The 57,671-nt window shown below is 39.1% G+C and carries 54 protein-coding genes, 2 tRNA genes and 2 pseudogenes; 35 read left to right on the plus strand and 23 right to left on the minus strand.

The window, feature by feature from the left end:
* Positions 1–443 precede the first annotated feature (443 nt).
* The 3 genes from GSM42_RS18305 (at position 444) to GSM42_RS18315 (ending at position 2,540) form a co-directional block, all read left to right on the plus strand.
* A complete protein-coding gene (locus GSM42_RS18305) occupies positions 444–845 on the plus strand; it encodes a transposase (RefSeq protein WP_160802995.1) in 402 nt (133 codons plus the stop codon).
* A gap of 84 nt (positions 846–929) precedes the next feature.
* Positions 930–1,088 carry a hypothetical protein gene (locus tag GSM42_RS18310; RefSeq protein WP_160802996.1) on the plus strand — a complete coding sequence of 53 codons (159 nt, stop codon included), beginning with the start codon at positions 930–932 and terminating at the stop codon, positions 1,086–1,088.
* 279 nt (positions 1,089–1,367) lie between these two features.
* The gene (locus GSM42_RS18315) at positions 1,368–2,540 is read left to right on the plus strand and encodes a MalY/PatB family protein (protein WP_160802997.1); all 1,173 of its coding nucleotides are present in this window, start codon (positions 1,368–1,370) and stop codon (positions 2,538–2,540) included.
* Between the two features lie 178 nt (positions 2,541–2,718).
* Here GSM42_RS18315 and GSM42_RS18320 read toward each other — a convergent pair whose 3' ends face one another.
* Both GSM42_RS18320 and GSM42_RS18325 read right to left on the minus strand, forming a co-directional pair.
* A complete protein-coding gene (locus GSM42_RS18320; protein ID WP_160802998.1) occupies positions 2,719–2,952 on the minus strand; it encodes an MFS transporter in 234 nt (77 codons plus the stop codon).
* A 418-nt stretch (positions 2,953–3,370) separates the two neighbouring features.
* Positions 3,371–3,535, minus strand: a complete 165-nt coding sequence (locus tag GSM42_RS18325) for a hypothetical protein (RefSeq protein ID WP_160802999.1) — start codon at positions 3,533–3,535, stop codon at positions 3,371–3,373.
* A gap of 477 nt (positions 3,536–4,012) precedes the next feature.
* On the opposite strand from GSM42_RS18325, the gene rapZ reads away from it, so the two are divergent.
* From rapZ to GSM42_RS18355, 6 genes are all read left to right on the plus strand, one after another.
* Positions 4,013–4,885 carry an RNase adapter RapZ gene (rapZ, locus tag GSM42_RS18330; protein WP_160803000.1) on the plus strand — a complete coding sequence of 291 codons (873 nt, stop codon included), beginning with the start codon at positions 4,013–4,015 and terminating at the stop codon, positions 4,883–4,885.
* A gap of 7 nt (positions 4,886–4,892) precedes the next feature.
* The gene (locus GSM42_RS18335) at positions 4,893–5,876 is read left to right on the plus strand and encodes a gluconeogenesis factor YvcK family protein (protein WP_160803001.1); all 984 of its coding nucleotides are present in this window, start codon (positions 4,893–4,895) and stop codon (positions 5,874–5,876) included.
* 64 nt (positions 5,877–5,940) lie between these two features.
* Complete coding sequence (whiA, locus tag GSM42_RS18340; RefSeq protein WP_160803002.1) at positions 5,941–6,888, plus strand: DNA-binding protein WhiA; 948 nt, start codon at positions 5,941–5,943, stop codon at positions 6,886–6,888.
* A gap of 2 nt (positions 6,889–6,890) precedes the next feature.
* Positions 6,891–7,148, plus strand: coding sequence for an HPr family phosphocarrier protein (locus GSM42_RS18345; RefSeq protein ID WP_160803003.1), 258 nt, complete (start codon positions 6,891–6,893; stop codon positions 7,146–7,148).
* Between the two features lie 81 nt (positions 7,149–7,229).
* The gene (locus GSM42_RS18350; protein WP_160803004.1) at positions 7,230–7,901 is read left to right on the plus strand and encodes a hypothetical protein; all 672 of its coding nucleotides are present in this window, start codon (positions 7,230–7,232) and stop codon (positions 7,899–7,901) included.
* Between the two features lie 47 nt (positions 7,902–7,948).
* Positions 7,949–8,302, plus strand: a complete 354-nt coding sequence (locus tag GSM42_RS18355; protein WP_160803005.1) for a hypothetical protein — start codon at positions 7,949–7,951, stop codon at positions 8,300–8,302.
* Between the two features lie 360 nt (positions 8,303–8,662).
* On the opposite strand, the gene cshA is transcribed toward GSM42_RS18355, so the two are convergent.
* Both cshA and clpP read right to left on the minus strand, forming a co-directional pair.
* Positions 8,663–10,123, minus strand: coding sequence for a degradosome RNA helicase CshA (gene cshA / locus GSM42_RS18360; protein WP_160803006.1), 1,461 nt, complete (start codon positions 10,121–10,123; stop codon positions 8,663–8,665).
* A 150-nt stretch (positions 10,124–10,273) separates the two neighbouring features.
* Complete coding sequence (gene clpP / locus GSM42_RS18365) at positions 10,274–10,861, minus strand: ATP-dependent Clp endopeptidase proteolytic subunit ClpP (protein WP_160803007.1); 588 nt, start codon at positions 10,859–10,861, stop codon at positions 10,274–10,276.
* A gap of 166 nt (positions 10,862–11,027) precedes the next feature.
* Here clpP and GSM42_RS18370 point away from each other — a divergent pair, with 166 nt between their 5' ends.
* On the plus strand, positions 11,028–11,171 hold the full coding sequence (locus GSM42_RS18370) for a hypothetical protein (protein ID WP_160803008.1): 144 nt from the start codon (positions 11,028–11,030) through the stop codon (positions 11,169–11,171).
* Between the two features lie 73 nt (positions 11,172–11,244).
* Complete coding sequence (locus GSM42_RS18375) at positions 11,245–12,141, plus strand: diacylglycerol kinase (RefSeq protein ID WP_160803009.1); 897 nt, start codon at positions 11,245–11,247, stop codon at positions 12,139–12,141.
* 1,146 nt (positions 12,142–13,287) lie between these two features.
* Here the strand turns inward: GSM42_RS18375 and GSM42_RS18380 are convergent.
* Together GSM42_RS18380 and GSM42_RS18385 are read right to left on the minus strand one after the other, a co-directional pair.
* Positions 13,288–13,728 (minus strand): hypothetical protein, encoded by a 441-nt coding sequence (locus tag GSM42_RS18380; RefSeq protein WP_160803010.1) that lies wholly within the window; start codon positions 13,726–13,728, stop codon positions 13,288–13,290.
* A 417-nt stretch (positions 13,729–14,145) separates the two neighbouring features.
* Positions 14,146–14,220: transfer RNA gene (locus GSM42_RS18385), tRNA-Arg, on the minus strand.
* Between the two features lie 401 nt (positions 14,221–14,621).
* Between GSM42_RS18385 and gap the strand changes: the two genes are divergently transcribed.
* From gap to rnr, 10 genes and pseudogenes are all read left to right on the plus strand, one after another.
* Complete coding sequence (gap, locus tag GSM42_RS18390; protein ID WP_160803011.1) at positions 14,622–15,632, plus strand: type I glyceraldehyde-3-phosphate dehydrogenase; 1,011 nt, start codon at positions 14,622–14,624, stop codon at positions 15,630–15,632.
* Positions 15,633–15,746: 114 nt separating this feature from the next.
* Positions 15,747–16,931, plus strand: coding sequence for a phosphoglycerate kinase (locus GSM42_RS18395; protein WP_160803012.1), 1,185 nt, complete (start codon positions 15,747–15,749; stop codon positions 16,929–16,931).
* Positions 16,932–16,943: 12 nt separating this feature from the next.
* On the plus strand, positions 16,944–17,681 hold the full coding sequence (gene tpiA / locus GSM42_RS18400; protein ID WP_160803013.1) for a triose-phosphate isomerase: 738 nt from the start codon (positions 16,944–16,946) through the stop codon (positions 17,679–17,681).
* Positions 17,682–17,684: 3 nt separating this feature from the next.
* Entirely contained in the window at positions 17,685–19,226 is a 1,542-nt protein-coding gene (gene gpmI, locus GSM42_RS18405) for a 2,3-bisphosphoglycerate-independent phosphoglycerate mutase (protein WP_160803014.1), read from the plus strand.
* A complete protein-coding gene (gene eno / locus GSM42_RS18410; RefSeq protein WP_160803015.1) occupies positions 19,227–20,510 on the plus strand; it encodes a phosphopyruvate hydratase in 1,284 nt (427 codons plus the stop codon).
* A 36-nt stretch (positions 20,511–20,546) separates the two neighbouring features.
* Positions 20,547–20,780, plus strand: coding sequence for a preprotein translocase subunit SecG (gene secG / locus GSM42_RS18415; RefSeq protein ID WP_160803016.1), 234 nt, complete (start codon positions 20,547–20,549; stop codon positions 20,778–20,780).
* Between the two features lie 488 nt (positions 20,781–21,268).
* Positions 21,269–21,661, plus strand: a complete 393-nt coding sequence (locus tag GSM42_RS21470; protein WP_160803017.1) for an RNA 2'-phosphotransferase — start codon at positions 21,269–21,271, stop codon at positions 21,659–21,661.
* A 304-nt stretch (positions 21,662–21,965) separates the two neighbouring features.
* Positions 21,966–23,060: pseudogene (gene tnpB / locus GSM42_RS18425) on the plus strand (IS200/IS605 family element RNA-guided endonuclease TnpB); the annotation flags it as partial.
* Positions 23,061–23,262: 202 nt separating this feature from the next.
* Positions 23,263–24,024, plus strand: a complete 762-nt coding sequence (locus GSM42_RS18430) for an alpha/beta hydrolase (protein ID WP_160803018.1) — start codon at positions 23,263–23,265, stop codon at positions 24,022–24,024.
* 5 nt (positions 24,025–24,029) lie between these two features.
* Positions 24,030–26,354 (plus strand): ribonuclease R, encoded by a 2,325-nt coding sequence (gene rnr, locus GSM42_RS18435; RefSeq protein ID WP_160803019.1) that lies wholly within the window; start codon positions 24,030–24,032, stop codon positions 26,352–26,354.
* Positions 26,355–26,501: 147 nt separating this feature from the next.
* Here the strand turns inward: rnr and GSM42_RS18440 are convergent, their stop codons facing one another.
* Positions 26,502–27,485 (minus strand): LPXTG cell wall anchor domain-containing protein, encoded by a 984-nt coding sequence (locus GSM42_RS18440; protein ID WP_160803020.1) that lies wholly within the window; start codon positions 27,483–27,485, stop codon positions 26,502–26,504.
* A 649-nt stretch (positions 27,486–28,134) separates the two neighbouring features.
* Between GSM42_RS18440 and GSM42_RS18445 the strand changes: the two genes are divergently transcribed.
* A tRNA-Ala gene (locus GSM42_RS18445) sits at positions 28,135–28,210 on the plus strand.
* Positions 28,211–28,383: 173 nt separating this feature from the next.
* On the opposite strand, the gene GSM42_RS18450 is transcribed toward GSM42_RS18445, so the two are convergent.
* Positions 28,384–29,658: a BclA C-terminal domain-containing protein gene (locus tag GSM42_RS18450; protein WP_237446702.1), complete on the minus strand. Its 1,275-nt coding sequence runs from the start codon at positions 29,656–29,658 to the stop codon at positions 28,384–28,386.
* Positions 29,659–30,526: 868 nt separating this feature from the next.
* Positions 30,527–30,835 (minus strand): hypothetical protein, encoded by a 309-nt coding sequence (locus GSM42_RS18455; RefSeq protein ID WP_160803022.1) that lies wholly within the window; start codon positions 30,833–30,835, stop codon positions 30,527–30,529.
* 77 nt (positions 30,836–30,912) lie between these two features.
* Between GSM42_RS18455 and GSM42_RS18460 the strand changes: the two genes are divergently transcribed.
* A complete protein-coding gene (locus tag GSM42_RS18460) occupies positions 30,913–31,275 on the plus strand; it encodes a hypothetical protein (RefSeq protein ID WP_160803023.1) in 363 nt (120 codons plus the stop codon).
* 601 nt (positions 31,276–31,876) lie between these two features.
* Here the strand turns inward: GSM42_RS18460 and GSM42_RS18465 are convergent.
* On the minus strand, positions 31,877–32,119 hold the full coding sequence (locus tag GSM42_RS18465; RefSeq protein WP_160803024.1) for a hypothetical protein: 243 nt from the start codon (positions 32,117–32,119) through the stop codon (positions 31,877–31,879).
* 833 nt (positions 32,120–32,952) lie between these two features.
* A pseudogene (locus GSM42_RS21475) lies at positions 32,953–33,343 on the minus strand (winged helix-turn-helix transcriptional regulator).
* Positions 33,344–33,652: 309 nt separating this feature from the next.
* Between GSM42_RS21475 and GSM42_RS18475 the strand changes: the two are divergent.
* The 4 genes from GSM42_RS18475 to GSM42_RS18490 all read left to right on the plus strand — a co-directional run bounded on the left by GSM42_RS18475 (position 33,653) and on the right by GSM42_RS18490 (position 38,089).
* On the plus strand, positions 33,653–34,867 hold the full coding sequence (locus GSM42_RS18475; protein WP_160803025.1) for a GTP-binding protein: 1,215 nt from the start codon (positions 33,653–33,655) through the stop codon (positions 34,865–34,867).
* Between the two features lie 803 nt (positions 34,868–35,670).
* Positions 35,671–36,033: a hypothetical protein gene (locus GSM42_RS18480; protein ID WP_160803026.1), complete on the plus strand. Its 363-nt coding sequence runs from the start codon at positions 35,671–35,673 to the stop codon at positions 36,031–36,033.
* A gap of 424 nt (positions 36,034–36,457) precedes the next feature.
* A complete protein-coding gene (locus GSM42_RS18485; RefSeq protein ID WP_160803027.1) occupies positions 36,458–36,598 on the plus strand; it encodes a hypothetical protein in 141 nt (46 codons plus the stop codon).
* 249 nt (positions 36,599–36,847) lie between these two features.
* Positions 36,848–38,089, plus strand: a complete 1,242-nt coding sequence (locus GSM42_RS18490; protein ID WP_160803060.1) for an MFS transporter — start codon at positions 36,848–36,850, stop codon at positions 38,087–38,089.
* A 383-nt stretch (positions 38,090–38,472) separates the two neighbouring features.
* Here GSM42_RS18490 and GSM42_RS18495 read toward each other — a convergent pair whose 3' ends face one another.
* The 5 genes from GSM42_RS18495 to GSM42_RS18515 form a co-directional block, all read right to left on the minus strand.
* Complete coding sequence (locus GSM42_RS18495; protein WP_160803028.1) at positions 38,473–39,528, minus strand: WD40/YVTN/BNR-like repeat-containing protein; 1,056 nt, start codon at positions 39,526–39,528, stop codon at positions 38,473–38,475.
* 71 nt (positions 39,529–39,599) lie between these two features.
* Entirely contained in the window at positions 39,600–40,190 is a 591-nt protein-coding gene (locus tag GSM42_RS18500; RefSeq protein ID WP_160803029.1) for a TetR/AcrR family transcriptional regulator, read from the minus strand.
* A gap of 164 nt (positions 40,191–40,354) precedes the next feature.
* Positions 40,355–41,311 (minus strand): hypothetical protein, encoded by a 957-nt coding sequence (locus tag GSM42_RS18505; RefSeq protein ID WP_160803030.1) that lies wholly within the window; start codon positions 41,309–41,311, stop codon positions 40,355–40,357.
* Complete coding sequence (locus GSM42_RS18510; protein ID WP_160803031.1) at positions 41,295–41,987, minus strand: YndJ family transporter; 693 nt, start codon at positions 41,985–41,987, stop codon at positions 41,295–41,297. Before GSM42_RS18510 ends, GSM42_RS18505 begins: the two co-directional genes overlap by 17 nt.
* Positions 41,988–42,361: 374 nt before the next feature.
* The gene (locus GSM42_RS18515; RefSeq protein ID WP_160803032.1) at positions 42,362–42,787 is read right to left on the minus strand and encodes a hypothetical protein; all 426 of its coding nucleotides are present in this window, start codon (positions 42,785–42,787) and stop codon (positions 42,362–42,364) included.
* A 188-nt stretch (positions 42,788–42,975) separates the two neighbouring features.
* Here GSM42_RS18515 and GSM42_RS18520 point away from each other — a divergent pair, with 188 nt between their 5' ends.
* Positions 42,976–44,820 carry a HEAT repeat domain-containing protein gene (locus GSM42_RS18520; protein WP_160803033.1) on the plus strand — a complete coding sequence of 615 codons (1,845 nt, stop codon included), beginning with the start codon at positions 42,976–42,978 and terminating at the stop codon, positions 44,818–44,820.
* A 455-nt stretch (positions 44,821–45,275) separates the two neighbouring features.
* On the opposite strand, the gene GSM42_RS18525 is transcribed toward GSM42_RS18520, so the two are convergent.
* Positions 45,276–45,701: a VOC family protein gene (locus tag GSM42_RS18525; RefSeq protein WP_160803034.1), complete on the minus strand. Its 426-nt coding sequence runs from the start codon at positions 45,699–45,701 to the stop codon at positions 45,276–45,278.
* 317 nt (positions 45,702–46,018) lie between these two features.
* On the opposite strand from GSM42_RS18525, the gene GSM42_RS18530 reads away from it, so the two are divergent.
* Together GSM42_RS18530 and GSM42_RS18535 are read left to right on the plus strand one after the other, a co-directional pair.
* Positions 46,019–46,831 (plus strand): sigma factor, encoded by an 813-nt coding sequence (locus tag GSM42_RS18530; protein ID WP_338055339.1) that lies wholly within the window; start codon positions 46,019–46,021, stop codon positions 46,829–46,831.
* 627 nt (positions 46,832–47,458) lie between these two features.
* Positions 47,459–48,196, plus strand: coding sequence for a VOC family protein (locus tag GSM42_RS18535; protein ID WP_160803035.1), 738 nt, complete (start codon positions 47,459–47,461; stop codon positions 48,194–48,196).
* A gap of 204 nt (positions 48,197–48,400) precedes the next feature.
* Here GSM42_RS18535 and GSM42_RS18540 read toward each other — a convergent pair whose 3' ends face one another.
* The 3 genes from GSM42_RS18540 to GSM42_RS18550 all read right to left on the minus strand — a co-directional run bounded on the left by GSM42_RS18540 (position 48,401) and on the right by GSM42_RS18550 (position 49,993).
* Positions 48,401–48,649: a hypothetical protein gene (locus tag GSM42_RS18540; RefSeq protein ID WP_160803036.1), complete on the minus strand. Its 249-nt coding sequence runs from the start codon at positions 48,647–48,649 to the stop codon at positions 48,401–48,403.
* A gap of 282 nt (positions 48,650–48,931) precedes the next feature.
* Complete coding sequence (locus GSM42_RS18545; protein ID WP_160803037.1) at positions 48,932–49,369, minus strand: hypothetical protein; 438 nt, start codon at positions 49,367–49,369, stop codon at positions 48,932–48,934.
* A 15-nt stretch (positions 49,370–49,384) separates the two neighbouring features.
* Complete coding sequence (locus GSM42_RS18550; protein ID WP_160803038.1) at positions 49,385–49,993, minus strand: DUF2306 domain-containing protein; 609 nt, start codon at positions 49,991–49,993, stop codon at positions 49,385–49,387.
* Positions 49,994–50,364: 371 nt separating this feature from the next.
* On the opposite strand from GSM42_RS18550, the gene GSM42_RS18555 reads away from it, so the two are divergent.
* The gene (locus tag GSM42_RS18555) at positions 50,365–50,637 is read left to right on the plus strand and encodes a hypothetical protein (RefSeq protein ID WP_160803039.1); all 273 of its coding nucleotides are present in this window, start codon (positions 50,365–50,367) and stop codon (positions 50,635–50,637) included.
* Between the two features lie 261 nt (positions 50,638–50,898).
* Here GSM42_RS18555 and GSM42_RS18560 read toward each other — a convergent pair whose 3' ends face one another.
* The gene (locus GSM42_RS18560; protein WP_160803040.1) at positions 50,899–52,110 is read right to left on the minus strand and encodes a hypothetical protein; all 1,212 of its coding nucleotides are present in this window, start codon (positions 52,108–52,110) and stop codon (positions 50,899–50,901) included.
* Positions 52,111–52,506: 396 nt separating this feature from the next.
* On the opposite strand from GSM42_RS18560, the gene GSM42_RS18565 reads away from it, so the two are divergent.
* Both GSM42_RS18565 and GSM42_RS18570 read left to right on the plus strand, forming a co-directional pair.
* Positions 52,507–52,842: a metal-sensitive transcriptional regulator gene (locus tag GSM42_RS18565; RefSeq protein ID WP_160803041.1), complete on the plus strand. Its 336-nt coding sequence runs from the start codon at positions 52,507–52,509 to the stop codon at positions 52,840–52,842.
* A 317-nt stretch (positions 52,843–53,159) separates the two neighbouring features.
* On the plus strand, positions 53,160–53,384 hold the full coding sequence (locus tag GSM42_RS18570) for a hypothetical protein (RefSeq protein ID WP_160803042.1): 225 nt from the start codon (positions 53,160–53,162) through the stop codon (positions 53,382–53,384).
* Between the two features lie 83 nt (positions 53,385–53,467).
* Here the strand turns inward: GSM42_RS18570 and GSM42_RS18575 are convergent, their stop codons facing one another.
* A complete protein-coding gene (locus tag GSM42_RS18575; RefSeq protein WP_275402178.1) occupies positions 53,468–53,941 on the minus strand; it encodes a NucA/NucB deoxyribonuclease domain-containing protein in 474 nt (157 codons plus the stop codon).
* Positions 53,942–54,514: 573 nt separating this feature from the next.
* On the opposite strand from GSM42_RS18575, the gene GSM42_RS18580 reads away from it, so the two are divergent.
* Positions 54,515–55,999: a flavin monoamine oxidase family protein gene (locus tag GSM42_RS18580; RefSeq protein WP_237446707.1), complete on the plus strand. Its 1,485-nt coding sequence runs from the start codon at positions 54,515–54,517 to the stop codon at positions 55,997–55,999.
* A gap of 46 nt (positions 56,000–56,045) precedes the next feature.
* On the opposite strand, the gene mgsA is transcribed toward GSM42_RS18580, so the two are convergent.
* Positions 56,046–56,426 (minus strand): methylglyoxal synthase, encoded by a 381-nt coding sequence (gene mgsA, locus GSM42_RS18585; protein WP_160803044.1) that lies wholly within the window; start codon positions 56,424–56,426, stop codon positions 56,046–56,048.
* A 1,002-nt stretch (positions 56,427–57,428) separates the two neighbouring features.
* Between mgsA and GSM42_RS18590 the strand changes: the two genes are divergently transcribed.
* Positions 57,429–57,623 (plus strand): hypothetical protein, encoded by a 195-nt coding sequence (locus tag GSM42_RS18590; protein WP_160803045.1) that lies wholly within the window; start codon positions 57,429–57,431, stop codon positions 57,621–57,623.
* The last annotated feature ends 48 nt before the right edge of the window (positions 57,624–57,671 follow it).

The raw sequence follows: 57,671 nt of genomic DNA on the forward strand, positions 1-57,671 counted from the left end.
TTTTCACTTGTTTTATTACGTAATGTCTAGTAATTATTTTCGAATTTTGGATAAAACACCATCTCTCAAACTGATTGGAGCTTCCTGTTCCCAATTTATCTTTCTATAAAAATACTGTAGAGCTAGTCTGGATGAATGCTTCACACAATGCCAGTTAGCGAATGGACCTGTCATCGATAAATCCACTTCGACCCTTTATAGTTCGTTACCCAGTAATCCATAGCCTCATCAGTCAGAATCGAACTCTGGACTCCAGCGATGAAAGCATGATAGGAAGTGACTGTTAGCCTAAAGTCAGAATCAGGGAACTGCTTCCTCAGCTTCTTATCGATCACTTCCAAGGGCTTTTAATATCCTTAAATCTTTGTTTGATAGGATCGTTGATCAATTGCTAGAGCTGATCCTTTGGTCCCTTTGCTTTTTTTCGACGTTGGGTGTGAAGAATGAATGGATCTGCGCAACGAGCTTTTCACGAGTTCCTTTTCCTTGGCGATCAGCTTCGCTTTCAGAGAATTGAATTACTGTTCGCCATACGCCATCGGAAATATTTTGTTTCGGTTCTTTATGAGCGAAACTACTGTCCCTATATTCCAGTGGAGAAATATAAAGTGGTCAGAATCGACTTAGGATTGAAGCATTCTTCCATCCTTTCGGATGGGGAGAAAGTAAACGCTCCCACATATTTTCGAAAATACGAGCAACAATTAGCAAAAGCGCATCGAACCGTGTGTAGACGTACAAAAGGTGGCTCTAACTGGCAAAAAGCACGTATCCAAGTAACGAAGATTCATGGGAAGATCACGAATCAGTGTCATGATTTCCTTCAAAGCTCTCTACGAAGTTGATTCACGAAAACCAAGTAATCAGCGCGGAAGATTTGCAAGTGAAGAACATGGTGAAGAATCATCATTTAGCGAAGTCCATCACCGATGTTTGTTTCCATGCTCGATTACAAAGCACAATGGTTCGGCAGAACACTAGGACGGACATTCCCAGCATGCAGCGTTTCTCATGATCGAGACATCAACGCAGCTACGAATATCTTGCAAGAAGGATTAAGAGTAGTCGCCGTTGGGACTATGGTTTGAGCTTGATTCACTTCCTTGGGGTACTGAAGACTATCCAAGTATCCCCCACCACCTCTAAGCTTAGCGTAGGTGGAGTGAGAGTTCAAATTAGATTAATTGTAACGTAATAAAAACCATGGTCAATAACACTTAGCTATAATTTCACTCCATTTCACCGATATGAATGAGAATTGGGACAAATTCATTTTGAGGATAATTATTTACTACTTAATAGTAAATTATGTAGAATAGGACAGTAGCTATTCCATTTCAAAACTTAGAGATGTAGGGAGCTTCCTGATGAAATACAACTTTGATCAAGTCATTAATCGATACCAAACTTCTTCTGAAAAATGGGACGAAGTAGAACATATTTATGGTGAATCCGACTTACTGCCACTATGGGTTGCTGATATGGACTTTCAATCACCCCATGTTGTTATAGAGGCAATGCAGAAACGAATCGAACATGGAATATTTGGTTATAACACGCGTATGGACTCCTATTATGAAGCGATTACGAACTGGATGAGAGAGAAACATCAATGGGAAGTTCCAAAAGAATGGATTTGTTATAGCCCGGGTGTAATGCCAGCTATCAGTTTAGTTATCACTCATTTTACGAAGCCAAATGATTTAATTCTCGTTCAGCCTCCTGTGTATGCCCCTTTTTTCGAAGTGGTTACAAAAAACAATAGAAAGTTAATCACTAATCCTTTGAAATATGAAAACAATCGGTATTTTATTGATTTCGCCGATTTGGAAAGGAAGCTAGATCTAGGGGTAAAACTATTCATATTATGTAGTCCGCATAATCCAGTTGGTCGAGTGTGGAGTAAAGAAGAATTGACTCAACTAGCGAAGATGTGTGGGGAAAGAGATGTTCTCATTGTTGCTGATGAAATTCACTCTGATCTTGTATATAAAGGTAATAAACATATTCCTTTAGCGTCTATTTCGGAAGAATTAGCACAAAGGTCTATTATCTGTAATGCGCCTACGAAAACTTTTAATTTACCAGGCATCCAAACAGCCAACGTCATCATAGCAAATGAAAAATTGCGAACTCATTTTCAAAAAGCCTTAGAAAGTCATTTTCTGCAATTTAGCAATACCTTTGGAATTATTGCAACAGAAAGTGCATATCGTTTTGGGGCTGACTGGTTAGAACAATGTATGGATTATATACAGGATAATTTTCAATTGGTACAATCCTATTTTAAAGAGCATGTTCCAGAGATAAAAGTTATTCAAGCAGAAGGAACATATTTGGCTTGGCTGGATTGTAAAGATTTACCATTTGATACACCAACTCTAATGAAATGTATGATAAAAGAAGCAAAAGTTGCGCCTGTTTTTGGTAAAACCTTTGGCATGGAAGGTGCTGGATTCCTTCGTTTGAATATTGGGACTCCTCGAGCTGTTCTTCAAGAAGCTTTAAAACGAATGAGTGTAGCTGTTAAAAACTATTAAAGAAAGATGAAACTATAAGAATCTATCATATAGTAAAAGGAGCCAATCCATGCAGATTGGCTCCTTTTACTGAAAAAATGAATGTTTATTGAGAACATTCATCCTATGTTCAGATCATTTGGTGTGGTTTGAGAACAGCGAAACATTTGCATGATAATCATGAGACAGTTAATACTAATTATTCCGACGATAGGTATATTACACTATTCGTTGTATCATGTAGTAAGCCAATGATGAATGGACCAGCTGCACCGTTTACGTATCCAACGGATTGAATCAAAGCTGACCAAGATGCAGCTTCTTCTGAGCTTTTTGTTATGTCAATAGAAAGAAGACTCAGCAAAAACAATGTACCTGCTCCAATACCAATAAATGCAGCTGCAAGCCATGGTTGCAGTGAGACAAATAACATACTAAAACCAAGTAATTCGATCCATCGCAGCGAAAGACATCCAAAGCAATCGAGATAGATATACTTCTAGAAGCTTCGGAAGTATTAACTCGACTGGAATTTGTATAACGCAAATATTGTTAATAAATTACCAGCATATACTTTGCTATACCCCATACTCTGTATGATGGGAGGTAGCCATGCGGTAACGGAATAAAATAACATTGCAAGTAGACCAAACGTAATAGTTAGTAGCCAAGCTTCTTTGTTTCCAGGGCATTGTATTTGGCTTTTGTGAATAGAATTGTTTTTGATCTGATTGCAAAGGGCGCAGCACAAAAGATCCACAGATGGGAACAGCAATAATTGCAAAGATAGACCAAATTGCTAAAGCACCTTGCCAAAAATTGAACGCTGGTGAAAGAGGAAAAGTTAGACCTTAAGCCAATGCAGCTCCAATGGTTAATGCCATTGTGTAAACAGCTATCATTGCTGGGATTTGTAAATAACGCTTAATGAAACCTGTTAACAAAGATCCTACTGCTGCGATGTCAGTGCCAGAAAAAAAGGTTGTAGTAATCATGAGTGGTGTGTTTGTAGGCAAAAAATCGTAAAATCGTTCCGAGTCCGATTAATCCTAGCGCCCATACAAATGGTTCGCTCGATACCAATCCGATTTACATTTTGGCAGCAATAGATGAAAATAGCCCCATACAAAGCACAGAAATTACATAAAACAGACAGAGCCTGCCAAATGGTACCATTTGGCAGGCTCTGTCTGTTTTCTATTCACTTAATAGTTTAGAACAAACAACCATGCTTTTTCCCTGCATTACTTTCATGGTTACCATCATTTATTTCAAATGTGATGTAGGGAGTACCAGTTTACCTTGATCTAAAGCTTTTATTTTTCCCAAAGTTATCTATAAAAAATTCACTAGTAAAAACTACTTATAAAGTATTATATTTATATTAAATATGATACTTTATGCCAATGTAACGCTTCATCAGCTCCCTCGCTTTTTTCTTGATGAAAAAGGTGCTATAGTAATACAGATATAAATGAGCGGAGTGTGGGGCCATGCAGGAACATAATGGAGTACAACTTATTGTAGTAACTGGTATGTCAGGTGCAGGAAAAACAGTTGCAGCTCAGTGCTTTGAAGATCTTGGTTACTTTTGTATCGACAATCTCCCCCCTATACTTATCTCTAAGTTCGCTGAATTATTAGGGCAGTCGAATGGAAAACTACAAAAAGTAGCACTTATCATTGATTTACGAGGCAGGGCGTTTTTTGCAACATTATTGGATTCCTTGAGGCAGTTAGAAGAACAACATGGAATATCGCATCAAATTCTGTTTTTGGAAGCGGACGATGATACACTTGTACGACGCTACAAAGAGACAAGAAGAAGACATCCACTAGCAATTGGAGGAACACCTCTAGACGGAATCCGTCAAGAAAGAGCTTTACTACAAGAGCTCCGGGAAAAGGCAAACAATGTAATCGATACGAGTAGACTCCGTCCTTTAGAGCTTAAACAACAGATTCAAGATTTACAAAATGCTTCAAAATCAGAGGCCTTTGTTACCTTTATGTCTTTTGGTTTTAAACATGGGATTCCAATTGATGCTGATTTGGTATTTGATGTAAGATTTTTACCAAATCCACATTATATTGATGAACTAAGACCACAAACGGGTAGAGAAAAAATTGTCTCTGATTATGTAATGAAATGGGAAGAAACGCAAATTTTCCTAAATAAAATAACGGATTTGCTTACTTTTCTTATTCCTCAATACAAAAAGGAAGGAAAATCACAACTAGTAGCAGCAATTGGTTGTACGGGTGGTAAGCACCGTTCTGTGGCAATTGCCGAGCATCTATATCATACATTGAAAGATCAGGAAAGATGCCAAGTGAAGCACCGAGATATGGAGAAAGGCGGTTAACACATGTATGAAACGGAATAAACAATACCCCCGTATTGTCTGTATTGGTGGGGGGACTGGTCTGTCTGTCTTACTAAGAGGTTTAAAGAAATTCCCTGTAGAGATCACTGCAATAGTTACGGTTGCAGATGATGGTGGGAGTTCAGGCAGATTGAGAAATGACCTACAGATGCCTCCTCCAGGCGATATACGAAATGTGCTTATCGCGATGGCTGATACGGAACCGTTATTAGAAAAGGTTTTCCAGCATCGCTTTCAAAATGGAAACGGACTAGCAGGACATAATTTAGGAAATTTAATGATTGCTGCCATGCAAGAGATTACAGGTGATTTTACCACGGCAATTAAAGAGCTGAGTAGAGTGCTTGCGATAAATGGAAGAGTTTTTCCTGCAAGTGAACAAGATGTAGTGCTCTTAGCGGAAATGATAGATGGTTCGATTGTCAAAGGGGAATCGCAGATTCCGAAAGCTGGAAAAAAAATACGACGAGTGTTTCTCCATCCACCCAGTCCAAAACCTCAAGAAGAGGCAATAGAGGCTATTCGAGAAGCTGATGGAATTGTAGTAGGGCCTGGAAGTCTCTACACGAGTATTCTTCCCAATCTCCTTGTAAAAGGGATGGCAGATGAAATTAGGAAATCAAATGCGTGCAAAATTTATATTTGTAACATTATGACACAGCATGGAGAGACGGATAGATTTTCTGCAAGTGACCATATTCGAGTGATATATGATCACGTAGGTCCGGATTTATTTGATTTTACATTGCTTAACAATGAAGTACCTCCTTCTTTTTTAAAAGAAAGGTATGCAAGTAGTCAACAAAATATGGTTTTACCTGATGTAGAAGAGATCATGCGATTAGGTTGTCATCCTCTTATGGATAACTTATTGCTTTACCGTTCTCTAGTAAGACACGACGCATACCGGATTAGTAAACACATTTTGAGAATTGTGCGTGGGAGATTGCGTGAATTTCAAGGTGTGTAGTTGCAGATATGCGAAAAAATCCTTTAAAATGGATGGTAAGTATAGGTAGTAGAAGGGATCAATCATGTCGTTTACTTCTGAAACAAAAAAAGAGCTAACCAAAATAGAAACCAAAGCATGCTGCAAAAAGGCAGAGCTCTCAGCTCTTGTTCGCATGAATGGAATGCTGGAAATTAAAGATAAACAACTGATGGTAGAATTAATTACAGAAAGTCCTTCTACAGCTAGGCATATGTTTTCGTTGCTCAGAGGGATGTATCAAGTACAACCAGAGGTTCTTGTTCGAAAAAAGATACGACTAAAAAAAAATAATGTCTATTCTATTCGCCTTCATCAAAATTCAGCAAAAGTGCTAACAGATTTAGCAATATTTGAAGCAGATGGTTGGGAGCGAATCGCTGGGATTTCTTCCGATTTAATAGCAAAACCTTGCTGTAAACGATCATACTTGCGTGGAGCTTTTTTAGCAGGAGGGTCTGTTAACAACCCAGATAGTGGTTCTTATCATTTGGAGATCATGACTACTTATCATGATCACGCAGAAGCACTACAAACGTTGATGGAAGAATACCACTTACACGCAAAGATGATTGAACGAAAAAAAGGGTATATTGTTTACATGAAAGAGGGAGACAAAATTGGAGAATTCCTAAATATTATAGGAGCTCATCCATCACTGTTACACTTTGAAAACGTTCGCATAATGAAAGATATGCGAAATTCAGTTAATCGATTGGTTAACTGTGAAACAGCTAATTTAAACAAGACAGTCCAAGCAGCTATTAGACAGAAGGAAAATATTGAACTAATAGCAGAGCACTTTGGATTGGAAAATATACCAGATAAATTACGGGAAGTTGCAGAGCTGAGATTGCAATATCCAGAAGTGAATTTTACAGAACTTGGTGAGTTGATACCAAGCGGAAAAATTAGCAAATCTGCGGTGAATCACCGTATGCGAAAGATTGATGAGCTGGCCAAACAACTACGAGATAAATTGGGGGAGACGTAAAAGTGTATAAACAGACTGTAATCGTAAAGTTAGATGTTGGCCTACATGCCCGTCCAGCAGCATACTTTGTTCGAGAAGCTGGCCGTTTTTCGTCGGAGATTCATGTAATCAAAGGTACAGCGAAAGTGAATGCCAAAAGTATCATGGGAGTTATGAGTTTAGCAGTTTCAAAAGGTACCGAGATTACAATTGAGGCTACAGGACGAGATGAACAAGAAGCTGTAGAACGGTTGATTGGGATCGTCCGAGGGGAAAATTAAATAGAGTGTCACAATTGTAACAAGGTATTCCATTTATCTTTGTTATGATGGAGGGTGATAGAAGAATATATGGAGGACAGCATGGATATTCTACTTTACCCTCTTTTTGTGTTGGGTTGCATTGTTTTATTCATCTGTTGTTTTCGCTTCTTTCAGGAATCTCCTTTTTGGGGGACAGCATGGGTATTTTTTCTTGTCATTGCCCTTACCTATGATAACCTGATATTAGCGTTTGGTCGCTTGATTGGTTTTGGAGAAACATTGGAAACACTGAGCATGATACGGTATTTATTTCATGTATTTTTAATACCGTCTTTGGTATTTGTATCTCTCGATTTTCTTCGTCGTACAGATGCTAGATGGGTAGAAAGTATTATCGTAAAAGTTTCTTTCCATCTTTATACACTTATCTTAACTATCGTAGGTATATTTCATGATTTTTTGTGGGTGAAAATGGAAGCTATTTCAATAAATGGGATAGATCGATATATTATTAGTGATTCTCCGTTCTCCATTACATTTTTCTTTGCTATTATACCCATGATATTTGCTTCCGTTGTAATATGGAGGAAAATGGAATGGCCATTTCTGATACTTGGGTGTTTTATGGTCATTTCACTGGGAATAGTCTCGTCTCTATTAGGATTTTACGCACTCGGATCGTTTACAGAACTGGTCTTTTTGGCGGTTCTTGTCCTAACGGAATATAAATTGAAGCAGGAAGATTATACATCCAACTTATTTGAAGCATGAGGAGCTTTCCACCTAGACAAACTATCAGTAGGAGGTGGATGTGAAAAATGCTTCGTCAAATAGGTTGGATTATTTTATGTGTAGGTTTATTGGCAGCTGGATGTCAACGGACAACAGCTCCAGAGAAAAGAACAGGCTTGGACAATGATACTCGTTCCTACAGTTATGTAAGTTATCCAGAGAGTAAGATGGTGCAAGCAGCAAAAACAGTTGATGCTGTACATCAAGCAAAGATAGAGTACACAGGGAAAAATATCATCATGGATGTATATGTAAGACCAGGTGTAAAGCAGAGTGATTATGCGATGATTGAAGCACAAGTGAGAAGAGTAGTGACACAATCCGCACCTCTTAATCCGTTCATCCTTCATATTCATCCAGCAGAAGAAAGCCGAACCTGATATTAGGTTCGGCTGTATTTTTAGATATGAGTGCCGGTGGCGTGTCTTAGTAGGGGAGGCATGTCAATCCCGTACTTGACTCGCGACCGGCTGCCAGTCTGTCTTGTGGGTTTTCCGAACAGGAATGAGAGGATGGTTGCCACTCTGTTTTATAGGGTGAACACCGAACAAAACTAGAGTATTTCGGCTACCGAGTGTCCTTGTAGGGATACCGTACCAACTTGACTGGCTGTGCAAGAAACTTTGAAGGTGGTAGAATGACCCTTTGCCACCCCAATTTCCACATCTCCACTGTCTCTTGCGGTACTATAACATAGTTAGTTTTGATTATAACGGGAGTACAAACTAGAGTAAAGAAAACTATCTATTTTTGGACTTCTTCTTTTTATCAAAAAAACGATTTTTTTGTTTTCCAGAAGCGTAAGATCCGCCTTTACCAGTATTTCGCTTTGTTTTTGGGAAGGTTTGTCTCTCTGTTTTTCTTTTTGGTGTACGTAATCTGCCTGGTGCATTAAGATCAGAAAGGCTCACTTTGGTTTTGTTTGGTTCTTTGGTGAGCATCTTGAGTGCCGCTGCAACGAGCGCAATGGAATCATGCTCATCCAACAATTTCTTAGCAAGTTCTCGATAAGAACCGTAATTTTTCTCTTCCACAGTACTGCGCAAGTTTTCCATTGCTGTAAATTGTTGTCCCTCTAATGCTTCATTAATGGTTGGGATCGCTTCGCGTTTGATTTTCTTTTTGGTCATTCGTTCGATATAACGAAGATGATCCATTTCACGATAACTTACAAAGGTGATAGCTACCCCAGTTTTACCAGCACGGCCGGTTCTTCCGATACGGTGAACGTAGCTTTCTGGTTCTTGTGGAATATCGAAGTTATAGACATGTGTGACACCAGAGATATCGAGCCCACGCGCTGCGACATCCGTTGCGACCATAATATCGATGGTACCTTCTTTAAATCGTCGTACGACGGTGTCACGCCGTGATTGATTGAGATCACCATGTAGACCTTCAGCTGCGTATCCACGCTTGTTTAGAGCCTCTGTCAGTTCGTCTACGCGCTTCTTAGTACGACCAAAAACGATAGCGAGTTCTGGAGATTGAATATCGAGCAGGTTACACAAAACATCAAACTTCTGATTTGGAGCTAACTCGATAAAAGATTGCTCGATATTTGGCATTGTGACTTCTTTTGCTTTCACTTTTACCTGCATAGGATCAATCATAAATTTGTTTGCTAATTTACGAATCTGGTCAGGCATAGTAGCAGAGAAGAGCAATGTTTGTCTTTCTGTAGGAGCTTGAGCCAAAATCGCCTCGATATCTTCGATAAAGCCCATGTTAAGCATTTCATCTGCTTCATCAAGTACAACGATCTGTATGTTTTGTAGGCGAATCGTTTTGCGACGGAGATGATCTTGTAATCTTCCTGGAGTACCAACAATGACTTGAGGACGTTTTTTGAGTGCACGAATCTGACGATCGATATCTTGACCACCATAAACTGGTAGGGCGCGAACACGTTTAAATTGACCAATCCGATTTAACTCTTCAGCCACTTGGATAGCGAGCTCCCGTGTTGGAGCGATGACCAAAGCTTGAATGCTGTCGTTTTGCGTATCGATGCGCTCAACAAGTGGGATGCCAAAAGCTGCGGTTTTCCCTGTTCCTGTTTGTGCTTGGCCAATAAGATCTTTCCCGGAAATAGTGTTCGGAATTGTTTCTGCTTGGATATCTGTGGCTTCTTCATATCCCATTTGGTGGATGGCTTGAAGAAGTTGTGGGCTTAATCCTAAATCTGAAAAAGGTTTCAATGTGTGTAAAACTCCTTTGTTTTTTAGTTGTTTCTTTTATTATTTGTATAAAATCTCATCCTATGTTGCCGGATGTAAAAATCTTATCTTTTAAATCCCGCAAAAAATCCACCTCGACGGGTGGATTTCGATTCATCTTATTTGTTCATCTTATTTCTTTTCAATTACTTTGTCAATTAGACCATATTCAAGTGCTTCTTCGGCACTCATAAAGTTGTCGCGATCTGTGTCTTTTGCAATTCGTTCGATAGGTTGGCCGGTAAACTCAGAATACAATTTATTTAACTTATCACGCATTTTAATAATACGTTTTGCGCGAATTTCGATATCAGATGCTTGGCCTTGGGCACCGCCAAGTGGTTGGTGAATCATCACTTCACTGTTAGGTAGGGCAAAACGTTTTCCTTTTGCACCTGCTGCTAACAAGAATGAACCCATCGAAGCTGCTATTCCGATACAGTTGGTTTCTACATCTGGTTTAATAAATTGCATGGTGTCATAAATAGCCATACCTGCTGTGATAGAACCACCAGGAGAATTAATATATAAATGAATATCTTTTTCTGGATCTTCTGCTGCAAGAAACAGCAACTGAGCAACAACTACGTTCGCTACATCATCATCGATTGCACTGCCCAATAAAATAATACGATCTTTTAGTAGTCGAGAGTATATATCATAGGAGCGCTCACCACGGTTTGTTTGTTCTACTACCATTGGTATTAGGTTATTCATCATGTCAGTCTCCTCCATATGTAAGAAATATCTTGCTACGAAACTATCATACCTCATTGGTCAAAAAAGGTCAAATGAAATATAGGGAGATTTTAATTCTCTGATTGTAGGTTTAAACATTACAGTTTTGCCCATTTATCATTTACAATAGTCAGCATAAGAAGGAGGTATGGGGATCAAGTTTTTCAATCGCCAACATGTCCTTCATTTTTATTTTTCCAATGGGAGTGAAGAGATCACTTTGAAAAGTTATCGAGCAGAAGGTATAGTTGAAAGACAAGAACATTTGAAGCTAATATTTCAAGCAGTTTGACTTGTCGAAAAATAAATTTTTAATAAAGCAAAGTAGTATAGAATTTTATAAATTGTTAATCGTGGTGATTAAATTGAAAAGAGCAAGAATAATTTATAATCCTTCTTCTGGGAGGGAACTTTTTAAACGAGAATTACCAGAAGTTTTGGTGAAACTTGAGAAGGCTGGCTACGAAACATCCTGTCATGAGACAACTGGTAAAGGAGATGCGGAAGCAGAAGCAAAATTAGCTTCTACTCGAGGCTACGAAATTGTAATAGCTGCTGGTGGAGATGGCACTATTAATGAAGTGATAAATGGGCTGGCTAATTCATTGATTCGACCGAAGCTTGGCGTGATTCCAGTAGGTACATCAAATGACTTTGCACGAGCGCTTCATATTCCGCGCATAGTAGATAAGGCCGTAAATATAATCGTCGAGGGAAATTTCATACCAGTTGATATTGGGAAAATGAATTCTCGGTACTTTATGAATATTGCAGGGGGAGGACACCTTACAGAACTAACCTATGGAGTTCCAAGTAAACTAAAAACAGGATTAGGACAGCTTGCCTATTACCTAAAAGGAATAGAGATGATTCCTTCACTAAAATCAACTGAAGTCACAATAGAATATGATGGGAAAATTTTTGAAGGAGATATCATGCTTTTTCTCGTTGCAAATACGAACTCTGTTGGTGGATTTGAGACGTTGGCGCCAGACTCAAACGTACAAGATGGTAAGTTCTCCTTACTGATATTGAAGAAGACCCATCTGACCGATTTAATAAGAATTGCTACTTTGGCGATCCGTGGGGAACATATTAGTGATCCAAATATTATTTATGAAAAAGCAAGTACTATCAGGGTGAATGCCAAGGAGCGTATGCAAATCAATTTAGATGGGGAGTATGGTGGTGATGCTCCTGCAAATTTTGTAAATTTACAGCATCATATCGAGATTTTTGTCCCGAATATGCACATAAAATAAATTATCTAAAAAGGTCAAACGACTTTAAGGGTGAGTTGTATTCTCACATAAAAATATGAAGGATGATGAAGTTATTCTGTATATTTAGTAATTTTTGATAGTCTAAAAAGGTTTTTTGATGAAAGATCCTACTGAAAGATATTCAGCTTGATTATTATTCTAACAAGGGCGAATTTTTTGTTACCTACATACAAGGTATTATATAATATAAGTACAGCACAACGAGTCCCTGACAGGGGTAGAAAGTAGGTACTAGTGACCATGGGATCGGTGCAGGTTCTGGAAGACTTCCGGTCGCTTGCTCTCCATCACGTGTGGTCCATGCTCATCGAGCCGGGGTTGCGTGTTCGCAATGCAGACGACAGAGCCGTCAAGTCTCTGATGAATGCAAACATGCAATACAAGGCGATCCAGAACGCTCGGAGGATCGAAGACATTCGCTTCGCCCTTCTGAACGCGATGGTAATGCCTTTCCAACGATCCTGAGGGACTCACCCCAGTATAGAAAAAGTTGATGGCACTGGTACTAGTTAGCCTCCTTCTTTCTGTGCTGGGCCCGAATGTGATTTTATTTATATAGATAATGGTGTGATAAGAATGATACTGAGGAAAACGAAAATTAGTGAAGAGCATGGAATGAGAGAGACGTTTTTTAAAAACGTCTCTCTTTTCATGGGTGTGTCTACCAAGATTCGAACCTGGGAACTCGGTCCGTAGACCGTTAATAAATAATTTTCGCTATGTAAAAACGCTCAATTGTGTTAATTATTACGTATACCGTACGTTAAATGATGTATCCCTTACAGCTATGCACGAGTTTATGCAATACCCCCAGTTTAAACCAATTGTCGGCAAATTTCGGGTATCTGGATCGAGGCTATATTTCGACGCCTCTAGGGTTAAAAATGATTGAAACAAGTAAGATGATCTTTTTTGTCAATCTCAAGACCAACAACATGAAAAAACGATTGAATAAAATGAATATTTTAAAAATCCACGTTCTCGCTTCTCGTGTACGCGTGTTTTTGCGAACAGTGATCTATTTATAACGTTTCATATATTTCAGGCCTCTGGATAACAACACTGGTTATCCAGAGGGGACGCCTGTAGGTCAAACACAAGTGCTCGACCATTGAACCACTACCATCACAATTTGGGATCGAACATGCCGCCCTCGAGCTTGTAGGTGATCCACTTCCCATCCTTTCGGATGAGGTGAAGGAATCGGTTTTCCGGAACCGGGTAGATGACGTCCTTTCCCTCGTGGTTGCGGACCGTGATGCGTCCTCCACGGATGATGAAGTAGGCCTCCATGTGGCCGTACGCTTCTGCGAACGTCTGATCCTGTGTCGGGAGCGTTCTGGCCTTGTAGAAGTCGTTGATCCGGAGCTCTCGATTGTACTGAGCCGACCGGATGGTGACTTCCATACGATTAACCGGAACACCCCCACCCAGGGCCTGGAAATAGAATCGATCGTCGTGCGCGTTGAAACTCCAGTCTACATGCTCGGCGACTACGTCCATCGTCCCTGAGTTGTACTCGTGGAGGGTGATGTTGTTCAGGTCGTGCGTGTGCGTGATTTCCATGAGAGCTCCTTGAGCCAAACTTACAGGTGAATGATTTTATTATATCGAATAATTCATTTTGTGGAAAGTTGCTGGCAATATGGCGAATTTCATATGGATCTCGATTTGATAATGCTCATTTGTTGTTGAAGGTTACGAGGGTGTATTTATTCCGCTTTTGGGTTATTAAAAAGTCCTAGGTTTCCTTCAGCTTGATTTCATAGGAATTATTAATGACAGGGTATATTGTTTTACAAGCGCTAATATGGGTTTTACCTTTACGTTTCTAACTAGTAATCTGCGAGGTGTTTCGGTTATAATAAAAACGTCCTCGCTTCATCTGATACAGATGAAGCGAGGACGTTTGACACATTCCATTACGTTAATTTAACGCTTTTCGACGTTTAAAATAAACGCTTAAGTTAAGACATCGCTAGATGGTGCGCCTACCAGGATTCGAACCTGGGCACCCGGTTCCGGAGACCGGTGCTCTATCCCCTGAGCTATAGGCGCATGATAGAACAACCGTTATTATACCATGTTACGTGCTATATGTACAAGAATAAAAAAAGTGTACAATTTGTGGTTTACCTATACCCTAAAATATAGTAATTTAAAGATGTAATGATTTTTGTTGACAGTGATTGATCCTATACATCGTTTCTTAAGGTGATAGGAGTTGGTTGATGGTGATCTCACTAGAAAACGAAAGATGTTATCACACAAGTGATAGTAAGCGGTTTCCATAGACGATATGTCTTACACGTTAGAGATCAGATAACAATTTCAACTCCCGTCTGAAAAGATGATGGGTGCCTTTCATCGTTAACAGTCCAAAAGGACTGTTTTTATTTATTTGAAATGGTATTTTTTTGGTCATACTACTAAGGAATGCGTATAAGGAGGAAATATTTATGGGCAAAGGCAGAGTAGCAATTAATGGATTTGGAAGAATTGGGCGTAATGTTTTCCGGTCTCTGATCGATCACCCAAACTTAGAAGTAGTTACTGTGAACGATCTTACCGATAGCAAAACATTGGCTCATTTACTTAAATATGATTCTGTACATGGTACATTGGATGCAACGGTAAAAGTATCCGACAATGGTTTTAAAGTAAACGATCACGAGGTGAAAGTAACAGCAGAACGTGATCCAGAAAAACTATCTTGGGAACAAGATAACATCGATATTGTCATTGAATCCACAGGTCGTTTTACCAAACGTGCTGATGCTGAGAAACATCTCAAAGCTGGTGCGAAAAAAGTAATTATTTCCGCTCCTGCTACTGATGAAGATATCACGATTGTATTAGGTGTAAATGAAGATAAATATGATGCACAAAGCCATCATGTGATTTCCAATGCTTCTTGTACCACCAACTGTTTGGCTCCAGTAGCAAAAGTGTTACATGAAAAATTTGGTCTGAAACGCGGTTTTATGACAACAGCACATGCTTATACCAATGACCAACAAATTCTCGATCTCCCTCACAAAGACCTTCGTCGTGCACGTGCTGCTGCGATGTCCATGATCCCAACTACCACTGGTGCTGCAAAAGCAATTTCACTTGTTCTTCCTGAATTAAAAGGGAAGCTAAATGGTATGTCTATTCGCGTTCCTTCACCAACTGTTTCTATCGTGGACCTTGTAGCTGAATTGGACAAAAATGTTACCATAGAAGAGGTAAACAGTGCTTTGAAAGCAGCAGCAGAAGGAGAATTGGAAAACATCTTAGGATATTCCAATGAACCACTCGTATCCATTGATTACAAAGGAAATCCACATTCTTCTATCGTAGATGGTCTTTCTACCATGGTTTTGGAAGACAATATGGTAAAAGTACTTGCATGGTATGATAATGAGTGGGGTTATTCTTGCAGAGTTGTAGATCTAGTTGACTTTATTTTGGAAAAAGGCATTTAATCCTTTTATTGAAACAGATTACTCTGTAGAAAGGTGCGGAATGATCGGTTACAATCAAGAGCGATTTGTGTAATCGATGATTTTGTATGCAGTCAATGAGGGAGGAAATCACCTTTGAATAAACTTACAGTTTATGATGTCGATCTACATAGCAAGCGGGTGTTTTGCCGCGTAGATTTTAATGTTCCATTAACGGAAGGGAAAGTAGCAGATGATACTAGGATTCGTGCTGCTATCCCAACCATCCAATACTTGGTCGAACAAGGGGCAAAAATCATTCTTGTTAGTCATTTAGGCCGCCCAAAAGGTCAAGTGGTAGAGGAATTTAGACTTACTCCAGTAGCAAAACGGTTAAGTGAGTTACTCTCCAAAGATGTAAAAAAAGTAGATCAAGTAATAGGTGTTGAAGTAGCCCAAGCTGTAGAACAGTTAAAAGACGGGGAGATTCTCCTCTTGGAAAATGTTCGCTTTGAAGCTGGGGAGGAAAAAAATGATCCAGCCTTAGCGAAGTCTTTTGCAGACTTAGCAGATGTATTTGTCAATGATGCATTTGGAGCTGCTCACCGCGCTCATGCCTCAACTGCTGGTATCGCTTCGTACATCCCTGCTGTTGCAGGGTTATTACTCAAAAAAGAATTAGAAGTTTTAGGTAAAGCAATTGGCGAACCAGAACGTCCTTTTACTGCTATCATTGGTGGAGCAAAAGTAAAAGATAAGATTGAAGTCATCCAAAACCTACTACAAAAAGTGGATAATTTGCTTATTGGTGGGGGTCTAGCATTTACATTTGTGAAGGCACAAGGTTATGAGATAGGTACCTCTTTGTTAGAAGAAGATAAGTTAGATTTAGCAAAAAGTTTGATTCAACAAGCTGAAGACAAAGGTGTTAAGCTTTATCTGCCGATTGATGCAGTGACAGCTGATCGTTTTGCTCCAGACGCTCTTGCTACAGCAGTCAATATTGATAGCATCCCAGCGGATCAAATGGCCTTGGATATCGGCCCGAAAACAAGTGAACAGTTTCGCGATGCAGTCCTCTCTTCACAATTGGTACTATGGAATGGACCAATGGGTGTTTTTGAGATGGACAGATTTGCACAAGGAACCTATCGTGTAGCAGAGGCATTAGCTGAGTCTCATGCATATTCCATTGTTGGTGGAGGAGATTCTGCAGCAGCACTGGTCAAATCAGGACTTGCTGATCGAGTTGATCATATCTCTACTGGTGGTGGAGCTTCGCTAGAGTTTCTAGAAGGAAAAGAGTTACCTGGTGTAGTTGCATTAACAGATAAAGAATAGGGGGGTACAGTCATGCGCAAGCCTGTACTTGCAGGGAACTGGAAGATGTATAAAACGATATTAGAAACAAAAGATTTTCTAAGACAGTTCCATGAGCATACCATTTCCGATGATCGAGAAGTGGTTATATGCGCTCCATATCCTGCCTTACCATGGCTTACAGAAGCATGTGAAGGTACATCTATTCAAATAGGTGCCCAAAACGTGCATTGGGAGCTAGAAGGAGCTTTTACTGGAGAAGTAAGTGTACAGATGCTAAAAGCTCTCCACGTTACCCATGTGATTATCGGTCACTCGGAGAGACGTGCTTATTTCGCAGAAACGGATGAGATGATAGGGCGGAAACTGCGTACAGCTTTAACTGCTGGTTTAACCCCTATTCTTTGTATTGGAGAGACCTTAGAAGAGAAAGAACTGGGAAAAACAAATGAAGTAGTGAAGCGGCAGTTACGCACTGCTTTAGAGGATGTAAGTCCTGTTGAAGTGGGCAAACTAATCATAGCTTACGAACCAGTTTGGGCAATTGGGTCGGGACTTGCAGCAACCGATGAAGATGCGGAAAATGTCATCTCCTATATTCGTTCTTTGTTACCTGAAAGATACCAAGATAAGGTTCGCATTCTTTATGGTGGCAGTGTAAAACCAGAAAATATTGCAGCATATATGAGTCAGCCTAATATTGATGGTGCGCTCGTCGGTGGTGCTAGCCTTGACCCCGATGTGTTCCACAAAATGCTCGTTGAGGTGTAAATCATGCATAAACCAGTTATGCTTTGCATTTTAGATGGTTTTGGTCTTCGTCAAGAAACCAAAGGAAATGCAGTAGCAGCAGCGAAAAAACCAAACTTTGATCGATATTGGAGTCAGTTTCCGCACACTACATTGCAAGCGAGTGGACATGCTGTCGGCTTGCCTGAAGGGCAAATGGGTAACTCGGAGGTAGGGCACTTAAACATCGGTGCTGGGCGTATTGTATATCAAGATCTGACTAGATTGACCAAAGCAATTGACGATGGCTCCTTTTTTCACAATGAGACATTTATCCAAGCTGTGAAACATGTGAAAGAACACAATAGCAGTCTTCATTTGTATGGTTTGCTTTCGGATGGTGGTGTACATAGTCATATCGAGCATCTATTCGCTCTTCTGGAACTGGCAGCAGAAGAAAAATTGGAAAAAGTGTTTGTGCATGCTTTCTTAGATGGCAGAGATGTTTCTCCAGATAGTTCTGTGAAATATATCCATCAACTGCAAGCAAAAATGCAAGAATTAGGTGTAGGGAAGATTGCTACCTTGCAAGGTCGATACTATGCAATGGATCGAGATAAACGCTGGGAACGCACTGAAAAATCTTATAATGCAATGGTTTATGGGAAAGGACCAACATATCAAGACCCTATCCAAGCAGTGCATGAGTCCTACGAAAAAAGTATCTACGATGAATTTGTTATGCCGACCGTTATAGCAGATGAGCAAGGTAAGCCAGTAGGCACTATACAAAATGATGATGCTATAATCTTTTATAATTTTCGCCCAGACCGTGCGATTCAGATCTCCCAAGCTTTTACCAATGCAGATTTCCGTGGATTTGACCGTGGCGAGCATCCACCACATGATCTGTTTTATGTCTGTATTACGAAATTTAGCGAAACAGTTGGCGGTTTTGTAGCTTATAAACCTAGTAATTTGGATAACACTTTGGGTGAAGTATTGTCTCAAAATGGATTGCGCCAACTGCGAATTGCGGAGACAGAAAAGTATCCTCATGTTACTTTTTTCTTTAGTGGTGGGCGGGAAGATCCATTCCCTGGTGAAAAACGTATACTGATCAATTCCCCAAAAGTGGCTACATATGACCTCAAGCCAGAGATGAGTGCATATGAAGTAACGGATGCACTTTTGACAGAGATCAACGAAGAAAACTTTGATGTGATCATTCTTAACTTTGCCAATCCTGATATGGTTGGTCATTCGGGTAAAATGGAGCCAACAGTAAAGGCGATTGAAACTGTCGATGAATGTCTCGGCAAGCTTGTAGATGCATTGCTTGCAAAGAATGGTGTAGCTATTATTACTGCTGACCATGGAAATTCTGATATGGTAATTGATGAAAATGGAAATCCATTTACAGCACATACAACAAACCCTGTTCCTTGTATTGTGACATTACCTGAGACGAAGCTTCGGGAAGACGGCGTGTTAGCAGATCTTTCTCCAACGATATTAGATTTACTTGATGTAGAAAAACCGAATGAAATGACAGGAACAACTTTGCGATTAGGAGGTATTACATAAATGACTACAATTGAAGCAGTATATGGTCGTGAAGTACTGGATTCCAGAGGGAATCCAACGGTAGAAGTTGAAGTAACACTGGAGTCTGGAGTAGCAGGACGTGCAATCGTTCCTTCTGGAGCATCTACAGGTGCACATGAAGCTGTAGAGCTTCGAGATGGTGAAAAAGATCGTTATAATGGTAAGGGTGTTTTGCAAGCAATTCGCCATATCAATGGCATTATTGCTGAAGAGTTAGAAGGTATGGATGCATTGGATCAATTGATGATTGACCAAGCTCTTATTGGGCTTGATGGTACCTCCAACAAAGGACGTCTGGGTGCAAATGCTATCTTAGGAGTATCGATGGCTGTCGCTCGTGCTGCAGCAAATGCTTTAGGCGTGCCGCTTTATAATTACTTAGGAGGTTTCAACTCCAAAGTGCTTCCAGTACCGATGATGAACATTTTAAACGGTGGCGCTCATGCGGATAATAATATAGATATCCAAGAGTTTATGGTCATGCCAGTTGGAGCTAGTAATATTCGTGAAGCAGTCCGTATGGGGGCAGAAATCTTCCATTCCCTGAAAAGTGTATTGAATGAACAAGGGCTCTCGACAGCTGTTGGAGACGAAGGTGGATTTGCTCCTAATCTCTCGTCCAATGAAGAAGCACTCAAAACCATTGTGACTGCAATCGAACGAGCTGGATACAAACCAGGTACAGAAATCAAATTGGCACTAGATGTTGCAGCGACTGAGATTTATCAAGATGGCAATTATCATTTTGCTGGGGAAGGTATTACTCGTTCTCCAGAAGAAATGATCACATTCTATGAAGATTTAGTATCCAAATATCCGATCGTCTCTATTGAAGATGGACTAGCAGAAGATGACTGGGATGGTTGGAAACTTCTCACAGAACGTCTTGGGGACAAGGTACAGTTAGTCGGTGATGACTTATTTGTGACCAATACCGTACGTCTTGCAGACGGCATCGCACGTGGTGTTGGAAACTCCATCTTGGTAAAAGTAAATCAAATTGGTACTTTAACCGAAACGTTTGATGCGATCGAAATGGCAAAACAAGCTGGGTATACTGCTGTTATCTCACATCGTTCCGGTGAGACAGAAGATACTACTATTGCGGATATTGCTGTTGCTACAGGTGCAGGCCAAATTAAGACTGGTGCACCATCTCGTACGGATCGTGTGGCAAAATATAATCAATTGATGCGGATTGAAGATGAACTTGCTTCCACTGCAAGCTATTTGGGGGATAATGCTTTTTACAACCTGAAATAAATGTGGTAAATTGAATGAGGCGAGGAGGTTTGTTATATGATACTTGCAACGAAAATTTTGTTTGGCATCGTTAGTCTTGGCCTCATTATTGTAATCCTCATGCAGTCGAGCAAAAGCGCTGGTCTATCTGGTGCAATTGGTGGCGGTGCTGAACATAACATGGGTAAAGCAAAAGCTAGAGGAATTGATCTGCTGTTGTCACGACTAACAGTTGTATTAGCAGTACTCTTCATGATTCTTGCTCTAGCCGTTGGATATTTTATAAAGTAACCCATTTTCAAGGAACAGCTGTGTATACAGCTGTTTTTCTTTTTGATGCCTATTTATGCAGAAGCGTCTTTTTAAAAGGCAGGGACAGATTTATAATCTGTCCCTGCTTCGATTTTTATGCTAGAAAAAGATGATATCTTTTTTGATTAATAGAAACCACTTGCATTTCCAGAAGTGAAAAATAGAGGAATAAATCTGCTTTCTATATATTTTACGGAATTTTCATTAATTATTTATATTTTGATAACTCCAACTAACCTGAATTCGTTGTAAAGTTTTTTCTATGATATATTGATTGTAAGGAAAAATCTCTACTCAAAGGCAGGAGAAATGTCTCCCCGTACACAGGAATGGATTCTTTCAGACGAGCAGGTGGCTGACATCAGCAAACTGTTTTCCTGGGGGCTTCGACACAAGCCTGAGCAGTTTGGTGTTGAGCTGGAGATCAGGGATGGACGCTGATCGGTTCTGTGCTCGAGGCTTTTGTGATGCACCGCCCGACGTTTCGTGGGCGAAACGCAATGGAGCTGAGCAGGATTCTAGACGAAGTGGTGTCCCGCAACAACAAGCAGCGTTTTGAGCTGAAGGGAGACCGGATTCGGGCTAGTCAGGGTCACTCTGCCTCTCTTTCGGTTGAACTGGGCCTTGAGCCCAAAGCTCCACCACCTGTTCTTTTTCACGGAACAGCGAGCGACTTCGTAGCCTCGATTCTCTCAAAGGGAATTGTGAGGAAAAGTCGTCAGCATGTGCACCTCTCGGACAGCTACGATACTGCAACAGACGTAGGAAGCCGACACGGTGACCCTGTCGGCTTGAAAATCGACGCTAAGCGGATGCATGAGGATGGTTTTGCATTTTTCCTCACCGATAATGGCGTATGACTGACCGATCATGTACCTGTTGGGTACTTTCTCTGATCGATGATTAGAGAAAACCGACTTAGGAACCTGAGTCGTGAGGTGACTTTTGCAGTCACCTCACCCAAATTTATTATAACATTGCGAGCGAGAAAACCCACGATTGAAATCGTGGGATGAAAGCGAGATAGATGGGGTTAAACTTTGTTTCCGCTCATGAGCCTGACTATTTTTTGAATTTTCTTGACAAGTACGAACATGGGATCTATAATGTTTGAAAAATTCCTACTAGGAGGTGATCCTATGCATATAGCATTTTCCTCCGTCTTCGACCGACCAAAGCACAGGCAATCACAAATCCATCGGCTGTAGCCGTTTTGTGTTCAATCATTTTCTTGGTGAATGGAACAACATGTATCAAGAAACGGGGCAAGGGCTGACCTATTCCACCTGCTCCCGTGTCCTAACTGAGAAAAAGCGGGAGTTAACCTGGTTGAAAGAAGTGGATTCCACTTCCTTGCAAAATACACTGAAACATCTGGCTGATGCATTTCAGCGATTTTTCCAAAAGCAAAACGATGCTCCGCGTTTCAAAAGCAGAAAAAATCAGGTACAAGCATATACCAGTCAGTGCAACTATTCCAAAAATAGCAGACCGACCATTGAAATAGACGGAAACAAAATCAAATTGCCGAAATTAGGCTGGGTAAAGTTTGTCCCATCGCGAGCAATAAGTGGTCGTATTCTGTCCGCCACGATCCGTCGTACCTCATCGGGAAAATACAACATATCCATTCTTTGTGAGGTATGCTACTTGCGATCCATCCCCGCAAGAAAAGAAGCTGTTGGCATCGATTTAGGGCTGAAAGACTTTGCTATTTTCGATGATGGAACGAAATGGAGTCCGAACCGATTTTTTCGCCACTATGAACAAAAGCTGGCAAAACTGCAACAAATAATGGCACGAAGAAAAAAAGATGGCTTCAATTGGCAGAAAACCCGCATCAAATTTGCTCGGATTCATGAAAAAATCACCCATGCCCGCCACGATTTTTTACATAAACGATCGACGAAACTGGTGGACGAAAACCAAGTCATCCATATCGAAAGTTTGCAAGTGAAGAACATGCGGAAAAATCAAAAGCTGGCGAAATCGATCACCGATGCTTCTTGGTCGGAGTTTGTTTCGATGTTGGAATACAAAGCAAAAGTGTATGGAAGGAAATTGGTGAAAGTAGGAAAATCCTTTCCCTCCAGTCAGCTTTGTTCGGGTTGTGGTCATCGAAACCAAGAAGTGAAGCATCTACAGTTGCGATCATGGACATGTCCCAATTGCAATGAGCACTATGATCGAAATATCCATGCTGCAAAGAACATTTTACAAGAAGGTAGAAGATTACTTGCCGTGGGGCTCACGGTTTAAGCTTGGTAAACTTCCTTGGAGTACCGAGGATTACCCAAGAATCCCACGGCTTTAGCCGTGTGGAGTTGTCAATGTGTGTTTTTTGCGATTTGTTTCCACTCATGGTATAATTTTATAAGAGTTTCTAGCACTTTTCCTATCTTAAACTACTAAAGCGACTCGGATGACGGGTCGCTTTCACTATAAATCGGAGCTGAATGTGATGCAAATAATAAAACGCTCCCCGGATCCTTTTTTTTATTCTGGTGGAAAAACGGGTATCCTACTCATACATGGATTTACTGGAACACCATCTGAATTAAGACCGATGGGTGACTATCTTCACAAACAAGGGTTTACCGTTTCTGCACCACTGCTTTCCGGTCATGGTACTACTCCAGAAGACCTACAAAGTACTAGTTGGCAAGACTGGGTAAAAAATGTAGAGGCTGCTTATGCAGATATCCAAAAAGCAGATATTGAAAAACTTTATGTTGCGGGTCTTTCTATGGGTGGCATTTTAGCGCTTCTACTAGCTTATGAGCATCAAGCCAATATTAGTGGAGTGGTTTCTATGTGTGCACCTATCAAAGTGAGAGATTTTCGTGCTAATTTTGTCCGCTTGATTCATTGGTTTATGCCGTTTTCCCTGAGAGGTGAACAGAAGCATCCGGATATAGAGCAGCACCTTATCCCCTATGACCGAACACCACTAAAAAGTGTTGCTGAATTAAATCGTTTAATTCGTTTTGTACGCAAAAAATTAAATCAGATTCATATACCGACTTTAATTGTACAATCTAAAAACGATGAGACTGTATCACCAAGTAGCGGCGCTATTATTTACAATAGTATTTCGTCTGCTGATAAGACCCTTACTTGGTACGAAAACTCATCCCATATTATCACTGTGGATAAAGAAAGAAGAAAGCTATTTCAAGAAGTGGAGCAGTTTGTTTTGCGTACTTCTATTGAAAGGGAGTAATTTGGTTGTTAACCACACAAAAATTATTACAGTTTTTAAATCAAGAAGCATATAAGCCGCTAACTTTTCCGGAAATCATGGAAGCGCTTGATTTAAAAGCTCATGAGACAGAATTAAAAAGCCTATTGCAAGAATTAGAAGAGAGCGGACAAGTAGTCAAAACGAAAAAAAATAGCTATGGTACTCCAGATAGAATGAATCTAGTTCGGGGAAAAGTTCAAGGAAATGCAAAAGGATTTGCCTTTGTTATCGCGGATAAAAGGGATTTAAAAGATATTTATATTCATTCTAGCGATATGAATAGTGCGATGGATGGGGACATCGTCCTTGTTCGTATCTTTCAAAAAAAGAAACAGGATCGTCGACCAGAAGGGGAAATCATAAGAATCGTAAAACGCGGTCGTTCTCAAGTTGTCGGTGTTTTTCGTGCTATCAATGAACATTTTGGTTTTGTCGTACCTGATGACAGACGTCTGCCAGCGGATATTTTCATTCCAGCAGAACATCGGATGGGAGCAGAAAATGGACAAAAAGTAGTGGTGAAACTAAGCCATTTTCCATCTGACCGTAATAGTGCCGAAGGCGAGATTATTGAGATTATCGGGAACAAAAACGATCCAGGTGTTGATATTGTTTCGATTATTCGTAAACATGGGTTACCAGAAAATTTCCCACCTGAAGTAGAGGCAGAAGCGGAGGCAATCAGTGAAATGATTTGTGATCAAGATCTGATTGGCAGACATGATCTTCGAGAGCGTGTGATGGTGACGATCGATGGCGAAGACGCAAAAGACCTTGATGATGCAGTCTCGGTGGAACCTTTGTCAAATGGAAATACGCGGCTTGGTGTACATATTGCGGATGTTGGTTATTACGTCAAAGAAGGTAGTGCACTGGATCGAGAAGCATATGAACGTGGTTGTAGTGTTTACTTAGTAGATCGAGTGATTCCGATGCTGCCAAAAAGATTATCCAATGGTATTTGTAGCTTAAATCCACAAGTGGATCGATTGACGATGACTTGTGATATGGAAATAGATGCTCGTGGAGAGATAGTCCAATACGACATTTATCCTTCTGTCATTTGCACCAATGAACGAATGACCTACAACAATGTACAAAAAATCTTAGAAGAGCATGATGCAGAACTAATAGAACGTTACAAACCACTCATCCCTCATTTTGAACTGATGGGACAATTGGCAGAACGCTTAAGAGCGAAACGAACTCGTCGTGGAGCAGTTGATTTTAACTTCACTGAAGCGAAAATTGTTGTTGATGAAAGCGGAAAGCCGATTGATATTGTCAAACGACCAAGGTCCATCGCAGAACGACTGATTGAAGAATTTATGCTTTCTGCTAATGAAACCGTAGCAGAGCATTACAACCGTTTGGAAGTGCCTTTCGTGTATCGAATTCACGAAAATCCTGATGCAGAAAAACTACAATCTTTCTTTCAATTTGTCACGACTTTTGGGTACCGGATGAAAGGAAAAGCTGATAAAGTAAAACCTCGTGCATTACAGGATTTGCTTCTGAAAATAAGTGGAAGACCAGAGGAAACGGTAATCAGTACGGTGATGCTTCGTTCGATGAAACAGGCAAAGTATTCCACCGAAAATGCCGGACATTTTGGTTTAGCTGCCAATTTTTACTCCCACTTTACTTCTCCGATTCGGCGGTATCCAGACTTGTTAATTCATCGAGTAATGAGAGAAATATACAATGAAGGGTCACTATCGCCTGATAGAATGGAGCAATTACAGTTATTCCTTTCAGATGCATCGGAACAATCATCTGTTCGTGAACGTGTGGCAGTTGACGCAGAACGTGAAACCGACGATCTCAAACAAGCAGAGTATATGACTGAGCATGTAGGAGAAGAGTATGATGGGACCATCAGTGGAGTAACTAGCTTCGGTATTTTTGTGGAGTTGGAAAATACCATTGAAGGATTGGTTCATGTTAGTTTCTTGAATGATGATTACTACCGTTACGAAGAGAAGTATTATTGTTTAATCGGAGAACGGACAGGTCGTATTTTGCGTATTGGAGACAAAGTGAAGATCAAAGTAAGTGGTGTAAACATGGAAGAGCGAAAGATCGACTTTGAGCTCTTAGAACATACACCTCAAGATATTCCTCTCCCAACGACACAAAAGGAGCAGAAAAAGAAGAAACCTGTTCGGAAGAAACCGACAAATAAATCTACACTTCGTAAACCAAAATCATCTGGTACGAAAAAAGAAGCTAATAAAACGGTCGATTCTCCATCATCACCGCGCAAGAGACGGAGAAAAAGGAAACCGCGGAAAACTGGTGTAAATTAGGCAAGCGTTTTTTCGTGATTTTCTAATAGAGTGGAACCGAGTATAGGGTGTTATTTCCTATCAGAGAAACGGGCACTGGTATGATAGAAAAAGCTTACTGCTCTTCACGAGTAGTAAGCTTTTAGGTGTATCTATTTATGATTCTTATTACTTCACAAATCGTCGGTAACCTAGTACAGCACCACCAAGTGCGAGAAGACCAAGTCCAGCTACCATGCCAATTGGATTAGAGGTAGCGGTTTTAGGTAGTGTTCCACCTTTATGGGTGTTGTCAATTACTTGATCAACTGTACCTTGACCAACTGGTGGGGTTGGATTTGGTTTTGGATTATTATCGATTGGAGTTGGTTTTACATCTCCATTGTCATTATTATTATCATTGTTATCATTATTGCCATTGTTTTCTTTTGTTATTTGGAGCTTTCCTTTCTTAACAATAACGGTATCTTCCCCATCTACATTTCCGTCATAAGCAAATGTAACAAGGTAGGAACCTTCTTTAAGTCCTGTGAAGGTATGAGAGAAGCTGGTTCCTTTTACATTGTATACTTCTTTCTTTTTAAACACTTTTTTGCCTTTTTCATCAGATATTGCAATTCCCCAGTTACCTTTTGCGCTTTTACCGCTAGTTAAAGTACCTGTAAATTTATTTTTGTCGCCATTTTGGGAATGATTAACTGTTAAATCTGCGATAGTTTGAGTTCCTACTGCAATGCCTTCTTTGCCATCTACTTTACCTTCAAAAACAATTTTGATGTCATGTCCTTTTGTTTCACCGTTTTTCTTATACTCTTCGTATAAGTTATAGATAAAAGAAGTGGAAGGTGTCTTGCTTTTTTTGGTATCATACTTTGTGCCATCAACGAAGAGAGTCCAGGTACCTTCTGCATCCTTTACATCCTTGAGCTTAGCAGTAAAGGTATAGTAGTTACCATGATTTTGACTTTTGCGATGCACTTCCATTTTTGTTTCTGCCACTGGGTTAGTAACAGAGTCTTTTACTTGGGTTTCGATATTTTTTACTGTTTCTTCTACATTCTTTTGATTTTCTTCCGCATTTACAACAGTATGTAAAGGTGAAAATGCCAGAATGAGAGCTAATGTAAAAATAGAGATAAATAGGCGTTTCATAAAATACTTCCCTCCTGAATAATAATTAAATATATAAATTTATATATATTTATATTGTGATTATATATTTTCTGAAAAAGGTTATTCAATTAAAATTCGAAAATAAACATTGGTAATTTATTGATATAGAGCAATAGATATTGTGTAAAAATCGACTTCTTTCATTTTTTTAATTAAAATTATATTCTTAAAAATAGAGAAACTTATTTCGTTCTTGGTGGTGCTTGTTTTCCTTTTTAAGGAATAAAGGCAGGGACTATTCATTAAATTTCTTGGATGAGAACAAAAGAACAATCCTCATGTCGCATAGGAAGGGTAGTCAGACAGAGAGAAAGGACGCGGTCGAATCGAAATAGTTGGTCTCTTCTTCTGCGAACTAAATTGGAGATACATATGATTTCCAGATGGATCTAAATTACAAAAGGATCAATTCTTGAGATGGATATGCCAATCATTAATGAGTAATAGCATAAGCACTCAAGACAATATGTTGATGAGAAGGGATGGATTTAGTTTTGAAATTTGGTCATAAAAGCTTTTATGTACATATTTAGCTGGGGATTGTACATAATTTAATTTTTGACATTTATTTTCAAGTAAAATATAATGTGAAGTAGCGTATGAAATATCGTTTATATCTTTTAAATACGGGGTATTAGCTCAGCTGGGAGAGCGCTACACTGGCAGTGTAGAGGTCAGCGGTTCGATCCCGCTATACTCCACCACTAAAACCCCTTGGTATACAAGGGGTTTCGCTATTTTAAAGGCTTATTATCAGTTGGATATGCGAACGGTCTATGTGTATTTTTTGTAGAAACAGGTCGATCACTCCACTAGATTGTTTACATGTCTATTCATTTTTAGTTTTGATTGCTTAGAGAGCTTTTTGAAATAAGTTCTAGTTTAATTTTTTTATGACAATAGAAGCGTTTACGTTTGTCTGTGTTCCACCAGCTAATGTTTGAAGGGTAACTGCTGCAGCGGAAGTGTGATTGTGGAGAGTTAGAGCATCGCCTGCTGCTATCGTTAATAAGACTTGACCGGTATTTTGCTGAGTGCCAGCCCCAGAACCATAAACTGTTCCCGGAACAGGTGCGCCATTTAAAAAAAGTGCAAATTGGTTTGGTTCTACACCTGAAACTGAGAATGTAACCTCATAATCACCAGCAGTGGTAACTAAAATAGAGGCAGTTCCAGGGGTATGGGTTATTCCAGGTGTAATTAACCCATTCGTATCAAAAAGGATAGGAGCTTCAAGTGCTATCGTTTGAGCACTTAGATTATAGATATAGGCATATTGAGATAATCCCACAGTAGCACCCGTGGCACCGGTAGCACCCGTGGCACCTGTAGCGCCTGCATCACCCGTGGCACCCGTAGCGCCTGCATCACCCGTGGCACCCGTGGCACCCGTGGCACCCGTGGCACCCGTGGCACCCGTAGCGCCCGTAGCGCCTGCATCACCCGTAGCACCCGTGGCACCCGTAGCGCCTGCATCACCTGTGGCACCCGTAGCGCCTGCATCACCCGTAGCACCTGCATCACCTGTGGCACCCGTAGCGCCTGCATCACCCGTGGCACCCGTGGCACCCGTGGCACCCGTGGCACCCGTAGCGCCTGCATCACCCGTAGCACCTGCATCACCTGTGGCACCTGTGGCACCCGTAGCGCCTGCATCACCCGTAGCACCTGCATCACCTGTGGCACCGGTAGCACCCGTGGCACCCGTAGCGCCTACATCACCCGTAGCACCCGTAGCACCTGTGGCACCTGTAGTTCCGGTTACACCAGTTCCTCCTGTTGGACCCGTCGCTCCAATTCCAGGACCAGTAGGGCCGGTGGGACCTGTCGGACCTGGAACACCAATACCAGTCGCTCCAGTTGGACCAATAGGTCCAACTATACCTGGAAAACCTCTAGGACCTCTAGGACCATCATCTCCTTCTTTTCCTCTCCTTCCTCTAGGTCCTTCTGATCCAGGAGGACCTACCGGTCCAGTAGCCCCTGTTGGACCGGTAGGTCCTTTTTTTACAATTACATGAGGATCACAACCACACCGATGATATTTTTTCTTTCGTTTTTTCTTCCTACAATTAGGTGGATTTTTCTTTATGGATTTACCCGAAGGTTTTCTGATTGAGGGTAAGCCCCTTTTATGTCCTTTAGAAAACATTTCTTGCCCCCCCAATAAATAAAATTCAAAAATATCAATACAATACATTATGTAAACTGTTCTTAAATCGGTATCAACTAATTCCTATATTTAAGTGGAAATGAGTTCATCTCCATGTTTGTCTATATAGCTTTCCAAACCTCTTCTCACATGCAACGCACGGGTGTGTTTGTTTCTATTTATCTCCATAGCAAGACACTGATACAGGTTAGCTGTTCTTTTCTATCAATTAGAGAAACAATAAACTCAATTATTTATCACATGTTGTGGTCATTAGGATAAAAGAGGATACTGGATTACATATGTTGATTATGATGCTATGATTAATGATGTATATTTTTTGTGTATTTCTTTATTTAGACACGATGGAGACATGTTTTGAACACGAATGTAAGGAGGCGAATCAACCGATCGCTCTATTTTTATCGTTAGTGTTATTGTACATTCATCGTTTGATAACGTATTCTATGAATATAATTAAGAAAATTAATCCTAAATAACATGTTTATGGCGTTTACATAACGGAATAATCACGGGAGGCTTACCCTTCGCTCCACTGGCAGTGTAGAGGTCAGCGGTTCGATCCCACTATACTCCACCACCCAAACCCCTTGTGTATCAAGGGGTTTTCGTATGTACGGAAAGAGAGATAATGAGGAAAACGAGCGGACTTCTAACATTTTTCTAACCTTTATTCAACTAAAGTGTTTTTTTGGTTAGAAGGCTTCATTTTGAGGAAGGTTTCTTCAAATCTGTCTACTGCCCTCTTGTTGCATATTAGGTAGGACATGGCTGTAAATGTCCATTGTAATTCTTGTGTTTGCATGACCCAAACGCTCCGATACAATTTTTGGATGTTCTCCTTGTTTTAACATTCATGAAATCTAATTTTTGTAAGGTGATTTTGTTCGATGATATGATAAAAGCTCCGCAGTAGATTTCTAGGTCCGATAGGAGTCCCGAATCGTGTAGCAATAATCAAATCTTGATCTTGATAATTCTCGCCAATTTCTAACTTTTGCTCGTATTGTTTAATTCTGTGTTTTTTTAATGCTTCTGTAGCTGTATGAGTTAAAGAAACAGAACGTTGGCTTCCTTTTGTTTTTGGGTCTTGGAGAACCAGTTTTCCATTTATCGTAACAAAGGTTTTTGCGTATGCTCGCAGTTTTGCTTTCAAAGTCGATATCTTTCCATGATATTCGCACACCCATGCTACATGCATATGCCAACAATTTGAATGTGGAACAATGTTGGATGATTCTTCAAGAAAGCAGAGTTCGTAATTCACATATGATTGTGGGCTTTTCTCCTTTTGTTACTTCAGTAAAGGAATTGGTTATTCTTGGCGAAAAGATAAAAGAAAACTATCCTAATGTCTTTATTATTGTTGGAGGGCATTTTGCTGCCTTTCATAAAGATTATCTTTTGAAAGAATATGTTTGGCTAGATGTTTGGCTAGATGCAGTTATGTTGGTGAAGGGCGAACTTTCACTGTATGAATATTGCTTGTCACCAACAGAAAAAGTAGCAGGTGTATTGAAAAGAAATACAGGATTTAAACCACGACCTCGAATGAGGAAACGAGGACGGGCGAAATTAGAGCGTGTTTTAAGTTGAGCTAATGGAGAACTTTCAAATATACTTGATTTACTAGAGCTTTATATATTCGGTAAACAAGCGGAAGGGACGAGTAAAGGGGCGTTAACGAACAAGCGTTTAGCGGTTAATAAGTTTATTGATTTCGTTAAGGTGACCGATATAATAAACGTTTCATTACGTGTATTAAACGTTTAAACCATAAGAGAATTTATATCTTATTTGCGTAATGTTCATGTGAAACATAGCATCAATACTTTTGTTGACGATAGTCATAAAACTTCTGGTTTGTCACCGGATACCGCTAACAAGCATTTAAAACGAGGTGCGAAGTTTAATGATTTTACAACGCTCGAAACTTCTGATATCACTATGGTACATTAAATTTAGAGAAACGTCGGCTAAGGGTATTAAAAATTCGCTGAAAGATTATAGTTCCTCAGCGATATTTTTCTACTGTGACTGGGGATTATATTTTCGTTAATTACTGGCACTATAACATCAAATTTATGTGAAAAAAATTATTATCTAGCCTGAACAACCGTTTCTTAGAAGCGTTTGTTCAGGTGTACTCCGTGTAGAGCACATCTACAGGGGTTGCCCTGTGGGCTCTGCTTAACTGTTATCGCTTGGTGGAGCCAGGAGCGTGGATTACCGTTACCTGTCCGGTCGTGGTGACGGTGTACTTGTTGCCCAACTGATCCCAGTAGTGGAATGAATCCCCCATCGAGTCGGGGACTGCCTTCACCATGTCAACCTCCTGTTGCACACCCATTGCGTCTACGAAGCGGAGATGTCCGTTCAGGTAGGAGAACGAAGCAGAGTTGGCAGGAACAGGATAAGTAAGAGTTGCGATCTTCTGCATAGGAACCTCCTGTAGGGTTGTAATTGACAACTTTATCTTAATATTTCTATAATTTTATTTCAACAAAATATTGATGAGATGATTGGTTTAGCGTGTTAAAGGCGGATCAGTCCATTTGGGATAGCGTGCGTTTCTCTAATGTTTGAAAAGCATTTTAACAATAATAATACAACTTGTAACACCGTATTAAGTAACAGTTAGCAAGCTTTCAGCCTGCCGGTATAAAACTTCTCTGCTTGCTATGTTTAATACTCTTCTTCGCTATCCTCTGCAATAAATATCATCCATAACAATACTCTTAGACGCAGCTATTAGTTATCTATCGATCTTTCCAAAAGAGTACTCCCGCTTCAAGTGTTAGCTAAGTGGATGGTGAATTTCGGTTTGGAGTTAGCCGAAAAGCATTGAAGTAAGTTAAATAAAAACTAATTATGAAGTGATTTGTGTAATTATTGAGAAACATGATGTTAAGAAAATTCGCAGGGTATTAGGGATAGAGACCTAAACTAGCACAACGGGTATGCGAAACCTCTACACTTTCTAGTACCCATGGTGGTATATGGTACATACACCACTTGTATTAACGTTATAGTTAGCCATTATATAACGCCTAATAGTAACACGATGTAATGATAAGTACTTAATTACTTGCGTTTTGTTTATCCTTTATAAAAAGTTAGCAAATAGCATTGTTATTACTTAATTTACTAGAGCATTTTATTACATAAGGTTTATTATCTCCTGTGGGAGGTTGGCTATCTGTATCGGTTGCCAAAAAAGAGAAAGAAGCTGTCAAAAATTTAATCTTCGAGCTGGCGAAGATTTTCAATTTTTTATTGATTTGGTGTGGAGTATTCTTGTTCCTTTTGTTTTTTCTCCATATATTTGCTACCCCACTCTTTCATATTATGTCTAGAGTTGGGATAAAACTTTTCCTTGTGAGGTTAGAGAATATTCTACTTTAGGAGGAACTTTAACTTCTTTAAAAACTTCTCGGTGAATCATTTCATCCTCTTCCAATTCTCTCAGTTGTTTTGTCAATATTCTTTTTGAAATGCCCGGTAGCAGTTTTTGAAGTTCGTAAGACCTTCTTGTTTGCTTACTTAGTTGTCATAAAATAATGATTTTCCATCTCCTAGCTATTACATTTTGAGTAAGTGTTAAAGAACATATTTCTTCGAGTTCTGGGGGAGGCGTTTCTGATTGAAATTTAAATCGAGTCATAGTATTTTCTTCATAGTGTTTGTTCTTTGATCTGATCCATTACTTTAAAAAAGTTGTAGGATACGCTCTGTAAATAATAATAATTCCTATTTAATGTATTGTCGTTATCACAATGATAAGACGAATTTGGATCTGTTTTTATAGCGAGTTTTTAAAAAATCATGCGATTTCTTTGTGATTAATTAGATTTTATAGCTTGGTATTAGTGATTTTAATATATTCGCTTTCCCAGATGAGGCTAGATATTTTTGTTTACAAATAAGAACAATTACGATATAAGTGGGTTATACGATTTGAGGAGGAGCACAAATGATACAAAGGAAAATACCAGTAACGGTTCTAAGTGGGTATCTAGGTTCAGGGAAAACTACTATTTTAAATCATGTTTTAAACAATCGCGAAGGTAAAAAAGTAGCTGTAATCGTAAATGATATGAGTGAGATTAATATTGATGGGAGATTAGTGAATCAAGAAGCGAATCTATCTCGAACAGAAGAGAAACTCGTTGAGATGTCAAATGGGTGTATTTGTTGTACTCTACGGGAGGATCTACTATTGGAAGTAGAACGACTAGCAAAGGATGGAAGTTTTGATTATATCTTAATTGAATCTACAGGTATTAGTGAACCTATCCCTGTCGCACAAACCTTTTCCTATGTTGATGAAGAGCTGGGAATAGATCTGAGTCAGTTTTGTCGTTTGGATACGATGGTTACTGTTGTTGATGCTTATCGGTTTTGGCACGATTTCTCTTCTGGGGAAACATTAGTAGATAGGAAGCAAGGATTAGATGCAGAAGATCATCGTGATGTTGTAGATTTACTTATTGATCAGATTGAATTTTGTGATGTTTTGATACTGAATAAATGTGATTTAATCAGTGAATCGGAGTTGAAAAAATTAGAAGGTGTGATTCGTAAAATTCAACCGAAAGCACAAATCATTCACAGCATATATGGGAAAGTTGACTCGAATCAAATCTTAAATACGAATCGTTTTCATTTTGAGGAGGCTAGTCTTTCCGCTGGTTGGATTCAAGAACTAAACAAAACAGAACATACCCCTGAAACGGATGAATATGGTATATCTTCGATGGTTTATCGTCAAAGACGCCCTTTTCATCCAGCTCGAATGATGGATTGGTTTTCCAACTGGCCTGAATCTATCGTGCGTGCGAAAGGGATTGTTTGGATTGCAACACGAAATGAATTTGCTTTTCTACTCAGTCAAGCGGGTCCATCCATTCAACTAGGACCATTATCACATTGGATAGCTGCTTTGCCATTAGAGGAACAAGAGTGGTACAAAAAGGAAGATCCCGAACTATTAGAAACGTGGAATGAACCATATGGAGATAGAAAAAATGAATTTGTTTTAATAGGCGTAGATATGGATCAAGAGAAAGTGAAGGCGCAGTTAGATCAACTGCTATTAACAGATGAGGAAATGAAACAAGAATGGAGAACTTTTCATGATCCATTACCAAGTGAGGAACAGCGGATAGAGGAAAACGTTGTTTCTTGAGTACTTTTCAATCCTCACACTAATGAACCAGTGACCATTGAGCTAGGCTTGTTTGATGTTCATAGATGAGCTTGTTGCATTGTTCCATACAAAAGCGAAGATGCTCACGGATGAAGCGTTCTTTGTCGGTTAGGGGCGGCAGACGCGGAAAATGGAAGCATCAAGCGACTTCATAACACGTTAAGCTTTATTTATGCAATAACCTATAGACATAATAATTTGTTTCTACCATTCACTAATCTTAACTTGATAGGAATGGCCAGTAGAGCTCTACCATAAATCGCAAAGTAAAAATTTACTACATCGAAATATTATAAAAGGCCCTCTTAGAGGATTACAAAAGTCTATGAATGAGATGTACCTAATAATAAGAATCAATGTTATGATTAGTATAAACGCAGGTCGATCTCCAAGGAGAGCAGACAATGAAGAACCCGTTTATGCCCCTCATCATCGGGATTGTGGTTGCGGGCTAAGGAACACCCCGAAGGCGCTGCTGCATGTGCCGCTCTCGCTCTTTTCTTCTACATCCTCGGAGGCGGAAGCGGACGCCGCAACTCCTAAGTGTAGAACCCTGCTTTAGTTCTCTATTAAGAGCATTGCGACCATTTGAATCCTATGGTTCAAACGGTCGCCTAATTTTACTCACAAAAATGCGGGGTTTTCCCCATAGCCATCAAGCTAAGGAAAAATAGATTATCCACAAACAATTCCTGATAATGATTAAAATTTACAAAGCAATAGGAATACCGTATGATGAAAATACAAAGCCCGATGTACATCTCTCATACTAGGAGAAAGACATGCAGGTTGGCGTTTCTCGTCTTCCAGGAGAGAACAACTTCCAGCTTCGCTTCGGCGTTCCTGGCGATCGGACCAAGGGGAAGTCCTACTCTCTGTACGGAGCCACTTACAACCCCGAACTCCGGATGTTCACCCCCTCATCCACCAAGCGCAGCATGCGACTTGAGGACGAGGAGAGGAAGCACAAGAAGTTCTTGAACTGCATCACTATCTTCGTCGAGGAGAGCGCGGCTACTACTTCCCTCTCTCATGAGGAAGAATCGGTTGCCATGCATCCCAACTTCCTCGGTGCCGCATTCGACCAGACCCTCGTTCTTGGGTACAAGCTGGTAGATTCCCTGCCTCTTCGCTGGGCGCAGTGAGAGATCGAACAGCGGGACCCTGGTGTGGAGCACAAGTTGTTTCACACCACCCAATTCTAGAAAATACGCACACCAAACAAGCCTAGCTAGGCTTGTTTTTTAAATTATGCTACTTTCGCAATGGATAGGCTATACTCATAAACGTACCTCCCTCAAGCTCGACTCTTATAAAGCAAGAAAATTCAATAACAGTAAAAATCGACTACTATGACTTATTGAAAATAAGGCTTATCTAGCATCGCTTTGTTTCCTATACAAATATAAAAAATTGCAGTGTATTCTAGAGTGGTAGTAATTTCTTAAAATCTATTGCTTTATCAAAAAAAATTGTGTTAAATAATTGTATGCCTATTTTTATACTTTAAGGTTTAAATAGTATAAAAACATTCTATTTTAATCCCATCCATTCAAAAGGAGGGCAAATATGAAAGACGATAATGTTGTCACAAAAGCCGCTATTAGGATAGAATTTGGATGCGAAACCATTTTTGACAGTCTGAAGCAGTTTTCGATCGGATTTTATGAGGATATTAACTGGTTTTATAACTTATTTACAAAACACTAGGATATTCAAATCCAATTCTCTCTGAAAAAGTGTTTTTTTACGATTATCATATGGGAAGTTAAATTGACTAAATTTTCAACAAATCGTTATTAAGCTTAGCTCCGCTGTCTGGTAGGCATAGCTCACAGCTATGATCAGAATAAATATTAAAATATACAGTGTTCGTGTCATCAAATTAGTTGCTGTATGAAATTCAGTGGTCAAGTAGAAGAGGACGTGTTTAAGCTGAATAGAACAAATAAAGATACAATGGAAAATTGGAAGAGAAATATTATACTTTTTTTAGGAAGTCAGACGATATCACTGTTTGGTTCTTCTTTAGTGCAGTATGCAATCATGTGGCATATCACACTAAAGACGCAATCGGGTGTGATGATGACAATCTATATTCTTTGTGGTTTTTTGCCTACTTTTCTATTATCCCCATTTGCAGGAGTATGGGCAGACCGATATAATCGGAAAATTTTGATTGTCTTATCCGATTCCTTGATTGCGTTAGCAACACTGATTTTAGCTATTCTATTTTTTCTTGGGTATGATCATTTTTGGCTTCTCTTTGTCATATCTGCTGTTCGTGCACTTGGGGCAGGAGTCCAGACGCCAGCAGTTGGAGCCATTTTGCCGCAACTAGTGCCAGAAGATAAACTCACAAAGGTCAGTGGTACAAATGGGAGTATTCAAGCACTTATTATGCTTTTAGCTCCAATAGCAAGTGGTGCACTTTTGGGTTTTGTGTCCATTGAGATGATATTGCTGATAGATGTGATCACGGCAACAATCGCTGTTTTTATTCTATTTAAATTTTTGTCTATTCCAGTACATGCAAAAGCGGCGCAAGATCAATCCATCAGTTATTTCGATGATTTACAAAAGGGGTTTCACTATATTAAAGATCACCTCTTTTTGAAGCGATTCTTTCTGTTTTTCTCTTTGTATTTTGTACTAGTTGCACCTGCAGCATTTTTGACTCCTCTGCAGGTTACTCGTAGCTTTGGAGAAGACGTATGGCGTTTAACAGCCATAGAAATTACTTTCTCGATCGGAATGATGCTGGGTGGACTTTTGATAGCTTCTTGGGAAGGCCTTAAGAATAAAGTTCATACGATGGTTCTTTCGACGATGGTATTTGGAATTAGTACTTTTGCACTCGGAGTCATCCCTATTTTTTGGATTTATTTAGTATTCATGGGTTTAATAGGTGTAGCGATGCCCTTCTTTAGTACACCATCAAATGTTTTAATCCAAGAAAAAGTAGAGGAAGATTTTTTAGGAAGAGTATTTGGTGTCATAGGAATGATTTCTAGCTCGATGATGCCTTTGGGGATGCTAATTTTCGGTCCGATAGCAGATATCATTTCCATCGAAATTTTACTGATAGGTACTGGGTTGTTATTGTTCATTCAAGGGATCTTCTTACTTGGTGATAAAACGTTGATAGAAGCTGGAAAGTCAAATATAAAGGAGTCTAGGAATGAAGGTATGATAGATTAACTGCAGGATGCGCTGATTAGGTTAGTTGTAATGAGTGAGTTTGTACCATAATAGAATTATGTGATTCATAAACTACTGGATGCAGATATTTTCTTGATTGTATTAACCATTGGGGTATCTCATCTTAGGTGTCTGTTTTTAAATTGGATTCCGTCCTCCTCAGTCCATATAAGGGAGAAGGGAGATCCAATCTGTGATATCGAATGTTCAAGGAAACCCTTTGTTACGTGAAATTTGTTAGTAAGAAACCCCCATCTTAAAGCGTGAGCTAAGGTGAGGGAGGTCTATTAATATGAAATGATCGATTATTGGGAAAATGGGCCGTAAGAAATCAGAAGACCAATCTCTTAAGTGAGAGATTAGTCTTTCTTTCAACATCCTTCTTATAAAGGTGTAACGACTAAAACAAGAGGATGTTGGTGGTTAAATTTTTCGTTCCAAGAGACATCTAACTTAATCCATGTTTGACCCGTATCCTGAGAACGAAACAATCCTTTATTGCTTAGGGCAAAAAATACGCCTGCTTTAGATGGATGAGCTGCTAAAGTTGGAATTAGCGTCCCATCTGATGAAGGAAGTCCATTGGTTACTACTTCCCATGGTTGTTCTCCTTTTTTTCGATAGATCGTTGTATTAGCTTGAAATGGAGCATGGGCTTGTACAGGATTTTCTGCCGCACCAACAAGCAAAATGTCAGGATTTCCGGAATCTACAGCTAGCGTATATAGATATTGATGATGGAGACCTTCGTTTGGATAAAACCAAGTTGCACCAGCATCCCGACTCTCTGCATAGCCGCGTCCAGGCTGATGGAATCCATCTCCTGCTGCTACATAAATCCGTCCTGGTGCTTTGGAATGAACTGCAAAAGTATGCGTGTCTAAAGGACCATTAAATTTCCTGTCTTCCCAATGTTCGCCGCCATCAAGACTTCGTAAGAAGGCACCGAACTCAATAGCAGCAAACAGTTGACTTGAATTTACCGGATCGGCCTCGATCCAGCGAACGTGATGCGTATGAGGTCGAGGAGGATAACTCCAAAGCAGTCTGGACGGTAGGTTTTGAATCCCTTTGAATTCTTGCCAAGTGTCCCCACCATCTTCTGAATAGAAAATAGCACTTGGCTCCGTTCCTGCGTAAACCACACCATAACCTTGTTCTGACTTTTTCGTGCTAACTGTTAAGGACATAATATGTGGATAGGGAATGACGGTCTCTCTCAAGGGTTCCATAGCATGGGGTGCCCCAATTGGTTCCCAATTTTCCCCAGCATCTAAGCTTCTCCATAAGCCACGGCCATATGTTCCACAGTACAATCGATTTGTATCAAATGGGTCATATGTTAGACTGACAACTTCTAACCCTTTAAGGATTGTTTTAGTATTTCCCTGTTCTTCATCCACTTTAACTAGTTCATCTTGCATGGAGAAAAAAATCATAATTCTAACTCTCCTCTATATTTGGAAGATTTTTATGCAAAAATTACTGTACCTTAATAACAAATGATTATTTAAGAAAGAGATTTCAATACAGTTTCAATCGATTGGTCAATTAATAATTCTGCCTTTTCCTGACCTCCCAAAATATGACCAGCCATGGAAAGAGAAATGATACCATGCATAGCACCCCATATTATCCCGACTTTATTAAATGTTTCCTCGTTGGAAAGATCGGGGAATTGTTTCTGTAACAGTTCACAAACGATATATCCTATCTCCATTCCCTTTGGTTGAGTTTCTTCCACTCCAAAAGGAACGCCGTCAAGTCCATACATAATACGGTAGAGAGCTTTGTTTTCCCATGCAAACTTATAATATGATTTAATCATTGCATAAATAGATTCTTTAGGATTCTCCCCATGATTGTGATCTTTCATGTTTCTCGTTAAAAGAGCAATGCCTTTTCGAACCAAAGATAAAATTAAATCATCTTTACTTGAAAACAATTCGTATACTTTTTGTGTACTATATTCTATCCGATCAGCGATTTTCCGCATACTGACGGATGTCCATCCGTTGGCTTCCGCTATTTCCAAAGCTGCATTCATTATCTGCTCTTTTAATAGGGATTGTTGGTGTAAACGACGTTCTTTGTGGCCCATTACTCGTCTCCTTAATAACGATGTTATTTTTTATAACAATGTTATATTATTTGAATTTTAGATTAAAGTCAAGTGATTATATAATTATTGGTTATAAAACAAGAGACAACTTTGTAAATTAGTTGTCTCTTGTTCAGATAGAAAGCTTTTATTTTGCAATCATTTCATATTCTATATTGACTATTCTTACCAAAAAACCAAAAACGGTGGGTAACTTGTAATCTGCCATATTCATCGACCCAAATGTAAAAATGTTCATTTAAAGGCAAGCGTATGGAAAAATTTTTAAGCATGAGAAAGTTTCCTTCATCACCCATGCCGCCCCTTCTTGGTATAGAAGTTAATTGCAAAGATCCATCTACGCCATGTTCGAGTCGAAAGAAGGTTGCTCGATTTGATTTGTTTATTGGGAAAGTGATATTTAAATAACGTTCGTTGTTATGCTTATGATCAGAATATATACCAACAACAAATGTATCATCTGAATCTTGATAACTTAGTACCCAAGCGTGTAGTTTTTTGTTCCAATATTGCTCTTTATTGATCACACTGATGATTTCACTGTTCAATGGTATTATCGCTCCACCTGGAGAGGGAACGTTGGTTTGTTGTAATATGTTTGTCCAAATTCTATGTAATTTTTCAAAGAGCCAAGCAGCTTTTGTCCAACGAGCCTGAATCGCAACATCGTATAATGAAGTATTTTCAAAAAAAGATCTTACTTTTGGATGTAGTAGATTTGGGATAAAGTCGGCTCGTGCAAACTGATCCAGATTATACATGATACCTACATGGGATACTTTTGGATCTTCATATCCATTTCGTTGTAAGAAATCTTTCCCAATATATCTATCGCCATTTATATTAATTTGAGGAAGTTGATATATATTATTTTTTTCTGTCGGTTTTTGAAAATACCAACCAAAAATTCCTGATACAAATCCAATAGCTAATGGGATTTCATGATACCAGATCCATTGTTCAGCGTTTATCCAAGCGAGTTTCTGTAATTGGAGTATGCCCTGTATAACAGATAATACAGTCGTTATAACTATCACAACAGCAGATAGTTGTATACAAAGGTTGGTGACAGTATTCTTTTTTCTATATGTAAAAAACAAAATAACTATACATAATGATGCATATAGTGTAGATCCAGAGTCCAGCTTTTTGAACCCAAGGATCAGTAAGAATACCAATTCCAATGATAAGAGGACTAATGATTATACCTCTAACTGTCCACCGGTAAGAATGTCCTATTTTTCGATCAATAGGAATGGCACGTCCGGCTAATCCGACAAAAAGTGTTGACAGGACAGCAGTAAAATAAAAATGAATCGTGGTCATAAGAAGATGGTGACTAATTATTTTATCACTGGTAAAACAATATACACTGAGTGAAACTCCGCCTAAAAGTATATATAAAAAGCTAGTATCAATTGCGTTTTCCTCGATGATATACCAACCACGCTCGATAAATCTCCTTATTCCATAAACAAATAATCCTAGTGTATAGACAGCCCATGGTATGGAGAGTATTCCCGAAAGGATGCTTCCTGCCGAAAATAATAGAGTTATTCCTATTGTTACTGTTACATAAAGATGACTATTTAACAGTAAAGCATGATAACGTGAACTCCTCTCGTCACGCTTTATTGTAGGGATGAGAGAGAGTAGTATTGGTATGAAGAGAAAAATGGAGATCAATAGTATCTTTTCCAGACCATCCACAAGCAAAATGCAGATAATCCATAAAAAAGTAGAGATCCATAGATTTCTGGAAAAAGAAGTTTTCATTTGTTGTAAAAGTCCTTATCTCTTTTCTGAATAGTGTACCACAAAGAATATACAAGTAAATATAATAAACAAAAAACTTAAAGAAGAGCGAAAAAATTTTAATAAAATATACCTTTTTAGGGAGTTGTGCTTTGTTCTTGTTGTGGATATTGGAACCAAGAAATTGAAAGTGAAACTTGCGAAGTAGGAAGTACCAGATCTACAAGAAACACGATTACTAGCCGTAGGCACTACCATGTAGGTTTGATCCACTACCTGCTGTAGATGGGTTTACCTAGGACTCGTCCACCTAAGCGAAGTAGGTGGACGGAGCCTTTAAAGGAAGGTGTATTTGAAACGCATTTTTGTTATTGATGGATAAGGGTTGATTGTTGTTATAATTTTGATTGAATAACGGTGAGCATGATTTCTTCATCGATTAATTTGTCATATGTTTTTTCGATTTTTTTCAACCGGGATTTCTTTGCAACGCAAGACTCCAGAGAAAGTTTCTCTGTCTCAGATTCGATCACTTCTAGTTTCTCATCTACTAACTTTACTAATCTCATATATTCAAAAGGGTTTATTTCCTGTAGTTTACCAAGACGAATTTTGTCTAAGAGCGTATATAGCATTTGTCGATCGTTGAATGTTTGGATATACAGTGGATCTGATTGAGCATTAATGGAATGATCTTCTATTAACTGAAGATGCTTCGTTAAAAATGCAATATACTCTATGATTGGTTTTTGCAGGTATGACAGTTCTTCGAATGTTAATTTTGCTTTAGGTCTTTCTTTTCGCTTAGCGATGGTTATCATCCCCTTAACATTCTAACTATTTCTATTATATCAAGCGGAGGAACGGGCAGGGGAATGAAATCACTGTATCTTTTTTATCCCATTTTAGGGGTAGGGTAGGATATAGTAGAAGAAGTGTTTTGGAACGGATAAACGATGGAAAAAAGTATTTCATCGAGATAGAGGTTGTAAATAAGGTGGTTGTATATATGAATAATGATACTCTGCTATATTCATTTATTTTGGATTTAGCAAATGGAAAAGAGAAGTCACGTGTAAAAGTGGCAAAAACACTTTTAGTATCTACTGCGGAGGAGAGAGAAGAAGCTATTTTGCAAGGGACCAAAGCGAAAGATTTTAGGGTTCGTCGTATGGCTTTCGCGTTAATTGGTGAAATGCAGGATAAGAAGTTGGCAGGGCACATTCCAAAAGGATTACAGGACAAGCATTCTGATGTCATTCAAATGGCTATCTGGGCTATGGGGAGACTGAAATGGAGAGAAGGTGTTCCTGCTTTATCTGCGTTGTTATCCAAAGGATTTGGATTCAAGATTACGAAGACAATTGTTTGGGCAATTGGAGAAATTGGAGATCCATCTGCAGTTGAACAGTTGAATCAATTATTACAAGGAGCAAGTGCAAGATTAACAGAAGGAATACTAGTTAGTGGAATGAAATTAGGTCATCACACTTTTATCAAACTTATTCAATCGTTGGATTGTACCCAGGAATCTGTGCAAGCTGCTTTAAAAGATGCTTCTAGTGCAAGTGGGGATATAAGAGGAGCTTTTATTCGAGCTGTCGTCAGAACAAAGGAAAATAAGGTATTAGCGTCGTTATTAGGTGCATTACCTTATGTTACTTTTTATGATGCCGATTATAAACGATTAATGGATGATTCACGAGAAAACGTTCGGTTATCGGTCTGCCAATCCATTGCAAACTCCTTGTTACCTAAAAATATCAAGTTATCTTTTCTTATTAGCTTGCTTCGTGACCCGAGTAATGGAGTAGTTAAAACTGCTTTAAAGCATCTTTCTTCTTATTTAAAAGAAGACCAAGTGAAAAAAAGCATAGAGTCACTTAAAGCGAATCATCCTTCTCCAAAAATACAATACCTTGCACAAACTGTGATAGAAAGTGATGCTCAATTCCAGCATATCCAAGAGTTGACTCCAAAATGGGGTCGCTACATCTTAGAGACTCTACCAGGTTTAGAATCATTTGTCATAGAAGAAGCAACTTTACAAGGAATTACACTTCAAAAAGGCGTAGTAGGTGATGGTTGGATAGAAGTGATACAAGATGAAGCGGACTTGATGAAACTACGTTTGTTACATACCATCGTGCAAGTTCATGGCGTTTTATCTTTTACCGATGAAGAAAATGATAGTATTAGCATCAACCCTTATGTGAAAGATTACAACATAGATCAGTTAACCTCTCGTTTTAAGAAGATAAAAATAAAATCAACTGTATTCGAGACCGCTCTAGTTGTCACAGAGAAAGAAATGACACGACCGACTCGGAGATTACGATCAACTTCTCTTGATTGGAGAGTTGCCAGAGCAATGGTTTTGTGCTCCAAACCTTCTGATGGAGATGTATTTGTCGATCCGACTTGTGGATCAGGAACCTTGTTACTTGATCGTGCTGCCTTTGGGACCTATCGCACACTAAAGGGTGGAGATTTGGATGCAGAAGCCGTCCAAACAGCTGCTGATAACTTAAGCAAATATAATGATGTAGATGTACAAATCTGGGATGCTACTTCGCTTCCGTTAGAGGATAGCAGTGTATCTGTTATTGTATCGAATCTACCATTTGGTCGACGTGTGGGAGATCATGAAGCGAATGTTGCATTGTATCCACCATTTATGAAAGAAGTAAACCGAGTATTGGATGTCGGTGGAAGAGCTGTTTTATTGACGCAGGAAGTAAATCTATTTCATCATGCAGTAGCCTTGTATAAAAATAATTTTACCATGGAAATGGATCATCCTATCGAGATGGGCGGGCTTACACCACATATTATTGTATTAAAAAAGAAATAGATTCTAAGGGAAGTAGAAGGAAGATTTTTAAGTCAAGTATGTGTATATGTGCTAATAGTAGGAAACATAGCAAACTAATATAATTCGCATGATAGACTTGAGCTTAAATCAACTGCATAAAAACACCTAAACCAACCGAATGTAGAGAGAGCATCAACCGAAATCTTTCCTTTAGAAAGTTTTAATTGTAAAAAGCAAGGATTAGCATTTTGGGTGTTTTTGCCCAATGCCTTTGATTGTGAACTTACTCATGTTTTATCGTGATTAGGAATTAGGAAGAATTAATCTATGTTTTGTTTCCTCGAATCTTTCAACTAATATATCTGTTTGCATTATTATCCTATCTTTCGGTCAGGTGAACCGGCTCACCAAAAAACAAGCGGCCTACCGCATACGATGCGAAAAGAGCCGCTTGTTTTTCCTGCTATTTGTATATAGAGCACTTGCAGGATAAATCATTGTTGTTTTGTGGCCAAGATTCGGAACGTAACGCCGAATTTATCTGTTACATTACCATAAGCGGGACTGAAGAAATTTGCTTCTAGTGGATCATTCACCTGACCGCCTTCCTTAAGCGCTTCAAAATATCTAGTAGCTTGGTCTTTATCATCGGTTTGAATAACGATGGTCACTTGCGTTCCTTTCTGGTAGTTACTGCGAGTAAAATGATCGGATAGTTGAAGCTCTGTATCTCCAATTTTCAAAATGGCATAGTTGATCAAGTTTTTTTGTTCTGGAGACAGCGGGGATTCCGGATTTTCTTGCATATCGCCAAATCGCAATGTATAGCCAACTTTTGCATCTAGCGCTTTCACATAAAAATCGATGGCCTCATTAGCGCTGCCGTTCATTTCAAGAAAAGGGATAAAAATCGTACTCACTACAATCATCTCCTAAATTTAGATGTTTTTTACTGTGACATTGGTAGGCTTTTTACATATTGGCCGATTTTCCTTGTCATTAACTATGTCGTACATGAATGGAGAAACGTGACCGAATCTGTAAAATTTTTTTAGATGAGAAACTCAAAAAAGATTGTATGATTTGAGCATCTCTGTCACATTTACGGAGTTTCTTACGACATATAAGTAAAAAGGAAAAAATGAAGGAAGGAATGTGGCACAGCATGAACAATCACAATTGGCTTGTGGAGAAATTCGAGGCTCATCGAAATCACCTGCAAGCGGTAGCTTACCGGATGCTCGGATCTTTGAGTGAAGCGGATGACGCTATACAAGAGTCATGGATACGTCTTAGCCGCTCTGATACTAGTAGAGTTGAGAATATGGGAGGATGGCTGACAACAATCGTCTCAAGGGTATGTCTAGATATGCTGCGATCTCGTAAATCGAGGCGCGAGGAGCTTACGATGGATACTATACCTGAACCAGTTACCAGTCTCCAAGGCAGAAGCGATCCCGAACACGAAGCGCTGATGGCCGATTCTGTTGGTTTTGCGATGCTTGTAGTCCTTGAAAAATTAAATCCTGCTGAACGCATTGCGTTCGTGTTACATGATATATTCGCCTTGTCTTTCTCGGTGATCGCTCCCATCATTGGACGTAACGAGACGGCAACAAGGCAGCTTGCAAGCCGCGCACGTCGCCGGGTTCGTGGTGTCGAGTCGACTTTGAAAACAGCAGAAGCGGAGCTCAAACGAAAACGGGAGCTTGTAGATGCGTTCATTGCTGCATCGCGCAATGGAGACTTTGTGAAACTTCTCACCGTATTAGATCCAAATGTTGTACTCCGAAACGACACTGCATTTCCTCCAGCCTCCAATACGCCAGTTTTACATGGTTCACAAGCCGTTGCTAAAGCATTCGTTGGTCGTGCCCAAGGTGCGCAGCCGGTGCTCGTGAACGGATCTGTAGGGGTAGTCGTGGGTTCTTTTGATCGTCCTATCTTCGTGCTCGAATTTAAGATTGTGGATGGCAAAATCACTGAGATGGATATGACTGCAGAACAGGCACGACTTCGTCAACTCGATTTAGCCTTGTTGAACGATTAATTGACTGACAAACAAAGGAGCTAATAGAATAAAAAGAAAAAAACGTACTGTCGCTATCTCAGACAATGCGTTTTTTGTACTTTATTGGTAAATGATTGTTTTAGTAGTAGATAGCCTCAAACAAGAGAATGTCTACTAACACGCTATCCGTCCACAGTGAATGTAATTCCATGAGATATAGGAGTCTTTTGAAATTCATATAATAACTTTTCGAGGGATGGGCTCGTTGTGCTCCAAGTCTTTCTTTTATTATAATTGAAAAAGGTATGTTTTAAACGTTTTAATTAGTTGTATAATTCAATTAAATAAAGCTTGAACAGAACATCAAATTTTTAAAAAAGTACGAGTGAAGCAGTCATGAAGTTTAGGTGAATTTCGGAATTATTTTGTTAAAAATGGGTATAAAAAATATTTGATTTTTTCGTACATTTATTATATTTTGTTATAGGAAAAGATAATTTTAAAATGACTAGCGCACGCGCGCACTTCGATAGGAGAAGTGTGCGCTTTTTTCGTTTAAGAGGGAGGTTCTGACTAATATTATTTTCATAAAGCGCCATAACTTGCTCTTGTCCAATACTTTTCTATTAGTTTTCTTGCAGCATAGATTTTAAGGGGGATATTTTGATGTTAAAGGATCAACTTTGTTGGATAGATATCAAAACGTTAGATATGGATATGACCAAACAATTTTATCGCAAGTTTCTTGGATGGCAATTTAAAGAAGAAAGGCTATCCAATAGAATGTATACAAAAATATATCTAGCAGAAAATGAAATCGGTGGTCTTACTGATTTAAATTTACCCATTTTTGCAAAAGGAATCATGCCTCATGTAAGCTGTTATGTGGAAGTTGACAATGTTGATCAAATGGCGGTTCGAGTATTGGATCTAGGTGGCAAGCTTTTATTAGAGCCATTTGATGTAGGGGATCTCAGTCGAATGGCAACGATTCAAGATCCAACAGGTGCAGTGCTTACTCTCTGGGAGACTCAAAAGTTTCGAGGAATGAATGCAGACATTTCACGAGAAGGAGCACCCATCCGAATGGAACTTATGACGACAGATCTAACGAAAGCTGGTGCATTTTATTCGAAATTATTCAATTGGGAACTAGAGTCGAATATAAGTATTCCATTCAAAAGTAGAAAGCGATATCCTGCTAGCATGTCAGAGGTTACACCTAATATCACCGAATCCCAGTGGATCATCTGTTTTCATACTCACAATCTTGATAATAAGTTAGCAATCGCTCAATCACTTGGAGCGAAAGTAATGGTTCGTGCACAGGATACGAATGGAGAAGACAGTTTTCTATTAGCCTGTCCTGACGGTACAGTTTGTTCTATTATGGAACCAAAATAAAATTCAGGTATGAAAGATTGAAGAGCCGTTTCTTGAAATGGTTTCTTCCTAATATTTCTCAAAGTTAAAGAATTCATGACGTTTATGAGGAGGGGATCTTTTATGGATAACATATAGAGAAGGAGAATGATAGATGTAAGCGATGTATAGAAAACAACAGAAGTTTTCGAGGAATTAAAAACAAATAGGAATGAAGTGGATGAGTCAGGCTGACTTTATCTGCCTTAACTCATCCACCAGCTGAACGATTAGGAAATGCAGGAATTCCTTCCCAGTTGGATGAAGCATGATTTCCAGAGAATCAGGGTAATTTCCTAGGTCATCTCGAAGTTTCAGCGCATCCGTTATCACTTTTTCCAGCTTCCTAGGAGTGATCTCGATATCTGTATATGGGAGAGCAAGCGGCTTACCAGCAAATGTCTCCATGAGTCGCTTTAGAGTGGCGGAACTCAAGCGAAGAACCTTAGCTTTTTCACTTGAACGATTGACCTTAGTACAAGGGTAACGTAAGCCGCAGGGATGTGCATGATAACATTAAGATTACTCGTAGCAGCTTGTTCTGCGAGTTCTAGCAGCTCATTGCTAGCCTTCCTTTTCTTTCCCCAGAAATCCACCTTGTTTCCTTTCCTTGTGGGACGGTTCAGCAGGACATTCCTATTTTATAATAATAGTATGGAAATTAAAAATTAGGGTTGCGGATGGGCTGGGAATAGCGATACGTGATTTTATTCTGGGTCATGAAAGAATAGTTGGATTTGTCATGATTACAATAGCAATAATGATAAAACATGCTGCTGAAAAGCTTAGAGAGAAAATGGATCTATTTTCTTTTTGTAATTGTTCGACTGGATCATGTGACTTTAGAACTTTTTTGAGTTTAGCTTGCAATATTCCGATCCATGCACCGATTATGAGAAGTAAAGTAATGGATACAATAACCCAGAGCATAGAAGGAATTGTATGAAAGAAAGTAATCATTAGTCCTCCAGAAAACAATAATCCGATAATGGAATAGTGTCCAGTTCTAGTGAAGGACAATAAAAAAGATAGGTACGGAGCTAATCTTTCCTCAGATAAAGAAGTCAACTGTTTTACTTGCCAAGGAAGTACGATATATACACCAAGTAGTGTAGCGCTTATTACATGAATCACTAGTAAAATAGAATAATACATCTCATCCATCCTTTTTCATTTCTTTTTTATGATCCATTCCGCTAGAAGTAGATTAATGATCCAACATAACCAAACAGCAACTGTATAAGAAACACCGTATGAAAATGTAAACCCAAAATGGACAGTAGTTACCAAAATATAGATAGTCATGTTTGCATATGAAAGTGAAAAACTACGAATGATCCATCTTCTGTGTTTGTCGATATTTCTTTTTCGAATATGTATGTATCCAAGTAGAGTAGTAGTTAACCATAGCAATTCTAAAACGATGAATCCAAATGTACTTAACCATCCACCAGTTGCAAAAAAAGCAACATAGATTCCTGGTATGAAATTAAGGACAATGGACAAAACATAAATTCTTCCATTCCATCTGTGGAAGGAAGCAGGTGGGACACGCAGTTTTTTAACCAGCCCTAATGGTCCTGTCATTAATGCAACTACTGCCAGTATGATGTGTACTTGAATCATGGTTGTCCATAGATTCCCATTCGTTAAAATAACATCTTTACGAGATAAAAAAGATTCAAAGGTTGGATCGACCATAAAGTTTTTGGAAACTGTGTGTAATACCCACATTATTGCAATAATAAATAATAAAACAACCACATTTTTTTGTCTCATGTAAATTACTCCTAAGTAAATCGATAAGGTAATTTGGGAAATATTATAAAAAATGATATTCTCATCTTTTCAAATTTCCCTATTTTAATTCTATAAAAAATTAAAATTATAATGAATAGCTCTTATGGATCAAAAATAAGATGAATCAAAAGAAAGAGGTTTGAATCAATTGTTATTACTAAATTTCTAAAAATTAATTACGTCATCTAATCCCTTTTTTATATCCAGATGAGGGTAATAAGCAAAATCGGTGATATTTATGAAATGGAGACGAATAAGAAGGTATTTTTTCATCAAACCCAGCCTCTTCGTTTTTGTATGGATTATCTTTTCACTGTTTATACTAATGGACATATTGGAGGGATAATCCTATGTACTTTACTTTAGAAGAAATGAATATTCTTTCGACGAAGCTGGAGAAAGAAAAGATGGAAATATACAATCAACATAATCTGGAGTCATCACCAAACGATATTCACCATTTAGAGGTTATTTCTTATTTGCAGCAACGCCTCAGGGACCAAGAGACAGAGTTGTATGAGGAAGAAAAGCAATACTTGACCAGTTTAATTCAAGATGAAGTGGAGCATATTCATGGAGATGGTGTTCAAGTATACCAATCCATTTTAGATAAGATCCAGTAGGATTTGAAATGCTTAGGCAATGTATTAGCAATACATTGCCGTGATTGCTTTTATAGAGTGACTAGAGAATCGATTCTAACCTTTAAGAAATCAAAGGTTTTTTGTTTTGTATCGAATTTAACAAATAAAATGGTGGATGGTTTTCGAAGCGAGGAAGTGTTAGTTATTTTATAACGAATGCCCCCTCTTAACCCTCCCATGAATGTATGGGGGACCAAGAAGGGGCGAGGTGGACAGTGTTTCTGCCACCTTTTTGTAGCACTATGAGACGGGAACGATCTCCACCTTGACATGGAACACGTCACGGAGGTAGGCTGCAATTGCCTTCAGTCGCTCATCGCCAGGTCGGTAGGTGCCGGAGTTGGGGCTCAGGTAGACGGTGTACTCTCCACCCACCACATAGATCCAGATTTCACCAGCAAACCGTACGTCGTGGTCGTAACCTGAGATCAGTACATGCTTGGCCATAAGCCAATTGATGATCTTGCGGTCACGTCCGTTTCGGTTTTCGAGACGAGCAATGTGGATACCGGACCCGGTGACCACGAGGTTGTAGACGAATGCCTGTTCATGAGTGGGACCATTGCTAAGCCGCAGCATCTCGACGATTGCCCGTCGCGGAACATCCTTGTACTGATCGATGTCTCGAACCAGATGACGGCGGATCGCCCAGACAACCGGACGCGAGAACAGGATGTACCTCTTCAGCTTCGTCACCTTGTCGAGCTTCCCCGGGAATGCGGGAAGTGCATCCTGGAGTTCGGGAGCGGTGATCTGCATACCCGGTTCCGCACTGAAGATGGGACGCTGGCCAAGAATAAATCCAAGCCAGACCCCAAACCACGAAGGACGGCTGATACCAACAGTTGCGAGCTCTCCAGCTGCTGTCCAACGTTCGACAGACATACCATCAACCCGCTGGTTCGTGAGAAACTTCGGTGCAGATACTGCTGCGTGGCTGTTTCGGACGAGCTTCTCCTTGATGGTCTTCTCAACCATTCGGCAGAAGGAAGTGAACTCCTTCATCCAAACAGCCTGAAAGTGATCACTAACTTCGCGTCCTGCGAGGAGGATGCGGATGGATACCTTTTCGCCCTTGTATTCCAGACCGTGCTCCCAGATGAGGGCAGCGAGATGGGAAGGACGATACACACGCTTGAGTGACTTTCCACCACATGTGAAACCTGCGGCGGAGAGGACACGAGCGTTGGCGTTAGCACAACTGGCCGTCAGCCGGCCCTCCTGTACCTTCATTTCTCGCCGGATTGCATCAGTCGCCTCAGACGGCAGACCGCGAAGATCGAAGTAGACACCAGCCTGCATTCGATCGATCTTCTTCGCTACGTAGGAACGCTTGCGAAAGAACATGAATGCAGAGAACTTGTCCCACTTCCCTTCTTCCTTGCTGGGAAGCATGGTGAAGACGTTCGGTACTCCGAATCCGATGAAGACGGAGTTGTCATCGTGGAACACTGACTTCACTGCGCAGAACGGAAGACCAGTCCGCTCATCGACCTTTTCGATTTGACGGGAACGTGGACTACCAGCCGGGAACCGCGATGCCCCAAAACAGTAGGGGCGATCCGGCTGCCCTTCGGGAGTCCATTGAGTTCCATGGTGGTTTCCTCTCAGAGTGCTTGTGGATATAGATAAAAGTCTACACCCATGGAATTATTTATAAAATATTCATTCTATTTCGAACAAATCAACAATCACAAGCTTTGAGTGCTTCTCCAAATGATTATATTTTAAGTACTTGAACTTTGTTTTGGATGTATATAGATAAATCTATTCGTTAACACATGAAATAGGGTGGGGGACTAATGTTATAATAAAGGGATATCCCTATTTAGGACGGAGAGGAAATCTATGGAGACAAAAGCGGATAAAAACTTGCCAAATGAATCCTGCCATGTAGGAGAGGAAGCTCGTAAGAGCCATCACACGGATAAAGTTAAAAAGAATCTGATGAATAGGCTCAGTCGAATCGAAGGTCAAGTTCGTGGTATAAAAGGACTTATTGAAAAAGACACCTATTGCGATGATGTGTTAAATCAAATTGCTTCGATTCAATCTGCCTTAAACGGAGTTGGCAAGTTATTATTGGAACAGCATATGAAAACCTGTGTCGTGGAACGTTTTCAAGAAGGAGATGATGAGATTGTTGATGAGCTGCTTACTACGATAAATAAGTTGTTAAAGTAATGTCATGGATTAGCACATATAGCTAACTGTATTCGTCTTATATCTGAAATAGCGAAAGCAGTATTCATTTGTATACCTTCTTTTTACAAAGAATAAGATTTCTAGACTTAAATCCTTAATCTGATGAGCCATGATATTTCCCAAAGATAGCCACTGTGCAAATTATCATTCACCCCTTAAGAATATCTTCAATTCTCATATAAAAAAGGAAAGTTTTTTCAGAGAAATTCTTTGTTTCGTATAGTATGATAGATAATCAAATGATAAATCTATCTGGTTATATAGAAAGCTATTTTTTTGTGGGGAGATGAAACAAAATGCAATCAGAGAAAAATAAGAAAGGTCACATGGGATGGAGAATACTTGGCTATGTCCTTGTTGTATTGACTGTACTTTTATCAATAGGAGCAATCGTAAATCTAGCCAGTGGTTTTAATAGTTCCGATATAGCGGAGAGTATAGGGAAAGTTATTGGAGCTGTGTTATTTCCAGTTGCTTGTGGTTATTTAGCTCGTTATAGCTTGCGAAAATCACGAAAGTAGTAACCTTGCTCGCAGGCGAAGAAACCACTGTGGTAGTGATTGCAGTGGTTTCTGTGGTATTCACCTTCATGCGTCATAAAAATTTAATCCACCTCAATTTTGATTTTTGTTCCATTCGGATATTTCTCTACTTTATTAGAGAACCAAGAACCAGCTCCACGGTTTTCTTTTGGTTTGATATATCGAATATCTGCTCCTTTTCCCCCTTCTTCACACATTGCCATTGGAAATTCATCTCGATCATATCCCTTTTTTGTCGGGGTGTTTTTAAGTGATTCTTCCCGATTTTTTTTTGCCCCTTTTCTATCAATGGTGCAATTACTGGGTTTGCCAGCAGAAATGGCATCTTTTATATGGTCAGCTACAGTTGGATATTTATCACTGGGAAAATGCACAGTGACAACATTGTTGGATTTTGTTTGTTGTTTTGGATTATCATTCGGGATTTCAATCTTATGATTAATAGGTGATGGGTGATGGTGATCTGAGACGATGATGCTCATGAAAATACCACTAAAAAATATGAGTATAAGAATGATATTCCAATATTTTGTCATGAGATCCTCTCCTGATTTTAAATGTAAATAAAACCAAATATATAGATGGAGATGTTCCATATATCGAAATGGACACTATTCATTTTCATGAGTTATAATTATGAAGAATTACTAATAATATTTAAATAAAAGATAAATTGCGAATGAAAAAACGATAAACTATGGATATAAAATCCAATTAGTAGTAATGGTCGAATGAAGATGGTTGGAAAGTAGTGTAGAAGAAAAATAGGATATAGTTCTGTGCAGCTTTTTTTAACATTGATAGATTCGAAATAACATGTCGTAACATGGATTGTTATGTTATATATCTAATGTTTTATCTTCCAGTGTTTAGATGGTGTCTTCATTATTTGAATTATAATATATGTACTAAGAATGCAAAAAGAGTGGGTGGACACTCTTTTTTCGTATGTAATTAAAAAAGAAAATGATCGCAAATAAGAGAAAAATCTGATTTTAAAAATCTGATATTTAACATATTATTGAATTATAAAACTATTTATTTCAAATCAATTTTCTATTTTGTAATACAAAAATTTTATATCATTTTGAAGAGGGGACACCTTCGTGATGAAGAGAGCATCCAAGTTTTTGCAACTTCGAAGCAGTGTGCTGCAAGCGAATGGAGCACCAAAAACGAATATATCAAGAGGAAAACAGAGGGATCCAGCAGATATAAATTCTAGCATTTTATCGAATAAGCATAAGCAAGAGAGCTCATTTGGGAATAACCCATCTCGCGAAATAGTCATCGTTGGTGCTGGTTTAGCTGGTTTGGTGTGTGCATATCGATTGAAGAAAGCAGGTATACGGACGAAGGTTTTTGAAGCACAAAATAGAGTCGGGGGACGCTGTTGGACTGAGAGGAATTTTTTTGGGAACAATCAATTTTTTGAACATGGTGGTGAATTTATTGACAGCAATCACAAAGAGATTTTACGGTTGATTGAGGAACTAGGTTTATCTGTTGTAGATTCTACTCAAAAAGTCAGAAGAGATGATCGAACCTTTTTTTATATTAATGGAACGAAATACACCCATCACGAGCTTTCAGAAGATCTAAAGGAAGTATGGCCTAAAATAGTAGAAGGATTGCAACCAGATCAAAAAAGGCAATTGGATCACATTTCTATTTGGGAGTGGATTGATAAAAATATTCCGCTAGGTCACCAGTCGCAATTAGGCAAACTTCTTGATGTTGCTTATACGGAGTTGTTTGGAATGGATACGATGGAGCAGAGCTCCTTAAATCTACTTCAACTTTTAGGAAACCAAAACAAAGATCAATTTGTGTTATTTGGTATATCGGATGAACGTTATCGGGTTAGTGGAGGATCAGATCGTATTATTCAACGGTTAGTAGAAGAACTCGAAGATCAAATTATTCTCGAGAGTTCGTTAGTTTCTATCAAACACAATAGTGATGGCAGGTATACCTTATTATTTCAGCAGGATCATGCTATTTCAGAAGTTATAACAGATTATGTAGCATTGACTGTTCCTTTCTCCATCCTGCGTTCACGTGTTGATTATAAATATGCAGGGTTTTCTGAGAAAAAACGTCAAGTTATCGAAGAACTTGAAATGGGGAACAATACCAAAGCCCATCTGTTGTTTACAGAAAGATATTGGGGGTTATCAGAAGAATACTGTGATATTATCTCCGATATCGGTTATCACAGTATTTGGGATGCTACTTCGAGTCAAACAGGTAATACTGGAATATTATCTTATTATAACGGTGGAAAGAAAGCCTTATCTATTCAGCTTTCTGAGATTTTGGAACATACGGAAGCTCTATTCCCCTCGATCTTAAATTGCTGGATGGGAAAATCACATGTCGATCGTTGGGCTGAAAATGACTGGACAAGAGGTTCTTATTCCATGTATAAAGTCGGTCAATATACACGTTTTGGCAACTGGGAGCAACAGCGAGAACAAAATTGTTTTTTTGCAGGCGAACACACTTCTCGTTTTTCTCGAGGCTATATGAACGGTGCTGTGGAAACAGGAGAGCAAGTTGCACAACAGCTTTTGAGGGAGCTTCGGATATAAAAAAAGTAACCCATCTGGATTGGGTTACTTTTTTTTATATCCATTTTCACTTTAAAAGCCAACCGATTTCTAATGCTTGTACGAGCAATGTTGCTGTCGATTGGTTGGTTGCAAGTGGGATGCCATAAACATCACATAATCGCAAAAGAGCACTGATATCTGGTTCATGAGGCTGAGCTGTCAGGGGGTCTCGAAAGAAAAAGATTAAGTCCAAGTCACCCATTGCGATCAGTGAACCAATCTGTTGATCTCCACCGAGTGGCCCTGATTTCAATAGATGAATTTCAAGATTTGTCGCTTCCATGATCCGTTTTCCAGTTGTACCTGTTGCATATAGGGAGTAGGGTTGAAAAACAGCTTCATACTTTACCATAAATTCAACCATTTCTGCCTTCTTTTTGTCATGAGCCACTAATGCAATTTTCAATGGTAATCCCCCGTTTTTATTCATGTGGCAGTAAAGTTTAGGAGATGGAAATGTATAATGTAATCATTATACATGATGGAAAAGAGAAAAAAGAAGTTTTCAATAGGAGGATTAAAATTTGTTAACTAGCGGAGGATAGTGTAGTTACTTCCATAATTATGTATAAGTATTGTTCTTAATTTCATAAAAATATTACCAAATGGCTAATTTTAAGAAATTTCCCTTGACGCTAAACTATAATTTCATTAGTCTTATAAAGGTTAAAGAAATAAAATTATACAAGAAAGAAAGGAATGAAATGCTTTGGAATCTTATTTTCACTTGGAAACTCATACAAATGAAATGAGGAGAAGTATTTATCAAGAAGTGAAAAATATCCGACCCTCTGAACTGGAATCAACCACTCCAACTGGTCTCCCATATAGTGGGAAAAGGCAAAATTGGACAAAGTGGTTACGTGTAATTCCTTTTCTTAAGTTCTAGATATTTCCTTCGATTGCTTCCTCAATTCTCTGTTATTTGATCCTGTGATTTCCTAACATCTTCCCATTTAATTTACTAGAATAATAAGATATGAGATCGATAGAGACAGTAGATTTTAAGATATAGGAACAGATGTATTTGAGTCCTACTAATCTTAAATGCTGTCTTTTTATTTATTTTATATTGAAAGCGATTTCTTCTTTTATTTATTTTTAATCGATTAGTGGTAGTTTGTCAATCTTTTTTTGTAATTCTTTTATTTTTATTGTGGTTTTTACTTAGAGTAGTAGACGTTAAAGAAAAGAAGTTTGTTTCTGAAAGTCTATGGATTTTGGTATGGGATAAATTTAAAACTTATGATTATATTCCAAAGTAGCCAAATCCCTATACTTAAAGCATCATGTGGTCTTCTTCGTTAAACTTTGCTTCTAGTGATACTATTTCTACTGATCCGGATATCAATAAATTTTTCTCAGCACTGCTAGTTGCAAACTATTATCTGCTGGTGTACAGAAGAACTTGTACACCCTGCCAACAGACGAAAATAGTCAGCCGATTGATAGGGTAGACGATGATGAAAATGTATTAGGCAAAGCCAACTATGGAATGGGACTACGTAAATTTAAAATGGGTAACGTCACTATGTCGGGTAAAACAGGTGCAAAAGATGGTTACATGAATGGTGTTGGTGGAACCAACGATGGTCAGCGTTAAATGGTATATGCAATCAATTCCACGGATGCATAGAGTTCTGAGCAGTCT

The organism is Shimazuella alba (assembly GCF_009831235.1).
GTDB lineage: Bacteria > Bacillota > Bacilli > Thermoactinomycetales > Thermoactinomycetaceae > Shimazuella > Shimazuella alba.

Excerpts from the sequence above, each read along its gene's own strand:
- GSM42_RS18510 (WP_160803031.1), bottom strand. The coding sequence starts at position 41,987 with ATGAAAACTTCTTTTTCCAGAAATCTATGGATCTCTACTTTTTTATGG.
- GSM42_RS18475 (WP_160803025.1), top strand. The coding sequence starts at position 33,653 with ATGATACAAAGGAAAATACCAGTAACGGTTCTAAGTGGGTATCTAGGT.
- GSM42_RS18320 (WP_160802998.1), bottom strand. The coding sequence starts at position 2,952 with ATGTTATTTGTCTCACTGCAACCATGGCTTGCAGCTGCATTTATTGGT.
- GSM42_RS18535 (WP_160803035.1), top strand. The coding sequence starts at position 47,459 with ATGTTAAAGGATCAACTTTGTTGGATAGATATCAAAACGTTAGATATG.
- tpiA (WP_160803013.1), top strand. The coding sequence starts at position 16,944 with ATGCGCAAGCCTGTACTTGCAGGGAACTGGAAGATGTATAAAACGATA.
- GSM42_RS18515 (WP_160803032.1), bottom strand. The coding sequence starts at position 42,787 with ATGATAACCATCGCTAAGCGAAAAGAAAGACCTAAAGCAAAATTAACA.
- GSM42_RS18490 (WP_160803060.1), top strand. The coding sequence starts at position 36,848 with ATGGAAAATTGGAAGAGAAATATTATACTTTTTTTAGGAAGTCAGACG.
- GSM42_RS18370 (WP_160803008.1), top strand. The coding sequence starts at position 11,028 with ATGGGGATCAAGTTTTTCAATCGCCAACATGTCCTTCATTTTTATTTT.
- secG (WP_160803016.1), top strand. The coding sequence starts at position 20,547 with ATGATACTTGCAACGAAAATTTTGTTTGGCATCGTTAGTCTTGGCCTC.
- eno (WP_160803015.1), top strand. The coding sequence starts at position 19,227 with ATGACTACAATTGAAGCAGTATATGGTCGTGAAGTACTGGATTCCAGA.
- GSM42_RS18355 (WP_160803005.1), top strand. The coding sequence starts at position 7,949 with ATGCTTCGTCAAATAGGTTGGATTATTTTATGTGTAGGTTTATTGGCA.
- GSM42_RS18485 (WP_160803027.1), top strand. The coding sequence starts at position 36,458 with ATGAAAGACGATAATGTTGTCACAAAAGCCGCTATTAGGATAGAATTT.
- whiA (WP_160803002.1), top strand. The coding sequence starts at position 5,941 with ATGTCGTTTACTTCTGAAACAAAAAAAGAGCTAACCAAAATAGAAACC.
- GSM42_RS18500 (WP_160803029.1), bottom strand. The coding sequence starts at position 40,190 with ATGGGCCACAAAGAACGTCGTTTACACCAACAATCCCTATTAAAAGAG.
- GSM42_RS18480 (WP_160803026.1), top strand. The coding sequence starts at position 35,671 with ATGCAGGTTGGCGTTTCTCGTCTTCCAGGAGAGAACAACTTCCAGCTT.
- GSM42_RS18580 (WP_237446707.1), top strand. The coding sequence starts at position 54,515 with ATGAAGAGAGCATCCAAGTTTTTGCAACTTCGAAGCAGTGTGCTGCAA.
- GSM42_RS18430 (WP_160803018.1), top strand. The coding sequence starts at position 23,263 with ATGCAAATAATAAAACGCTCCCCGGATCCTTTTTTTTATTCTGGTGGA.
- GSM42_RS18575 (WP_275402178.1), bottom strand. The coding sequence starts at position 53,941 with ATGACAAAATATTGGAATATCATTCTTATACTCATATTTTTTAGTGGT.
- GSM42_RS18565 (WP_160803041.1), top strand. The coding sequence starts at position 52,507 with ATGGAGACAAAAGCGGATAAAAACTTGCCAAATGAATCCTGCCATGTA.
- gap (WP_160803011.1), top strand. The coding sequence starts at position 14,622 with ATGGGCAAAGGCAGAGTAGCAATTAATGGATTTGGAAGAATTGGGCGT.
- clpP (WP_160803007.1), bottom strand. The coding sequence starts at position 10,861 with ATGATGAATAACCTAATACCAATGGTAGTAGAACAAACAAACCGTGGT.
- gpmI (WP_160803014.1), top strand. The coding sequence starts at position 17,685 with ATGCATAAACCAGTTATGCTTTGCATTTTAGATGGTTTTGGTCTTCGT.
- GSM42_RS18440 (WP_160803020.1), bottom strand. The coding sequence starts at position 27,485 with ATGAAACGCCTATTTATCTCTATTTTTACATTAGCTCTCATTCTGGCA.
- GSM42_RS18380 (WP_160803010.1), bottom strand. The coding sequence starts at position 13,728 with ATGGAAATCACGCACACGCACGACCTGAACAACATCACCCTCCACGAG.
- GSM42_RS18570 (WP_160803042.1), top strand. The coding sequence starts at position 53,160 with ATGCAATCAGAGAAAAATAAGAAAGGTCACATGGGATGGAGAATACTT.
- GSM42_RS18530 (WP_338055339.1), top strand. The coding sequence starts at position 46,019 with ATGCTCGGATCTTTGAGTGAAGCGGATGACGCTATACAAGAGTCATGG.
- GSM42_RS18335 (WP_160803001.1), top strand. The coding sequence starts at position 4,893 with ATGAAACGGAATAAACAATACCCCCGTATTGTCTGTATTGGTGGGGGG.
- GSM42_RS18520 (WP_160803033.1), top strand. The coding sequence starts at position 42,976 with ATGAATAATGATACTCTGCTATATTCATTTATTTTGGATTTAGCAAAT.
- GSM42_RS18460 (WP_160803023.1), top strand. The coding sequence starts at position 30,913 with ATGATTCTTCAAGAAAGCAGAGTTCGTAATTCACATATGATTGTGGGC.
- GSM42_RS18550 (WP_160803038.1), bottom strand. The coding sequence starts at position 49,993 with ATGAGACAAAAAAATGTGGTTGTTTTATTATTTATTATTGCAATAATG.
- GSM42_RS18465 (WP_160803024.1), bottom strand. The coding sequence starts at position 32,119 with ATGCAGAAGATCGCAACTCTTACTTATCCTGTTCCTGCCAACTCTGCT.
- GSM42_RS21470 (WP_160803017.1), top strand. The coding sequence starts at position 21,269 with ATGCACCGCCCGACGTTTCGTGGGCGAAACGCAATGGAGCTGAGCAGG.
- rapZ (WP_160803000.1), top strand. The coding sequence starts at position 4,013 with ATGCAGGAACATAATGGAGTACAACTTATTGTAGTAACTGGTATGTCA.
- GSM42_RS18350 (WP_160803004.1), top strand. The coding sequence starts at position 7,230 with ATGGATATTCTACTTTACCCTCTTTTTGTGTTGGGTTGCATTGTTTTA.
- GSM42_RS18450 (WP_237446702.1), bottom strand. The coding sequence starts at position 29,658 with ATGTTTTCTAAAGGACATAAAAGGGGCTTACCCTCAATCAGAAAACCT.
- GSM42_RS18555 (WP_160803039.1), top strand. The coding sequence starts at position 50,365 with ATGTACTTTACTTTAGAAGAAATGAATATTCTTTCGACGAAGCTGGAG.
- GSM42_RS18305 (WP_160802995.1), top strand. The coding sequence starts at position 444 with ATGAATGGATCTGCGCAACGAGCTTTTCACGAGTTCCTTTTCCTTGGC.
- GSM42_RS18545 (WP_160803037.1), bottom strand. The coding sequence starts at position 49,369 with ATGTATTATTCTATTTTACTAGTGATTCATGTAATAAGCGCTACACTA.
- GSM42_RS18310 (WP_160802996.1), top strand. The coding sequence starts at position 930 with ATGTTTGTTTCCATGCTCGATTACAAAGCACAATGGTTCGGCAGAACA.
- GSM42_RS18495 (WP_160803028.1), bottom strand. The coding sequence starts at position 39,528 with ATGATTTTTTTCTCCATGCAAGATGAACTAGTTAAAGTGGATGAAGAA.
- GSM42_RS18315 (WP_160802997.1), top strand. The coding sequence starts at position 1,368 with ATGAAATACAACTTTGATCAAGTCATTAATCGATACCAAACTTCTTCT.